The organism is Phycisphaerae bacterium (assembly GCA_012729815.1).
Lineage (GTDB): Bacteria > Planctomycetota > Phycisphaerae > JAAYCJ01 > JAAYCJ01 > JAAYCJ01.
In genome coordinates, this window is sequence record JAAYCJ010000267.1 from 1 (window position 1) to 53,787 (window position 53,787).

52 protein-coding genes are annotated in these 53,787 nt (G+C 63.1%); 32 read left to right on the forward strand and 20 right to left on the reverse strand.

The window, feature by feature from the left end:
- The 5 genes from GXY33_17300 to larB form a co-directional block, all read right to left on the reverse strand.
- On the reverse strand, positions 1-446 hold a 446-nt coding region (locus tag GXY33_17300; GenBank protein NLX06896.1), incomplete at its 3' end, for a prepilin-type N-terminal cleavage/methylation domain-containing protein.
- 72 nt (positions 447-518) lie between these two features.
- Positions 519-1,160, reverse strand: coding sequence for a GntR family transcriptional regulator (locus GXY33_17305; protein NLX06897.1), 642 nt, complete (start codon positions 1,158-1,160; stop codon positions 519-521).
- A 121-nt stretch (positions 1,161-1,281) separates the two neighbouring features.
- Complete coding sequence (locus GXY33_17310; GenBank protein NLX06898.1) at positions 1,282-3,174, reverse strand: hypothetical protein; 1,893 nt, start codon at positions 3,172-3,174, stop codon at positions 1,282-1,284.
- 307 nt (positions 3,175-3,481) lie between these two features.
- Positions 3,482-3,712 carry a hypothetical protein gene (locus GXY33_17315; protein ID NLX06899.1) on the reverse strand — a complete coding sequence of 77 codons (231 nt, stop codon included), beginning with the start codon at positions 3,710-3,712 and terminating at the stop codon, positions 3,482-3,484.
- Between the two features lie 126 nt (positions 3,713-3,838).
- Entirely contained in the window at positions 3,839-4,597 is a 759-nt protein-coding gene (larB, locus tag GXY33_17320; protein NLX06900.1) for a nickel pincer cofactor biosynthesis protein LarB, read from the reverse strand.
- Between the two features lie 340 nt (positions 4,598-4,937).
- Between larB and GXY33_17325 the strand changes: the two genes are divergently transcribed.
- Genes GXY33_17325 through tilS form a run of 3 tightly spaced genes read left to right on the forward strand, consistent with a single transcriptional unit; the run spans position 4,938 to position 8,322 of the window.
- Positions 4,938-5,915 carry a dihydroorotate dehydrogenase electron transfer subunit gene (locus GXY33_17325; GenBank protein NLX06901.1) on the forward strand — a complete coding sequence of 326 codons (978 nt, stop codon included), beginning with the start codon at positions 4,938-4,940 and terminating at the stop codon, positions 5,913-5,915.
- Positions 5,916-5,917: 2 nt separating this feature from the next.
- Positions 5,918-6,880 (forward strand): dihydroorotate dehydrogenase, encoded by a 963-nt coding sequence (locus GXY33_17330; protein NLX06902.1) that lies wholly within the window; start codon positions 5,918-5,920, stop codon positions 6,878-6,880.
- 11 nt (positions 6,881-6,891) lie between these two features.
- Positions 6,892-8,322, forward strand: coding sequence for a tRNA lysidine(34) synthetase TilS (gene tilS / locus GXY33_17335; protein ID NLX06903.1), 1,431 nt, complete (start codon positions 6,892-6,894; stop codon positions 8,320-8,322).
- Here tilS and def read toward each other — a convergent pair.
- The 7 genes from def to GXY33_17370 form a co-directional block, all read right to left on the reverse strand.
- A complete protein-coding gene (gene def / locus GXY33_17340) occupies positions 8,319-8,843 on the reverse strand; it encodes a peptide deformylase (GenBank protein ID NLX06904.1) in 525 nt (174 codons plus the stop codon). The two genes, tilS and def, sit on opposite strands and share 4 nt — an antisense overlap.
- 119 nt (positions 8,844-8,962) lie before the next feature.
- Positions 8,963-10,105 carry a DNA-protecting protein DprA gene (dprA, locus tag GXY33_17345; protein NLX06905.1) on the reverse strand — a complete coding sequence of 381 codons (1,143 nt, stop codon included), beginning with the start codon at positions 10,103-10,105 and terminating at the stop codon, positions 8,963-8,965.
- Positions 10,106-10,158: 53 nt separating this feature from the next.
- Positions 10,159-10,806: a hypothetical protein gene (locus GXY33_17350; protein ID NLX06906.1), complete on the reverse strand. Its 648-nt coding sequence runs from the start codon at positions 10,804-10,806 to the stop codon at positions 10,159-10,161.
- Positions 10,803-11,024, reverse strand: a complete 222-nt coding sequence (locus GXY33_17355; protein ID NLX06907.1) for a hypothetical protein — start codon at positions 11,022-11,024, stop codon at positions 10,803-10,805. Before GXY33_17355 ends, GXY33_17350 begins: the two co-directional genes overlap by 4 nt.
- The gene (locus GXY33_17360; protein NLX06908.1) at positions 11,017-11,802 is read right to left on the reverse strand and encodes a TIGR04255 family protein; all 786 of its coding nucleotides are present in this window, start codon (positions 11,800-11,802) and stop codon (positions 11,017-11,019) included. The genes GXY33_17355 and GXY33_17360 overlap by 8 nt, the downstream gene beginning before the upstream one ends.
- Before the next feature lie 124 nt (positions 11,803-11,926).
- Complete coding sequence (locus GXY33_17365; GenBank protein ID NLX06909.1) at positions 11,927-13,042, reverse strand: 3-dehydroquinate synthase; 1,116 nt, start codon at positions 13,040-13,042, stop codon at positions 11,927-11,929.
- Between the two features lie 24 nt (positions 13,043-13,066).
- Positions 13,067-13,789 (reverse strand): hypothetical protein, encoded by a 723-nt coding sequence (locus tag GXY33_17370; protein ID NLX06910.1) that lies wholly within the window; start codon positions 13,787-13,789, stop codon positions 13,067-13,069.
- A gap of 256 nt (positions 13,790-14,045) precedes the next feature.
- Here GXY33_17370 and GXY33_17375 point away from each other — a divergent pair, with 256 nt between their 5' ends.
- The 10 genes from GXY33_17375 to GXY33_17420 all read left to right on the forward strand — a co-directional run bounded on the left by GXY33_17375 (position 14,046) and on the right by GXY33_17420 (position 26,169).
- Complete coding sequence (locus GXY33_17375) at positions 14,046-15,368, forward strand: bifunctional folylpolyglutamate synthase/dihydrofolate synthase (protein NLX06911.1); 1,323 nt, start codon at positions 14,046-14,048, stop codon at positions 15,366-15,368.
- Positions 15,369-15,595: 227 nt separating this feature from the next.
- The gene (locus GXY33_17380; GenBank protein NLX06912.1) at positions 15,596-16,588 is read left to right on the forward strand and encodes a radical SAM protein; all 993 of its coding nucleotides are present in this window, start codon (positions 15,596-15,598) and stop codon (positions 16,586-16,588) included.
- An 86-nt stretch (positions 16,589-16,674) separates the two neighbouring features.
- Positions 16,675-17,760, forward strand: a complete 1,086-nt coding sequence (ychF, locus tag GXY33_17385) for a redox-regulated ATPase YchF (protein NLX06913.1) — start codon at positions 16,675-16,677, stop codon at positions 17,758-17,760.
- A 132-nt stretch (positions 17,761-17,892) separates the two neighbouring features.
- Positions 17,893-19,332 (forward strand): DEAD/DEAH box helicase, encoded by a 1,440-nt coding sequence (locus GXY33_17390; GenBank protein NLX06914.1) that lies wholly within the window; start codon positions 17,893-17,895, stop codon positions 19,330-19,332.
- A 324-nt stretch (positions 19,333-19,656) separates the two neighbouring features.
- The gene (locus GXY33_17395) at positions 19,657-21,171 is read left to right on the forward strand and encodes an asparagine--tRNA ligase (GenBank protein ID NLX06915.1); all 1,515 of its coding nucleotides are present in this window, start codon (positions 19,657-19,659) and stop codon (positions 21,169-21,171) included.
- Between the two features lie 14 nt (positions 21,172-21,185).
- Positions 21,186-21,902 (forward strand): DedA family protein, encoded by a 717-nt coding sequence (locus tag GXY33_17400; protein ID NLX06916.1) that lies wholly within the window; start codon positions 21,186-21,188, stop codon positions 21,900-21,902.
- Positions 21,880-22,989, forward strand: coding sequence for a hypothetical protein (locus tag GXY33_17405; protein ID NLX06917.1), 1,110 nt, complete (start codon positions 21,880-21,882; stop codon positions 22,987-22,989). The genes GXY33_17400 and GXY33_17405 overlap by 23 nt, the downstream gene beginning before the upstream one ends.
- Positions 22,990-23,003: 14 nt before the next feature.
- Complete coding sequence (locus GXY33_17410) at positions 23,004-25,343, forward strand: DEAD/DEAH box helicase (GenBank protein NLX06918.1); 2,340 nt, start codon at positions 23,004-23,006, stop codon at positions 25,341-25,343.
- Positions 25,344-25,474: 131 nt separating this feature from the next.
- Complete coding sequence (locus GXY33_17415) at positions 25,475-25,624, forward strand: hypothetical protein (protein NLX06919.1); 150 nt, start codon at positions 25,475-25,477, stop codon at positions 25,622-25,624.
- A 398-nt stretch (positions 25,625-26,022) separates the two neighbouring features.
- Entirely contained in the window at positions 26,023-26,169 is a 147-nt protein-coding gene (locus tag GXY33_17420; GenBank protein ID NLX06920.1) for a hypothetical protein, read from the forward strand.
- Positions 26,170-26,247: 78 nt separating this feature from the next.
- Here GXY33_17420 and GXY33_17425 read toward each other — a convergent pair whose 3' ends face one another.
- From GXY33_17425 to GXY33_17440, 4 genes are all read right to left on the reverse strand, one after another.
- On the reverse strand, positions 26,248-27,210 hold the full coding sequence (locus GXY33_17425; GenBank protein ID NLX06921.1) for a hypothetical protein: 963 nt from the start codon (positions 27,208-27,210) through the stop codon (positions 26,248-26,250).
- Positions 27,211-27,294: 84 nt separating this feature from the next.
- Positions 27,295-27,876: a helix-turn-helix domain-containing protein gene (locus tag GXY33_17430; protein NLX06922.1), complete on the reverse strand. Its 582-nt coding sequence runs from the start codon at positions 27,874-27,876 to the stop codon at positions 27,295-27,297.
- The gene (locus GXY33_17435; GenBank protein NLX06923.1) at positions 27,873-28,472 is read right to left on the reverse strand and encodes a hypothetical protein; all 600 of its coding nucleotides are present in this window, start codon (positions 28,470-28,472) and stop codon (positions 27,873-27,875) included. Before GXY33_17435 ends, GXY33_17430 begins: the two co-directional genes overlap by 4 nt.
- A 56-nt stretch (positions 28,473-28,528) precedes the next feature.
- Complete coding sequence (locus GXY33_17440) at positions 28,529-30,082, reverse strand: B12-binding domain-containing radical SAM protein (GenBank protein ID NLX06924.1); 1,554 nt, start codon at positions 30,080-30,082, stop codon at positions 28,529-28,531.
- Between the two features lie 194 nt (positions 30,083-30,276).
- Between GXY33_17440 and GXY33_17445 the strand changes: the two genes are divergently transcribed.
- The 12 genes from GXY33_17445 (at position 30,277) to GXY33_17500 (ending at position 41,913) form a co-directional block, all read left to right on the forward strand.
- Positions 30,277-31,080 carry a hypothetical protein gene (locus GXY33_17445; GenBank protein NLX06925.1) on the forward strand — a complete coding sequence of 268 codons (804 nt, stop codon included), beginning with the start codon at positions 30,277-30,279 and terminating at the stop codon, positions 31,078-31,080.
- Between the two features lie 96 nt (positions 31,081-31,176).
- Entirely contained in the window at positions 31,177-32,250 is a 1,074-nt protein-coding gene (locus GXY33_17450; protein NLX06926.1) for a ParA family protein, read from the forward strand.
- 46 nt (positions 32,251-32,296) lie between these two features.
- Entirely contained in the window at positions 32,297-32,548 is a 252-nt protein-coding gene (vanZ, locus tag GXY33_17455; protein ID NLX06927.1) for a VanZ family protein, read from the forward strand.
- 131 nt (positions 32,549-32,679) lie between these two features.
- Entirely contained in the window at positions 32,680-33,468 is a 789-nt protein-coding gene (locus GXY33_17460) for a DUF502 domain-containing protein (GenBank protein ID NLX06928.1), read from the forward strand.
- 49 nt (positions 33,469-33,517) lie between these two features.
- Positions 33,518-33,841: a ribosome-associated translation inhibitor RaiA gene (raiA, locus tag GXY33_17465; protein NLX06929.1), complete on the forward strand. Its 324-nt coding sequence runs from the start codon at positions 33,518-33,520 to the stop codon at positions 33,839-33,841.
- Positions 33,842-34,035: 194 nt separating this feature from the next.
- Complete coding sequence (locus GXY33_17470; GenBank protein ID NLX06930.1) at positions 34,036-34,506, forward strand: PTS sugar transporter subunit IIA; 471 nt, start codon at positions 34,036-34,038, stop codon at positions 34,504-34,506.
- Positions 34,507-34,630: 124 nt separating this feature from the next.
- The gene (locus GXY33_17475) at positions 34,631-34,918 is read left to right on the forward strand and encodes an HPr family phosphocarrier protein (protein ID NLX06931.1); all 288 of its coding nucleotides are present in this window, start codon (positions 34,631-34,633) and stop codon (positions 34,916-34,918) included.
- 76 nt (positions 34,919-34,994) lie between these two features.
- On the forward strand, positions 34,995-36,734 hold the full coding sequence (ptsP, locus tag GXY33_17480) for a phosphoenolpyruvate--protein phosphotransferase (GenBank protein ID NLX06932.1): 1,740 nt from the start codon (positions 34,995-34,997) through the stop codon (positions 36,732-36,734).
- A gap of 69 nt (positions 36,735-36,803) precedes the next feature.
- Positions 36,804-37,493, forward strand: coding sequence for a DUF2344 domain-containing protein (locus tag GXY33_17485; protein NLX06933.1), 690 nt, complete (start codon positions 36,804-36,806; stop codon positions 37,491-37,493).
- Positions 37,494-37,568: 75 nt separating this feature from the next.
- Positions 37,569-39,272: an Rne/Rng family ribonuclease gene (locus GXY33_17490; GenBank protein ID NLX06934.1), complete on the forward strand. Its 1,704-nt coding sequence runs from the start codon at positions 37,569-37,571 to the stop codon at positions 39,270-39,272.
- Positions 39,269-39,997 carry a CPBP family intramembrane metalloprotease gene (locus GXY33_17495; protein NLX06935.1) on the forward strand — a complete coding sequence of 243 codons (729 nt, stop codon included), beginning with the start codon at positions 39,269-39,271 and terminating at the stop codon, positions 39,995-39,997. The genes GXY33_17490 and GXY33_17495 overlap by 4 nt, the downstream gene beginning before the upstream one ends.
- A gap of 152 nt (positions 39,998-40,149) precedes the next feature.
- Positions 40,150-41,913: a formate--tetrahydrofolate ligase gene (locus GXY33_17500; GenBank protein ID NLX06936.1), complete on the forward strand. Its 1,764-nt coding sequence runs from the start codon at positions 40,150-40,152 to the stop codon at positions 41,911-41,913.
- Between the two features lie 65 nt (positions 41,914-41,978).
- Here the strand turns inward: GXY33_17500 and nikR are convergent, their stop codons facing one another.
- Positions 41,979-42,413: a nickel-responsive transcriptional regulator NikR gene (gene nikR / locus GXY33_17505; GenBank protein NLX06937.1), complete on the reverse strand. Its 435-nt coding sequence runs from the start codon at positions 42,411-42,413 to the stop codon at positions 41,979-41,981.
- A gap of 237 nt (positions 42,414-42,650) precedes the next feature.
- Here nikR and GXY33_17510 point away from each other — a divergent pair, with 237 nt between their 5' ends.
- The 7 genes from GXY33_17510 to GXY33_17540 all read left to right on the forward strand — a co-directional run bounded on the left by GXY33_17510 (position 42,651) and on the right by GXY33_17540 (position 52,182).
- Positions 42,651-43,640, forward strand: coding sequence for a PEP-CTERM sorting domain-containing protein (locus GXY33_17510; protein ID NLX06938.1), 990 nt, complete (start codon positions 42,651-42,653; stop codon positions 43,638-43,640).
- Between the two features lie 2 nt (positions 43,641-43,642).
- Positions 43,643-44,284, forward strand: a complete 642-nt coding sequence (locus tag GXY33_17515) for a type II secretion system protein (protein NLX06939.1) — start codon at positions 43,643-43,645, stop codon at positions 44,282-44,284.
- Positions 44,285-44,291: 7 nt separating this feature from the next.
- On the forward strand, positions 44,292-45,155 hold the full coding sequence (locus GXY33_17520) for a zinc ABC transporter substrate-binding protein (protein ID NLX06940.1): 864 nt from the start codon (positions 44,292-44,294) through the stop codon (positions 45,153-45,155).
- A 147-nt stretch (positions 45,156-45,302) separates the two neighbouring features.
- Positions 45,303-47,198, forward strand: coding sequence for a DUF3108 domain-containing protein (locus tag GXY33_17525; protein ID NLX06941.1), 1,896 nt, complete (start codon positions 45,303-45,305; stop codon positions 47,196-47,198).
- A gap of 29 nt (positions 47,199-47,227) precedes the next feature.
- On the forward strand, positions 47,228-49,198 hold the full coding sequence (locus tag GXY33_17530) for a hypothetical protein (protein ID NLX06942.1): 1,971 nt from the start codon (positions 47,228-47,230) through the stop codon (positions 49,196-49,198).
- Complete coding sequence (locus tag GXY33_17535; GenBank protein NLX06943.1) at positions 49,195-49,890, forward strand: response regulator transcription factor; 696 nt, start codon at positions 49,195-49,197, stop codon at positions 49,888-49,890. The genes GXY33_17530 and GXY33_17535 overlap by 4 nt, the downstream gene beginning before the upstream one ends.
- A 678-nt stretch (positions 49,891-50,568) precedes the next feature.
- On the forward strand, positions 50,569-52,182 hold the full coding sequence (locus GXY33_17540) for a DNA topoisomerase VI subunit B (protein ID NLX06944.1): 1,614 nt from the start codon (positions 50,569-50,571) through the stop codon (positions 52,180-52,182).
- A gap of 244 nt (positions 52,183-52,426) precedes the next feature.
- Here GXY33_17540 and GXY33_17545 read toward each other — a convergent pair whose 3' ends face one another.
- The 3 genes from GXY33_17545 to GXY33_17555 all read right to left on the reverse strand — a co-directional run.
- On the reverse strand, positions 52,427-52,666 hold the full coding sequence (locus GXY33_17545; GenBank protein NLX06945.1) for a DUF86 domain-containing protein: 240 nt from the start codon (positions 52,664-52,666) through the stop codon (positions 52,427-52,429).
- Between the two features lie 57 nt (positions 52,667-52,723).
- On the reverse strand, positions 52,724-53,029 hold the full coding sequence (locus GXY33_17550; GenBank protein ID NLX06946.1) for a nucleotidyltransferase family protein: 306 nt from the start codon (positions 53,027-53,029) through the stop codon (positions 52,724-52,726).
- Between the two features lie 168 nt (positions 53,030-53,197).
- On the reverse strand, positions 53,198-53,787 hold a 590-nt coding region (locus tag GXY33_17555), incomplete at its 5' end, for a hypothetical protein (GenBank protein NLX06947.1).

Sequence of the window (53,787 nt, forward strand, 5' to 3'; positions counted from 1 at the left end):
TCGGTCATGAACCAGGAGTAGCCGATCATCTGGACTTCGTAGCCGCTGGAGATCCAATACCACGGCCAGTCGCCGGTTCCGCCGTCCCAGGCGACGATCTGGCTGCCGCTCCCGCCCGGCCAGGGCACCGAGGGGCTTGGGCAGTACAGCAGCTTGGGTGTCGAAATGTACCGCGGATGGAAACTGCCCGCGTCGCGATCGACCACGTGCCGCCGCAGATGCACCATGTGCTGGGCGGGAAAGTAGTGGATGCAGAACGTGCCGTCGTTGTCGTCGGCGTACAGCACGTGGGCCGATCCCAGGTTGTGCAACTGGCTCAGGCACACCGTCCGCTGAGCGCTGCGGCGGGCCTCGGTGAGGGCCGGAAGCAGGATCGCCACCAGCACCGCAATGATCGCCACGACGACCAGGAGCTCGATCAGGGTGAAACTGCGCGACCGCGGCATTCCGGCCTTCCGCGTTGTGGGCCCGACATGACGCCGGTTTGTCACCGCCATATTCGCGGACCTCGAAAGGGTTCAGTCGGTCAGCCCGTGGCTGGCCAGGTACTCGTAACCCGAACGCACGTGCCGCTTGGCCAGATACTCAGCCGAGTCGCCGTCGCGGTCGGCAATCGCCTGGATCAGCGCCTTGTGCCGGTGAAGATACTCCCGCCTGTCGATCGGGTCGTTGCGCCCGGCGGTCTTCTCAAGGATCAACAGGCGATCCAGTTCACTCTCCAGCAACGGACACTCGGCGCATCGGTAGATGAAACGGTGGATCGCCACGTCCAGCCGGGTCTGTTCCATCGTATCCCCACCCAGCACCGCCTCTTCCAAATCGTGGCCCATGCCCTTGAGTTCGGCGATCTGGTCGTCCGTGATCCGCTGAGCGCAAAGCCGCGCGGCCACCGACTCCAGACCTTCGCGGATCAGGTAGAGCCCCTCCAGGTCGCGCAAGCTCAGCGTCCGGACGCGGGCGATCTTCAGCGGCTCCTTGACCAGCAGCCCCTCGCTCTCCAGCCGCCGCATCGCCTCGGCCACGGGAACCGGGCTGCACCCGAACTCCCGGGCCAGCTTCCGCTGGGAAACCCGCTGGCCGCGGGCCAACTCACCACGGAGCAGCTTCTGGCGGATCCGTTCGTGCACCCTGTCCACCGTGGTCGCCACCGGCTTTGCCATTGTAGAATTTCCCATATGCCCCACTTATACCATCGAATGGACTATTTTGCAATGGCATTTTGGCGGCGCATGGATTAAGTATTGAAATGCCCTTGCCTCCCGGACACAAAGAGGGTCGAGGCTACTCGTATCGGGGGGTAATCAACCAGATTCCGCCCTCGAACCGGTCCAGTGCGTCCTGCAGCCCTTCCTGCAATTCCGGATCGCTCGGACTTTCGCAGTCGCTGCTGCCGCCCCCGCTGGTCAGGCCGACGCGGATGCGGTCGCCGACCACGGTCACCACCGGATAGGTGAGCTCGATCTTTTGATCGTACCAGTACCCGTAGTAGTCCTTGTCGTAGAAGTTGTAGCCGAAGACGTTGTAGTCCAGCGGCTCGGGATCGGTCAGACGGTCGAACTCGACCCAGACCCGGTGGCCGCCGTGGTTCGCCTCCGGGTCGCAGTCGCACTCGCCGGTGACGATTCCGGGAATCGGGTCCGGCGGACGCATCTTGAACATGCACGCGCCGGTGGCGCCCTGCTGGTCGGGTTTGGTCAACACGCCGACCGTCGCGCTGCCGCTGTGATCGGCGGTCAGTGTCACCGAGGCCTGGCCGTTCGGATCGGTGACTGCGGTGGTCGATCCAATCACTTCGGCTGGGCTGCCCGAGAAGAGGTTAAACTCCAACTCCATGCCGACTACCGGGCCCCCGGTCGGCGTGATGCCGTTGTCTTCCTCCTTGAAATACCTCAGCGTCGCCGTGATCGTCACGGACCCTTCTTCGCCCGGATCAAAGAGCGAGACCGGCGGGTCCGCCTCCATCTCGATGCCGTACTCGGCGAGTTTGAACGTGACCAGGTTTTCGCCGCACTTGAGCGTCAACGTCTTGCTGCCGTCGATCAGCACGTTCTCGTCGAGGTCCAGGGCCTCCATCTTGATGCTGACCTCGCGGCCGGGGATCAGCCCGTCGAACTCCTTGGCCACATGCGGCAGGTCCTGCAGCACGTTGGGATCGGGCGGCGGGAAATTCGGATCAGTGTACTCGATGGTGACCCGCGTGGTCACCGTCTGCTCCGGCACGCCGAACGTGCCAACGGTCAGCCAAGTCGGCAGATACAGATGACGGGTGGTCCCGCCCGCAAAGGGCCACAAATCGAGATTGGCCTCCCAGCCGCCTTCCTTGGCGATGGCTTTGAACTCCAATCCGTACGGATCCCAGTTGCTCGCGTCGTCAGCGGGCTCCGGATCGGCCCCGACCGCGTAAACCGGAATCTCGCCGCTCTGCCACGCCATCACGTCCGACCAGTTCTTGTAGGCCATCCACGGAATGATCCATACCGCGTCCAGCGCGGTCTGGGTGTCAACCAGGTCATCCCAGGCCATGAAACTGCCCAAACCGGATTCGAACACGTCGATGGCTTTGAAGCCGAGATTGAACGGGTCCGATGAGTTCGGTTCCGGTCCGATGGCATCCTCAAGGTCGAGAAATGAAGCGTTGGCCGCCACGAGGTACACGAAGCTTCGCGGCAGCGAGCCCAGATTCTCGCGCCACAGGTCCTCGCGCATGTAGAGGTACTTGGTTTCGGTTTTCTTGAAGACATCCACGCGACTGACCACGATGACCCGCCCGATCTGTCGCTCGGCCTCAAGGTCGATGCTCTTGGCAATCCGCTTGAATCCGAAGTCATACGGATCGGTCCAACCCGAGCCGGTCTGGTAGGTCTGGGCGGCGGCCACCTGGATGTAGCAGTAGTGCTCGCCCATGTCCGCGACCTTAAAGCCGAAGTTGAATGGATCGGGCGTGTCCGCCGCCGGCGCCGGCCGCGAGATCGCGTGGGCAAGGATCACGATCACGCCGTAATCTTCGAGATCGACGAAGTCCTCCACGCCCAGCGTCCGATAGCCGTCGTTCGGATCGTTGTATTTGATGTCAATGTCGTACGGATCCCAGTCGTAGTTCTCCACCAGGTAGTCCCTGATGAGTTCGAAGGCCCGCACGTCGGCTTTGCCAAACTCCTCGGTGGCGGCGCTCATCAGCAGGATCTTGCGCGAATCGGGAGTGTAGTGGAGGTCATCGTCCTTGGCCGTCGCCTTGGGCGCCTCGATGACCTTGGCCTGATCGGCCTGCCAGGGCCTGGCGCATGGCTGAGGAACTGTAGGTCGGGCCGTTGCCGAAACCTTCGATGGTGTTGATCGCCGAGACGTACCCGCTGGCGAACTTGACCCAGATCGAATAGCCGTCGTCGGCCAGCAGGACTTGGCTGACGCCCGGATCGTTGCTCAGCCGCTCGACCAGGGCGGCGCGTGCCTCGGTCGAGGTTTTAGTGGGACGCTCCTGGATTTACAAATCCGTCGCGTCGTCGAGAATCTTGGCGTCCGCCGCGGTCAACAAAGTTCTTTCAGCCGTATTCGGATCGACCGAATTGGGATCCGAGGTGTTTGGATCGGATGTATTCGGGTCCGACGCGTTCGGGTCCGGCGCCGCTCCGCCGCAGCCGCCGATCCAGATCGAAACCGCCACCGCCAACAGCGCATAGACCGCCCACGACAACCGATCGCTCTTGCCCGTCATTGCACCACCCTCGCTTGAACCTGGACATGTGCCTCAGTCCGTCCACGACGATGCTGATAGTGCATCACGAAGCGGCGATGGGAGTCAAACTGGCAAAAGGCGGCAAGACGGACGGGTTGGGCAGGTCTACTTCTTTTCGCCGAGGCGGTTGATCATGGCCGCGATGTAGCCGGCGCCGAAGCCGTTGTCGATGTTGACCACCGAGACATTCGAGGCGCAACTATTGAGCATCCCCAGCAAAGCGGCCAAGCCGCCGAAGCTCGCCCCGTAGCCGACGCTGGTCGGCACCGCAATCACCGGAACCGATACCAACCCCCCCACCACGCTCGGCAGCGCCCCTTCCATTCCCGCCACCACGATCACCACGTTCACCTTCGCCAGCGTCGCCGAAGCCGAGAGCAGCCGGTGCAATCCTGCCACGCCCACATCGTAGACCGTCTCGACCCGCTGATCCATGATCTCGAGCGTCTCGCGAGCCTCTTCCGCGACAAACAGATCGCTGGTTCCCGCGCAGACGAGTCCCACCGCGCCGGCTGAGGGCTCGCACGGTTTTTGTCGCACCACGATGGTGCGGCTGATGGGGTTGTAGCGGGCATCGGCCACGAGGCGCTTGACCTGTTCGTACGCCTGCTGATCGGCCCGCGTAGCCAGAACGTTCGACCCTTTTTGCACCAGGCGTTCGACGATTTGCGCAACCTGCTCCGGAGTCTTGCGCGGACAGAACACCACTTCGGGGAATCCGCAGCGGATGGCGCGATGGTGATCGACCCGCGCGAACCCCAGGTCCTCGAACGGCAGATGGCGCAGACGATCGAGGGCTGCTTCGGTCGAGAGCTTGCCCGCTGAGACGTCGTTGAGCAGTTGTTTGAGTGTCTTTTCATCCATGGTTGCGACCGATTATACGTTGACCCGACGGATTGTACACCCGATGCCCGCCGACCGCGGTCGGAACGGGCGAAAAAAGGCTGAAAATGCGGGCATTTTTGGCCGAAATTTTTGTATTGACACCCGCTGCGGCGGTCGGAAGAATGCCTATAGACGGGCCGGAACCGGTAAGTCAGCCCGATTGACAAAGCCCACCGGCCGAACTATACTGAAGTTGCAGTTGGGCACCGAAATTTGTGGCTGTTTTCAGCCGTGGCACTTCCGGACCGGCTCTTCGCCGGCCCGGAAGTTTTTTTAGGGCGACCGGCCAACATCATAAACTACCGTTAATTCAGAGTTTATGGCACACCATCTGGACAACAAGGCCGTGCACCAGGCCGAGGTGCTTTCGAACCGACCCATCTCGGCGGGGAAGGACCAGCCGAACTACCTCCTGGAATTAAAGCTCGACCGGAGCTTCACCGCCCTGCCCGGTCAATTCATTCAAATTCAGATTTCAGAGCCTCCATTGACAACACACCGCGAACTGGAGCACCAGAACGGCGAATTCCAGCCGTGGACGGTGGAAGCGGAGTTGGACCACAAAACTCCGCTGCTGAACCGGCCGTTCAGCCTGGCGGACCTCCGGACGGTCGATGGTTTTACGCAAGCCTCCGTTTTGTATAAGGTTAGGGGCCCTGGCACCATCCGGTTGAGCCAGTTTCGAGCGTCCGATAACCTGACATTGTTTGGGCCGCTGGGTTCGAGTGTGTTTACGTTACCCGAAAGGGTGGACCGCGTGGTGATGGTCGGAGGCGGTCTGGGTTTGGCGGGGCTGCTATTCTGGACCAATGGTCTGATCGAAAAGGGTCTGCCGGTGACGATGGTGGCGGGAGCCCCGACGGCTGAGCAAATCCCGTTGCCCAAAAAGCTCTGGTCGCAGCGGACGAGTGACACCCGAAATCTCTCGAACGTCTTTTCACGGCTTGGACCCGAGGCGGTGAACCTGTACGTGGCCACCGATGACGGATCAGCCGGGCACAAGGGTTTCGTCACCGAGGTTTTCGACCAGGTGCTGGCGGAAAAACCGCCGAGCGAGCGTTGGGCGGTCTATGCCTGCGGTCCGTGGGCCATGCTGAGGCTGATCGCCCGGGCCGCCGATGAGGCAAACGTCTTTTGCCAGGTGTCGCTGGAGGAGATGATGGCCTGCGGGATCGGGGCGTGTCAGGCGTGCGTGATCAAGGTCCGGGCCGACAACCAGCAAGGCTGGCAGTACAAGCTCTGTTGCACGCAGGGCCCGGTGTTCGATGCGCGGACCATCGTGTGGGATCAGGACTGACCATGGATCAATTGAGAAGCCGGACCGACGTTGATCTTTCGGTGGACCTTGCGGGCATTCAAATGCAGAACCCGCTGACCACCGCCTCAGGCACCAGCGGGTATGGCCCGGAGCTTTCGAGCTACGTGGACCTTTCGCGACTGGGGGCATTCACCACCAAGTCGATCACCGTCGAGCCGCGCGAGGGCAATCCCGCGCCGCGGATCGTCGAGACGCGGGCCGGCGTGATCAACAGCATCGGGTTGGCCAACGTCGGCTTGGAGAAGTTCCTGGCCGAGAAGCTGCCGTCGGCGGCGAAGCTGGGCGTGCCGATTCTGGTGAACGTGGCGGGCAAGACGATCGACGAGTATCTGACAGTGGCTTCGGCGCTGGATCGCGTCGAGGAGATCGCGGGATTGGAGATCAACATCTCGTGTCCGAACGTGGCCGCGGGCGGCTTGGAGTTCGGCACGAACTGCACAATGGCGTCCGAACTGATCCGCACCCTGCGCGGCGCGGTCAAACGGGCCAAGCTGATCGTCAAGCTCAGCCCCAACGTGACCGACATCTGCGAAGTCGCCCGCGCCGCGGTCGAAGCGGGGGCTGATGCGCTGAGTCTGATCAACACGCTGCGCGGCATGGCGATCAACGTCGAAGCGAAGCGGCCGGTGCTGCCGCGAGGCTTTGGCGGATTGAGCGGCCCGGCGGTCCATCCGGTGGCGGTGTATTGCGTGTGGCGGGTCTATCGCGAGGTGGCCAAACCAGCCGGCGTGCCGATCATCGGCCTCGGCGGCGTGCAGCTCTGGCAGGATGCGATGGAACTGATGCTGGCCGGTGCGACCGCGGTGGCGATCGGCACGGCGCTGTTTATCGACCCGCAGTGCCCGATCAAGATCCTGGACGGAATGACCGATTACTGCCGGCGGCACGGCGTGCGGCGGATCGCCGACCTGATCGGCACGGTGGCGCCGCCCACCGCGACGTAGCGAGGTGCGGCATGACCGGCAACGACAACCTGACCGGCCGGTTTATCGACGCCCTGACGGCGGGCAAGCTCATTTCAAGAGGCGATCGCGTGCTGGCGGCGGTTTCGGGCGGCGCCGATTCGAACGCCCTGCTGCACCTGCTGGTCGCGGCGCGAAACACGATCGGCTTTGACCTCTTCGTCGGGCACTTGAATCACCAGCTTCGCGGCGAATCGGCCGACATGGACGAGCAGTTCGTCCGCCGGACCGCCCAGGAGCTCTCGCTTCCCTTCCACGCCGAAGCCGTCGACGTGGACGCCGACCGCCGGCAACGGGGCGGATCGCTCGAGGAAGCCGCCAGAAGGGTCCGCTACGAATTCTATGAGCGGGCGGTGCGGCATTTCGGGGCGGGTCGGATCGCCCTGGGTCATCACCGCGGCGACCAGGTCGAGACGGTGCTGTTCAACATCATTCGCGGCACGGGTCTGCACGGGCTTCGCGGCATGCCGCGAGCCCGGCCGCTGCGAGTCGGCGGCAGCGTCATGATCGTCCGGCCGCTGCTGAGTATTACCAAAGATGAACTGGTGGCATACCTTCAGTCGAAGGGTCTCGGCTGGCGGGAGGATCACACCAACGCAGCGATGATCGCGTCGCGGAACGTGCTGCGGCACCGCGTGATTCCCGAGATGGAACAGATTCACAGCGGCTTTGCGCAGCACCTGCTGGCGCTGGCCGATCAGGCGGCAGAGGCTGAGGCGATCGTCGATGACCGTGCCGACCGGCTGCTCGCCGTGGCGCAGCGGGATCAATCCTCCTGGAGCATTGAGGACTGGCGTCTGGACCTCTCGCCGGCGATCGTGGCCGGCGAGGCCATTCGCAAGATGCTGATCGGCGTGGGTGTCGGCGCGGGCCGGATCGCCGCGAATCACATCGCGGACGTTCTGCGACTCGTGCGGAGCAACTCAGGCGCCGTCGATCTGCCCGATGGGATTCGCGCGCGCGTTCTGAACGACCGGCTGTTCGTCGAAAGAAAGCCTGCGCCTCAAGCAAAGGACCTCGACGCTCAGATCGCGTGGGTCGGCGGCGAATGCCGGTTCGGCGACCGGCGGTTTTCGCAGCAGCGTCAGCCGTTCGACCGGCTGTGGTTCGAGCGGTTCTTAGGCGAGAAGACCAGCGGCGAAGAGGCCATCGACGCGGAGAAGGTGGAAGGCAACCTGGTGATCCGTTACGCCCGCGAAGGCGAGCGGTTCCGGCCGTTGGGTTCGCCGGGCGGCAAGAAGATCGGCGACTTTCTCACCGATCGGAAGGTCCCGCCTCAGGATCGGCCAGCCGTGGTGGTCGCCGATGCGCGAGGCGTGGTGTGGCTGGTCGGATTCCGCATCGATCAGCGGGTGCATGTCGGCGAGCGAACCAGAAACGTGATCGTACTGCGTGTCGAGAGCAGGCCGGCAGACAGCGTCTAGTCGGCGGCCTTCTCTTCCATCATCTTAAGCTGCCGACGCGCGGCCAGCTTACCCACCACCGACATCCGCTGAACGATCAGCGTGCCGCGAAGGTGATCGGTCTCGTGCTGGAAGATTCGGGCCGTCAGGTCGGTCGCCTCGATCTCGCGACGGTTGCCGGTCAGGTCGGTGGCCTCGAGGATCACCCGCTGGCGGCGGCGGACCTTGCCGTAGATCTCGGGCAGCGACAGGCAGCCTTCCTCCGCCTCGGCCCAGCCCTCTTCATCGACGATCTCCGGGTTGATCAGGGCGTGGTCGTCGCCCTCTTCGCCGGATGGGTTGTAGGTGAAGATCGCCAAGGCCAGCCCCACCTGATTGCCCGCCAGGCCCACACCGCGAAACTCGTGCATCAGTTGGATCATCTTCTGGGCCAACTGCTCCACCCACGTATCGAGCTTCTCGATCGGCTTAGCCGTCTCGGCCAAGACCGGATCGGGATACTTCACCAGTGTCAGTTGATCGATTTCCTCTGCGGTCAGCATCGCTCCACCTTCGCCGTTTCATGCCTGAGTTTAACTTCAGAATTATACCCTTTTCGGCCGCGGTGCGTCAGGGGAATCTGCTGAGATTGGTCAATTCGACACAAACGGAAGGCACTTGGTCACTTGCGGCCGTACTGGTTGCCCGGCAGGGCTTTGACCAGCCCTTTGAGCTGCAGCATGGTCAGGACGGATGAGACCTCAGCGGCGGGACGCTGGCAGATCTGGCAAATCGTGTCGATGTCGTTGGGGCCGGCGGTCAGGAAGTCCCAGACCTTGCGCTCGGGCTCCGAGAGATGGTCGGCCTGGGCGTCGCGAACGGTGATGCTCTGCGGATCGGCCGGCGCGCCGAGGGCTTGGGCCTGCTTCTTGAGCATGGCGGAGACCGACCCGAACTCATCGAGAATATCGTCGAGGCACATCACCAGCTTGGCTTTGCTCATTTTGATCAACTCATTGCAGCCGACGAACGTCGGTACGTCGATGGGGCCGGGAATTGCGAAGACCTCGCGATTGCAGTCGGCGGCCAGATGCGCGGTGATCAGAGCCCCGCTGGACTTCGGCGCCTCGATGACCAGCGTGCCCATCGACATCGCCGCCACGATGCGGTTGCGGGCGGGAAAGTTGCCGGGATCAGGAATGGCCTCCATCGGCAGTTCGCTGAGGATGGCTCCGTGTCCGTCGGCGATCTCGTCGAACAGGCCCCGGTGCTCGGGCGGATAGACGTTCAGCAGGCCCGCGCCCATCACCGCCACCGTGCGCCCGCCGCCGTGAATAGCGCCGCGATGGGCTTGGGAATCGATGCCTCGGGCCAGACCGGAGACGACGGTGAAACCGGCCTGGGCCAGCAGCGAGCCGAACCGATAGGCCTGCTCCGAGCCGTAGCGCCCGGCCCGCCGTGTGCCAACGATGGCGATGGCGAGCTGGTCCTGTGGGCGAAACTCGCCCTTGACGTACAGGACAGCCGGCGGGGAGGGGCTCTGCCGCAACAGCTCGGGATACTCCGGATCGACCATCGTGATGAGCGTAACCCCATTGGCCTCGGCCAGTTCCAGCTCGCGCTCGGGATTGACCGTGCGCAGCCCTTCGTGGATCTGCTGGGCCGTCGCCAGGCCGATGCCTTCGACCCCCTGCAGTTCCAGAATCGTCGCCCGGGAAATCCGCTCGACGTCGCCGAATACATCCAACAGCCGGCGAAACCGCACCGCCCCCACACCGGACGCCAGATGCACCCGAAGCCAACACGTAAGCTCGTTGCGGTCCATGCTGCTCCAACTAACCTGCCGCGTGATCATTATCCGTCGATGCTTGCGCAGAGCTACAGTCCCAGCTGCACCTCATCTTCCTTCGGTCTTCGCGAGAAGTACTTCGCTAGTTTCCGTCGAAGCTCTTCCCGGACTGCGACGGAGACCTGCAGGAGCTTGGCGGCAATAGGCACATCGTTGGCGCCTATAACCTTATCGCACTCCACTCGGTACGCCCTCCTGAAGTCAATCATGTAGAAACTGCTCCTGATTTTTCCCTTCGGCGTATCCAGTTGATACTCAGGAAGGAGGCCATGCGGTTCGTAGACAAACTGCTCCACAAAAGCATATCCCTTGCCAATCTGGAGTCTCTTCTGTCTCTCCTTCTCAGGGAGCTTGTGCCAGATGTCTTGAGGAACAGCCTGTTCTGGCATCATTTCTCGATTCACCCTTGTTAGGTCCTCCCCTAAATAGCCGTTTTTGAGGAATGTTGGGTTGATATCCGCCAATGGGGACACGGTTAGCATCCGATCGCCGATGGAACAGCAGGGCGTCAACACAACAACGTATTCAGGCCTGACAACGTTGATGTCGTACTTGTAGTGACGCGTATCTCGCCCAAGCGGTGAAGCCATGCTGACGTTGCAGAGTACGAATCCGGTCAGCACGTCACCTAGACGAAAGGCACGGTCGGGATGCTCCTCGTAGAACGATGGCTTCACCGGTCGTAGAACTCCGAGACGTCATGAACTCCCGTCTTCGCGATTCGTCGCTCATCGCTGAGAAAATCTCTCCTAATAGAGATGTGCACCACCCCAAGGAACTCCCCCGCAAGGCTCACTTTCACGCCGACCATGTAGCGGTCGAATGGGACCTCGATAATCTGGGACGGCCTCTGGTAGCTCCCTGTCCCCTCCTCGGGTAGTAGCTGTCTACGCATCGCTATCCTCCTCGGGTCTCTGCCGCATGTGCTTGATGACTGGTTCCTTTATCGTTCTCTCAAATTCGTCCGCAACTAGGCCATGAAGCGTGTCTGTAGTCCTGAGATATTCGGAACTGGGAACGCCCTCTGCATATCCATCAAAATCTAGCGAGTAGGTTATCTTCTCCCCTCTGGTATCCAGGCGTTCTCGGAAAGTAAGGCGGCATTCACTCTCACGCCTGACCCTCGCGACGACTTCGCATTCAAGTACCTCCTCAACTGCAAATCGCTCAACTGGCAGAGCAGAATTGTACCACTCCCTGAAGCTCGACGTGCTCAACTCCGACGGAAGGGGGCATTCATCAATGTACCGCAACCCGATACGCAGAAACTTCGGAACTGCAACTACCTCCAAAAACCTAGCCACTGCAAACTCGATCGCGTCGCGGAACCTCGGGGTGGCGGCGGGATTGTTGTACGTCTTATGAACCGTAGAGGAGATGTCCAGCGAGTCGCTGTGAACATTGAGAGATACTCCATCCGGCGAAGCAAAACGCCATATTTTCTTTACAGCAAGACTCTCCTCGCCCCCCACCAAGTCCTCGACCTTGGCACCTTCACCAATATCAGCAATCAAGAGATTCCGGCGGAGTTGCAGGGAAGACTCCGGGAACTGCTCCATGATCCGGACCTGGTATTCTCCAATCTTCTCCTCGATGAAAAAGAGATTAGGATAGCGAATCTGGAAAACAACCTGCTTCACGGTAGGTCTCGGAAATACCTCAGCTATGGTCATGGCCAACGATCTCCCGGCTCGCACATCAACGATACTGTAGCATTCAGAGCATCTGTAAGCATAACAGCAATATGGGGATTGTCACCTCGCCCTCGGTGTTTCACAAGAATAAACACCACCGTTCTCACGACACAACCACATCTTCTGACGGTCGCCTGGACAGTATATACTCGATGCCCTCCCTGATGACTTCCGTGGACAGATCGTCGAAAACTCCAAACTGGCCGATGGCGGTGGGCAAAACGAAGCGGATTTTGCCGGCTTGGGCCTTTTTGTCGCGCTTCATCAGGTCGAGCATCTGTTGCGGATCGAGATCGCGCGTGCGCGTGGGCAGGTTGAAACGGGCGATCAGGGCTTCCATACGGTCGAAGTCGGCCGCGGCGAAGCGGTTCATTTCGCGGGCGATGAAGCCGGCTGCGACCATGCCGAGGGCGACCGCTTCGCCGTGGCGATAGCGGTCGTAGCCGCCCTGCACCTCGATGGCGTGGCCGACGGTGTGGCCGAAGTTCAGGATGGCCCGCAATCCCGATTCCCGCTCGTCAGCCCCGACGACCTCAGCCTTGATCCGGCAGTTGCGGGCCAGCAACGGCTCGATGACCGCCGGTTCGAGGGCCAGAATGCGATCCACCTGTTGCTCGTGGAGCTCAAAGAACGCGGCGTCGCGGATCACGCCGTGCTTGATGCTCTCAGCCAAACCCGCCCGGATGTCGCGATCGGAGAGGGTCTTGAGGGTGTCGATGTCCATCAACACCATCCGCGGCTGATGGAACACGCCCACCAAATTCTTGCCGCGTGGCAGGTTGACCGCCGTCTTGCCGCCGACGCTGGCGTCGATATCAGCTTCCAGAGTCGTGGGAACCTGAACAAAGGGCACGCCGCGCAGCCACGTGCCGGCCACGAACCCGGTCAGATCGCCGACCACCCCCCCACCCAACGCGACCAGGCACGAACTCCGATCACACTCAGCGTCGTAGAGGGTCTGGTAGATCGCCTCGGCCACCGCCAGCGATTTGCTCCGGTCGCCGGGCGCAATGACGTGGCGAGCCAGGACGAAACCAGCCGCCTCAAGGGACTTCTCAGCCGTCGGACCATAGTAGCCGTAGACGGTCTCGTCACTAACCAGGCAGACCCGTCGGCTGCGGACGACCTCGGTCAGTCGCGAACCCAATTGACTGAGAAGGCCGGGGCCGACGTGGATCGGATAGCTGCGGTCGCCAAGAGGTACAGTAACACTTTCCATAAATAAATCCGCCGCATCGCCCGGTCATTTCAGGAACGAAGAACCCTTCATCGATCGTGCGGTGGTGATTCTCACGATCAGGTAGGCGGCTGTCAATACACAAACCAGTGCCAGCACCAGGGTCGGAAAACCTGGCGTCGCCGACCCTCGCGACGATGGAATGCCCAGCAGTACGCCCATAAACACCGGAACGGTCAGAACTTGAGGCCCTGCCGGATCGGCTGGCTGATCGGTTCGACAGGCCATGAAGTAGCCCAAGGCAAAAACGGGAACGCCTTTGCGGAACTTTTGCGGGTCTCGAACAGTAAATAATTGAAAAGGACTGCGGTACCGGTCGTCAAACAGGACGACGCTCCAGCAGTGATCCTGCTCGGGAAGATGGAGTTGGTGATCAACGTTCTCGGCGGAGCCGAAGATGCCTTTGACCAGACATAGCCTGCCTCTGAAATCTCCCGCATCCGCGAATATTCTGTTCAAGGAGACGGCTGGGCCAAGTATTTCTGTTATTTCGTCAGTCAATACCATATCGCCCGTGCCCGCGGGTGACAACCCGATGGCCAGCCGATCCGAGGCGTCGAGCATTTGGGCGACGATCCAGGCAGGAATTTCGGTTTGGCCGTCGGCAAGGAGATCAACCGCCCGACGTTCCGCGGTGCGGAGGCCGGGCTCGAAGGGACCGGAGGCCGGGTTTTGAACGTAAGCCTTTGCTGAGCAGGCACTTAAAGCCATATTGATGACTATCAACATCGCCCTGATCTTTTGACAAGTCATCATGATGATTATAAGCCAATGCTACATAAATACTTAGGACAACAAATTCGGGGTTCCCGTGAGATTCTTACGGGTTTTGCCCGAGTTTGTCTTGACTGAACCCACACCCTATTTTAGAATGATCGCTATGGTTCGGACAGCACCAAAAGCCAAGAGAACGAGCACGACCAAGGAAGTACGCAAGAAGCGGCGCAGCAGCCCTTCAGCGGGGCTGAAGAGTTATGAAACCGCATTGCGCTTTCTGGGCACATTCACCGACTACGAGCGGATGTCTCGCGTCGGGTACAATCATACCACGTTCAATCTGACGCGGATGCAGAAGCTCCTGGCGTCGGTCAACCGGCCGCACCGCGAGTTCCGGTCGATCCACATCGCCGGGACCAAGGGCAAGGGGTCCACCGCGACGATGCTGGCCCACATGCTGCGGGGCTGCGGGTTTAACGTCGGTCTGTACACGTCGCCGCACCTGGTGGACATGCGCGAGCGGATCGTAGTCAACGATGAGATGATCAGTCAGGCGGACTTCGTGCGGCTGCTCAATGAGTTGGTGCCGACGCTTCGGGCCATGCCCACGACCAACCGGGCCACGTTTTTCGAGATCATCACTTCGATCGCCTTCATGTACTTTGCCGAAAAGAAGGTGGATTTCGCGGTGATCGAGACGGGTCTGGGCGGCCGGCTTGACAGCACGAACGTGATCAAGCCGGAGGTCTGTGCGATCACGACGATCGCCCTGGACCACATTCACCAGTTGGGCAACACGGTGGAGAAGATCGCGGTGGAGAAGGCCGGGATCTTCAAGACGGGCGTGCCGGTGGTGAGCGTGCCGCAGACGCCCGAGGTCCGGTCGGTGCTGATGAAGACGGCTAAGAGCGTAAAAGCTCCGCTTAAGTTCACCGGAGATGAGATAGATTTCAGCTATCGGTTCGAGTCGAGTCGGGTCGCGGGCCCGCACACGCGGATCTGCCTGAACACCCCTCGAAGCCGGTTCGAGCACCTGGCGGTTCCGCTGCCGGGCGAACATCAGGCCATCAACTGCGGTTTGGCGCTGGCGGTGGTCGACGCCCTGCGGGAACGCGGTTTCGAGATCCAGGACAACGGCGTTCTGGAGGGGTTGAATCGGACGAAACTTTCGGGCCGGATGGAGCTGATCTGCCAGGACCCGCGGATTTTGATCGACGGCGCCCATAATCCCACGAGCATGGAGGCGCTGATCAAGACCATCGGTCAACACGTAATCTACGACTCGATGGTGGTGATCTTCGGGTGCGCAGCCGACAAAGACGTGGATGGCATGATGGACCAGATCGCTTTGGGCGCCGATAAGGTGATCTTTACGAAGAACGGCTCGATCCGTTCGGCCGATCCGGAAGAGCTGGCCCTTCGCTTCGAGGAGCGGACGGGCCGGATGGCCCAGTGGGCGTCGGATGTCGGCGAGGCGATCCGCACGGCGGCGTCGGTGGCGACCCGAGGGGATCTGATCTGCATCACCGGATCATTCTACCTGGCGGGCGAAGCCAAGAAGCACCTGATTGACCGCGGCTTGATGAAGTAGTCGCAGCCGACGGATGACGGAACGAATCAGAAGCGGGCTATTACGCAATAGTCCGCTTTTTTTGTTGGATCGACAAGGAGGCGACGGGTTCTGCCATTCCGGCGTGCCGGAAGGGGGAAAAACTCTCCGGCGAGACCAGGAAACACAGAAACACCGTCGAGGGCGACACAAAAGGACGAGCAACCACGGTGAGACCACTGACTTCGGCAGGGAAAAAGGCGAGGCTGTTGCGGACGTACGTGGGCGGGTACCCGATGTGGCTCGCCTGGCAGGTGACGTACCGGTGCAATTTCCGATGCGGGTTCTGCGGGTATTGGAACTCACCGGAAGGCAAGCTGCCCGAGCAGACGGTGGAACAGTTCGTCTACGGCTCCGAGCAGTTGGCGCGGGCGGGCTCGATGCTGATCTCGCTGGCCGGGGGCGAGCCGCTGTTGCGGGAGGATCTGCCGGCGATCGTGCGGGCGGTGGCCCGCTGGCACCTGCCGTTCGTGACGACCAACGGCTATCTGATGACGACGGACCTGGCCCGGGAGCTCTATGAAGCGGGGCTTTGGGGGGTTTCGATCAGCCTGGACTACGCCGATCCGGCCCAACACGACCGCCGTCGCGGCGTCAAGGGGGCCCATGCCCGAGCCGTCGAGGCGCTCGATCATCTGGCCCGAGCTCGAAAGTGGAAATGGCAGCGGCTGAACGTGATGGCGGTTCTGATGCACGACAACCTGGACGACCTGGATGAATTGGCGCGGCTCGCCCATGAGCACAATGCTTATTTCATGATACAGCCTTATTGTGCTTTGAAGACCGGCGATCGGCGGTTCACCTGCACCGAGCCGGATATTTCGGAGAAGCTGCTGGCGTTTCGGGCTCGGCACCCGAACGTTTTGAGCAATCCGTACTTTTTGAGCAAGTTCGGCGTGGCCCTCAACGGCGGGGTGGGCGGCTGCCGGGCGGGTCGGGCGTTTTTTAACATTGACAGTGTCGGTAATGTAGCTATATGCGTGGAAAATCGGTATGATCCGGTGGGCAATCTGTATCGCGACGAGGTGATGGACCTGTTCCATCGGATGCGGCAGGCCTCGCGGGTGAATCGGTGCCGGTGCTGCTGGTACAACTGCCGGGGGGAAGTGGAGAGCTTGTACCAACCGTACGGGCTGTTCCGGAGCCTGCCGACGTACCTGTTCGACCGCGGACGAGCGCCGGAAAAGTCGCCGGTGTGGTAGGATCGGCGGTTCACGGGCCCACCGTTTGAGGGAGAACGGTGATTTGTTGACGGTGTCTGGGGGGTTGAGAGAATAGAGTATAAGGTATGGCGGATAGACTGGCGATTATCGGTTTTCCTTTTTCGGGCAAGACGACGGTGCTGCAGGCGGCGTGCGGGATCGGCCGGGAGCACCTTCACGCGGGCGGCGAGTCGGGCGAGCATATCGGCACCCTCAAACACGAGCACGATCCGCGGCTGTTGCGGCTGGCGGAGATCTATGAGTCGCGGAAGCTGACGCCGCTGACGCTGGAGTTGTGGGACTTTCCGGGTTTCGATTTGACGACCGAACCGGGGCGGCAGCACGCCCGCCGGCTTCTGGCTGAGGTCCGGCAGTGCGATCTTCTGGTGATCGTGCTGAGGGCGTTCGAGAATCCGTCGGTGCCGCAGTACCGCGACCGGATCGATCCAGCGGCGGACCTGGACGAGCTGATGGAGGAATTCGTCTTCGCGGACATGGACCAGTTGTCGCGGCGGATCGAGAAGCTCGAACAGCAGCAGAAGAAGCCCAGCCCGACGCGCGAGCAGGAGAAGAAGGAGATTGCCCTACTGAAGCGCTGCCTGGAGGCGTTGGAGGCGGGCCAGGGGCTGCACGAGGTGGTGCATGGGGCGGAAGAGGACAAGATGCTGCGCAGCTTCGCCCTTTTGACCCAGCGTCCGTGCGTGGTTATTATTAATGTGGATGAGAATAGACTGGGACAGGAGTTCGCCCTCAAGCCGCACCCGATGGTGCGGTCGTCGTTGGTGTGCGCCGTGGAGTACGAGCGTCAGCTCCAGGAGTTGTCGGACGAGGACCGCGAGGTGTTTCTATCGGAAGCCGGGATCACCGAGTTGCTGGCCGACCGGCTGGCGGAGGCGGCGATGTCGGCAATGGGTCGGATCAGGTTCTATACCGCGGGCGACAATGAGGCACGGGCCTGGCCGCTGGGCGCGGGGATCAGCGCGGTCGAGGCGGCGGGCAAGATCCACTCGGACATTGCCCGCGGGTTCATTCGGGCTGAGACGATCGCGTACGCGGACATTGACGCGTTGGGCGCGGTGAAGGAGGCCCGATCGGCGGGCAAGCTGCGGCTTGAAGGCAAGGATTACGTCATCAAGGACGGCGACGTAATTTTCTTCCGGTTCAATATATAGATTGGTAGCAATCAGGAGAGCCGACCCCGGCGCAGCGACGGCGCTCGGCCGGACCGGTCGGCAAGCGGCGTTTTTGGATGCAGAGGCCCTGGCCGACGAGGCGGGCGTCTCTGATCAAAGGAGACAGGGGATATGGCAGGACTGAATCGGTTTGAAGATTTCGAGTTGAGTCGCAAGCTGCAGGAGGCGATCAGTTCGGCGCGGCTGGAGAAGCCGACGGAGCTTCAGAAGCAGGTGATTCCGCCGGCTCTGGACGGCTGCGACGTGATCTTCGAGGCCCGGAGCGGGATGGGCAAGAGCGCGTGCTTCGGGATTCCGTTTCTTCAGAACTGGCTTCGGAATCGGAATCAGAAGGGGATGATCGTCACGGCGACGGCGGACGGGGTTCGGCAGATGGGCAAGGTGATTTCGCGGCTTTGCCCGGCCCTCAAGACCAAGGTGCTCAAGTTCACGGCGAAGGACGACTTTTTCTACCCGGATCTGCTGGCCCGTTCGCCGATGGCGATACTGGAGCTGGCGGTGGTCGAACGGTTCATCAAGCGGGAGAAGGAGTTTGCCTCGTCGGTCAAGATGCTGGGGATCGACGATTTCGACAAGCTGCTGGAGCACGAGGAACGGCTGAGCCAGGCGATCTCGCCGTTGAGCACGGACCGCCAGACGCTGATCAGCGCGGTGGAGTTGACCGAGCAGGTGATCGAGCGCGGGCGTTGGTACTGCGACCCGAACCGGCTGGAGAAGGTCAAGCTGACGCGTCCGGAGGCCAAGTGGTCGGGCGAGCAGGTGCGGCTGCAGTACATGGTGGTGGAAGAGGAGGACCGGTTCGACCGTCTGCTGGAGCTGCTGTCGGGCCTGAGCGAGAAGGTGGTGATGATCATCACGGACCTGGACCGGGTATCGCGTTACGTGGCGGACCGGCTGGTCAGCGCGAAGATACCGGCGGAGGTGCTGGCGTATTCGATGCAGTTGGACGCCAAGCAGTCGATTGCCGTTACGACGGGCGAGTCCGGCCGCGGCGTGATGGTCGGTTGCGAGGCGGCTTTGAACGGGGTGAACCTGCCGAAGGTGGACCACGTTATTTCGTGGGAGCTTCCCAGCCAGATCGACAGCTACTGGCGCCGGGTGGACCGTTTCGTTCACGCGGGCGAGCTGGGAGCGACTCTCATGGTGGACCAGGAGCGGGTGGGCGCCATTCGCATGCTGGAGCGGCGGTTGGGCCGGAACATGGAGGAGGTTCTGGTCCGGCCGGGCGCTCCGGAGCGAACCGAGCGTCGGGAGCGCCGGCCGGAACGGTCCGAAAGAGCGGAACGACCCGAACGGCGGGAGCCGCCGGCCCGTCCTCGCGAGGAGCGTCCGCATCCGGCCGCGGCCGCCGAGACGGCAGAGCCGCAGGCCGAAGCGGTTCAGGCGGCCCCTCCGGTCGTCGCCGAGGAGGTTTCAGAACAGGCTCTGATCATCCCGGAGCGGTTCCGGATGCCGGTGTTCGCCACGCCGGAGCAGGTCCAGGACCTGGCTCCTGAAGGCTTCGTCAAGACCCTGGGCAGCAAGTTCGTTCCGGCCCGTAAGAAGCGATAGGTACCGGTCGTCGCCGAATGCGAGGAAAGCAGGCGTCGAGCGTTCACAGACGTCCGCCGGTCTCGTCGATCTCCAGCCGCAGCGTGGAAGCGGAGGTCAGGGGCTGGAGCGGTTGGAGAAACGGTCGTCGGTGGGCGAGCAGCTCCGGGATTCGCCGCTTCGCGGGAAAGCCGGAGCGATGGTAGTCGCGACGAGACGCCCGGATGGGTCTACAATTACTCTTTAACCGCTGAGACGGTGCCCGCGGGACGATGGTGTCCGACCGGCTGGCGGCATCGGTAGGATCGAGGAGAGAGAAGAGGACGGACGGGCATGGATGAGCCGATGGCGGAAACGAAGCAGTACGTGACGATCAACCGACTGGGCCAGGTGGTGGGCCGGGAGGTGACGCTGCGCGGCTGGGTCCGGCGGGTGCGCAGCTCGGGGAAGGTGCTGTTCGCGGTAATCCGCGACGGGACGGGTATCTGCCAGGCGGTGCTGGAGAAGCAGGCCCAGACGGCTGAGCTGTTCGAGGCTCTGGACCATCTGGGCATCGAGAGCGTGGTGGAGCTGACGGGCGTGGTGCGGGCGGACGAGCGGGCGCCGGGCGGATACGAAACGGCGGTCCGCGACGGGCGGGTGCTGCACGCGACCAGCGACTTTCCGATCACTCCCAAACCGCACGGCGTGGACTTCCTGTTCAAACACCGGCACCTCTGGCTTCGGGTGCCGCGGCAGAACGCGATCATGCGGATCCGCGACACGCTGATCTGGTCGATCCGCGAGTACTTCCACAAGGAAGGTTTCACGCTGGTCGATACGCCGATTTTCGCGCCCAGCGCGGGCGAGGGGGCCTCGACGCTGTTTCGGGTGGACTACTTCGAGGAGGACGTGTTCCTGGCCCAGACGGGGCAATTGTATCTGGAGTCGGCGGCGGCGGCGTTGGGCAAGGTGTACTGCTTCGGTCCGACGTTCCGGGCGGAGAAGTCCAAGACCCGCCGGCACCTGACCGAGTTCTGGATGGTCGAGCCGGAGTTGACGTTCGTCGACCTGGACGAGTTGACGGCGCTGGCGGAGGATTTCGTCTGCTACATTGTCGGCTGTGTGCTCGATCGGCACCGCAAGGATCTGGAGGAGTTAGGCAGGGACGTTGGTCCGCTGGAGAAGATTCAAAAGCCTTTCGTGCGTCTGACGTACGATCAGGCGATCGAGATTCTGCACGGCGAGCCGGCCGAGCGGCTGATCCTGGGCGAGCAGCGGGAGCTGGAAGCCCGGATCGCCGGCGCCGAAGCGCGTCTGGTTCAGATGGAATCGCAGCGGGATCAGACCACCAAGGCGTGGCAGAAGGACAAGCTCTCCGCTGAGATCGTCGAGCTGCGGGAGGAGCTCGCCGAGTGGCGCGAGCAAACGAGGAATCTGCCGGACCACCTGGCGTTGGCCAAGGGGTTCGTCTGGGGCCAGGATCTGGGCGGTTCGGACGAGACGATCGTTTCGAAGCTGCACGAGCGGCCGGTATTTGTGACCCACTACCCTCGCGAGGCCAAGGCGTTCTACATGCGCCAGGACCGGAAGCGGCCGGCGGTGGTGGAGAACTTCGACATGCTGGCCCCGGAGGGCTACGGCGAGGTGATCGGCGGATCGGTCCGCGAGGAGGACCTGGACCGCTTGGCGGCGCGGATGGAAGAGGAGAAGCTGCCGCTCGAGCCGTACCAGTGGTATCTGGACCTTCGGCGGTACGGGAGCGTGCCGCACGGCGGTTTCGGGTTGGGCGTGGAACGGACGCTGGCGTGGATCTGCGGGATCAGGCACATTCGGGAGACGATCGCCTTTCCGCGGATGATGGGACGTATCTACCCGTAGGTGAAATCCGGCCGGTGCTGACACTACTAGCGATCATCAATTACGAACTGCTGCTTCGCAAGTGGCTGTATCTCGGGATGCTGGCGTTGCTGGTGCTCTCGAGTTTCGGCGCGCCGATTCCGGAGGACATACCGCTGCTGCTGGCCGGCTGCCTGTGCCGGCTGGGATACGGCCACTGGTTCTACGCGACGCTGGTGGGATTGGGCGGGGTGCTGTTCGGCGACATGCTGCTGTATTTTCTGGGCCGGCGTTTCGGGATGGGCGTGCTGAACATGCGTCCGTTCAACCTGCTGTTCACGCGGACTCACATCGCGCAGATGAAGCTGGTTTTCCGGCGATGGGGGCACTTTATCATTTTCTTCGGGCGGTTTTTCGCGGGCGTGCGTTCGGTGATGTGCGTGACGGCGGGCGTGTGCCAGGTTCCGGCGTGGAAGTTCATCCTGGTGGACGTTTCCGGCGCGATGGTGACGGTGCCGCTGCTGGTCGGGCTGGGCTGGCTGTTCAGCGCGAGCATCGCCAAGCTGACGGAAGGGATGCTGGCGGTCGAGCACGTGCTGGCGGGGCTGGCGGCGGCGGGGATCGCCGGCTGGATCATCTACATCCACCTGGCCAAGACCCGTCGCAAGGCGATTGTCCGGCGTCTGGCGGCGCCGCCGGCGTCCGAGGCGACGGGCAGCCAATCCGAGGGCAAGGAGGAGGTTGCCGACGATGCCGACTGCGCCCGTAATTGAGTACGAGTTGAGCGGCGAGTGGCATCGGATGGGCGGTCAGTTGGGCCGGGCCCAGGCCCTGGAGATTCGCCGGTTCAACGAACACTTTTTCGATTCGCCGATCAACCGGTTTCGGTTCGGGTCGCTGGAGCGGGTCTGGGAATACGCGGCGAAGGTGTCGCGGGTGCTGGAGGAGTTCAGCGGCTGTGCGTTTCATTTCCTGCGCGGGATGGCGGAAGGGGCGTCGCTGCCGATGGAGCGGGTGGTGGCCCAGGCCTGCGCGCCGGAGCTGACGCACATCGCCGGCGAGTCGGACTTCGCGGCGATCGGATGCACGGCGTGCGGCGTCAGTTCGTCGGTCAGCACGACGCAGAGCGCGCTGCTGGCTCAGAATTGGGATTTCAATTTCGATCTGCCCGCCTGGTACGTGCTGCGGCTTCGCCCGCCGCTGGACGAGCCGGCGCGGGTGATGGTGGGCATGGGTGCGGTGTTCGCGTGCTGCGGCGTGAGCGGAACGGGACTGGCGGCGACGTTCACCTCATCGGGGCACCTGCCGCCGGTTCGGCCGACGGCGGGACTGCCGGTGACCGCGCTGGTGCTCGAGGTGTTGGGCAGCCAGGATTTCGACGAGGCGATGGGCGTGGCGGTGGCGCTGCCGCGGGCGGGATCGTTCAACATGATGGTGACCGAGGAGTACACCCGCAACGCCCTGGTCGAGGCGACACCCAGACGGGTGGAGATCATCGACGGCAAAGAGACGCTGGTCGCGGGCAACCACTTTCAGCACCCGGCGATGGTGGCCAGGACGGCGCAGGACCTGACGCCGCCCGACCGGGCGGGCAGGGAGTTCGCCCGCAGCAGCGTGCTTCGGGCTGAGCGGTTTGAGGATTTGCTGGCGAACCGGCCGTCGAATGGGCTGACGCCGGAGGCGCTGATGGGGTGCCTCAAGGACCACGCGAACCATCCGCTGTCGATCTGCTGCCACGAGGAAGAGACGCTGCTGCGGTTCCGCACCCAGGGTTCGGTGCTCTTGGAGCCGGCGGCGCAGGCGCTGCGGTTCTGTTCGGGCCAGCCGTGTTGCGGACGGTTCGAGACGTATCCGTTGTGACGGAAGCTGTCGGCATGGACGTCAACGATTTCCTTCAGACGATGCAGCGGCGGGGCGAATATCGGGACCAGATCGCCCACATCCGGGAGATTCCGGCCCGCGAGGCGCGGTACGGCATGCCGCGGGAGCCGCTGCCCGAGGCGATCGCCGACGCCCTGTCGCAGGAGAAGATCGAGCGGCTCTACGAGCACCAGAGCCTGTCGGTGGACATGGCCCGATCCGGGCGCGACCTGATGATCGTGACGGGCACCGCCTCGGGCAAGACGATGTGCTACAATCTGCCGGTGATCGAGACGCTGCTGTCGGACCCGTCGGCGCGGGCGATGTACATTTTTCCGACCAAGGCTCTGGCCCAGGATCAGCTTGCCCGCTTGAAGCGGTGGGCGGGTTACAACGAGGCGCTGAAGCAGGCGGTGCGTCCGGCGACCTACGACGGCGATACGCCCTCGTCGCAGCGGACCAGGATTCGCAAGCAGGCCAGCATCATCCTGACCAACCCGGACATGCTGCACCAGGGGATTCTGCCGTACCACGCCAAGTGGAGCGAGTTTTTGCGGAACCTGCGGTGGCTGGTGATCGACGAGATGCACATCTACCGCGGGATTTTCGGCTCGCAGGTTGCCAACGTGCTGCGCCGGCTGGACCGGGTGCTGGAGTTTCACGGGGCCGAGTGCCGTTACATCGGCTGTTCGGCGACGATCGGCAATCCGCAGGAGTTGGGTGAGCTTCTGACGGGCCGGAAGCTCGATGTGATCGAGAAGGACGGCTCGCCGCGGGGCAAGAAGTACTTCGTACTGTGGAACCCGCCGTTCGTGGATGACGGTCGGGTGGTGCGGCGGTCGGCGAACATCGAGGGCAAGCGGCTGTTCACCGAGCTGGTGCGAAGCGGCGTACAGACCATCGTATTCACCCGGGCCCGGGTGGTGGCTGAGCTGATCTACAAGTACGCGGTCGAGGAGTTCCGGCAGCACAACGAGAACGAACTGGGCAAACGGATCAAACCGTATCGCGGCGGCTTCCTGCCGGAAGAGCGGCGGCAGATCGAGCAACAGCTCTTTTCGGGCAAGCTGATGGGCGTCAGCGCGACGACGGCGCTGGAGTTGGGGATCGACGTGGGCAGCCTCGACGCGGCGGTGCTGGTCGGTTACCCGGGCACGGTCAGTTCGGCATGGCAGCAGGCCGGCCGGGCCGGACGGCGATCGGAGCAGTCGTTGGCCATCCTGGTGGCGTACAACGATCCGATCGACCAGTACCTGATGCACCATCCGGACTATTTCTTCTCGCGGAACGTCGAGCGGGCGATCGTCGATCCGTCCAATCCGCACATCCTGGCCAGCCAGTTGGCGTGTGCGGCGTTCGAGCTGCCGCTGGCGACCCACGACGGGCATTTCTTCGGGCCGAAGTTCGCCTCCACGCTGGAGGCCCTGGCGGGCGAGGAGGGCCAGCTTCGCCGGATCGTCGACCGCTGGTACCACGCCAGCAGCACATTCCCAGCCGCCCACGTAAATCTGCGGACGATCAGCGAGAGCAGCTACGCCGTGGTCGACGCGTCGGGCAAAGAGAACCAGGTAATCGGCAGCATTGACAGCACCTCAGCTCCGGAACAGCTCTATCCGGGAGCGGTCTACCTGCACGAGGGGCGAAGCTACGTGGTGAGCGAGTTGGACCTGGCCACGCGGGTGGCGATGGTCAAACCCGCTGAGGTCGACTACTACACCCAGCCGGTGCTGCACAGCCGTTCGGAAATTCTGGCCGATGAGGCCCAGGCGACCGGCCCGTGCGGTGCGGTCACATTCGGACGGGTCAAAGTAATCTGGCAGACGGTTGCGTTCAAGAAACTCAAGTTTTACACGATGGAGGTTGTCGGCCAGGACGCCCTGGACCTTCCGGAGTTGGACCTGGACACCCGCGGCCTGTGGTTTCTGCCGGATGAGTCGATCTGGGACGAGGTCCGCGACGCCGGTTACGTGCCCATCCAGGCCCTCAGCGGCCTTCGCAACCTGATGATCTGGTCATTGCCGATTTTGGCCATGTGCGACCCGCAGGACATCGGCGGGCAGATTAACGTCAACCGCTTCCAGCGGCCGGCGATCATACTTTATGATCGTTATCTGGGCGGTTTAGGATTCTCCCGCCGCGGGTTCGACGAGTTCGAGACGCTGCTGAAGCTGGCCCACCAGATCGTGGCCGAGTGCACGTGTGAGGGCGGTTGTCCGTCGTGCGTGGGCCTGCCGCTGTTGCGGGCTCCGATCCATCAGGACCCGGACCTTCAGGGGCGCCCGGAAATCCCGGACAAGGAGGGGACGCTATTTCTGCTGGAACGGTTCCGGGAGCGGGAGTGGCGGATGTGCTGACCAGACGCAGCGAGGGCCGATCGGGGCGGAGGCAGTTTCCTGTTGACGTATCCTGCGTGCGGCCTTAAGATCGGGCGCGACACGGGAAGGAATATCGGCCCAGCTCCCCTGCTGTTGCCGGAGGAGATTTGATGAAACGGATACTCGTGCAGGTCGTGCTGCTCATCATGGTGATGATGACCTGGGGCTGTACGTCTTCGGAGATCTTAAATCTGCTGGCATCGATCAGACTCGGCGGCGGCAGCGGCAGCAGCGGCGGCTGCAGCAGTTGCGGCTGGTAGAGGGGTCCGCCGTGCGCGAGACGGTCGAGAGGCCGCAGCGGAATAGCGACGATCAAGCCGTGGATGGATGGTCAGGTTGAATTGCCCTTTAGTTGGAGAAACGCTATGAAGAAGCTTTTGGGTATCGCGTTGCTGGGCGTAGTGATGGTGACCGGGGGCTGCTCGCCTTCGACGATCCTGAGCCTGCTGATGTCATTCGTATTCGGCGGCGGCGGCTGCAGCAGTTGCGGCTAGAGGCGGTTTCCCTCCTGAAAGAAACGGACCGGGCAGCCACGACAGTGGCGGTTCGGTCTTCTTTTTTTGCGGCGGCGGTTTTGGTGAAGGGTTGACGTTTGAGGGTCCGATAATTAAGCTGTGGGTATGGTAGGCCCAGATTGCACTTTTTTCGGAGGAAAGCCATGAAGAAGCTGTTGGGTATTGCGGTATTGGGTGCGGTGGTGTGCAGCGGCTGTGCGACGTTGCCGGCGGAAACGAACAGCATGATCTCTTCGCTGATCCTGAACCTGATCATGGGATTCCTGACCGGTGGGATGACCGGCATCTAGCATCGCTTCGACAGTAAGAGGGCCGGCCGGTGGATCCGCGATCCATCGGCCGTTTTGTTTGATGCAGCGGCGGGTCGGTCAGGCCTGCGGGTAGTTGCCTTCCTTTCGCCAGACGTCGAGGATCCGTTCGTAGCGGCTCAGACGCATGCCGGTGTAGACGCAGTTGGAGGTTGAGAAGATGTAGCCGCCGCCGGGCATGCCGTGCCGCAGAGCGTAGCGGGCGCTTTCGGCGCACTCGGCTTCGGTGCCGGTATCGAGCAGGCCGCAGTTGACGTTGCCGACCAGGCAGACCTGCTTGCCGTAGCGGCGTTTGACGTCGGCGATGTCGACGCCGCCCTGGGGGTCGAGGCTGTGGAGGGCGTGCGGACGGCACTGGATCAACTGGTCGATGATGGGCATGATGTTGCCGTCGGTGTGCTTGATGGTGTAAAGGCCCATGTCACGGTAGGCCTTGATGAGCTTTTCAAGATAGGGCGCGACGAACTCGCTGAACTGCCGCGGCGAGAGAAACGGACCAGTGTTGAAGCAGTAGTCGGCGCAGAGGGCCATGCCGTCCAGCGGGCCGTCGGCGAAGTAGGTTTCCGCATCGCGGATGGCGTTGTCGACGCGCTCGGCGGCTTCGCGTTTGACGCCCTCGGGATCGTCGCCGAGTCGGCAGGCGAATTCGAGCATGCTGTCGCCGCCGGGCACACTGAAGGTGGCGTCGCCGTGCTTCATGAGGAAGAACTTCTCGCCGGTCTTCTCGCGAATGATCTGGGCCTGGCGGCGGAATTCCTCGGACGAAACGGCGCCGGAGAGGAAAATGGCGGAGTGCTCGAAGCGTTCAGCCGATTGGATCAGGACGTCGGCCATGTCGCAGCGGTGCAGTTCGCGTTCCGTTTCGGTCATCTGGCCCCACTGGTGGTAGTTGCGGTGTTCCGGGTGGACCTTGCCGAAGACTTCCATGGTCAGATAGAAGCGCAGCTCGAAGTGCGGCACACGGCCCGGAGGCTGCTTGCCCTCGAGGGCCATGATGAACTTCTCACGCGGGGTCAGGGGCATCGCTTGGTTCTCCATCACTGCCTTGGGTCGGTCTTCGGCGTACTATAGCCGTGGGTGCAAAACGGTGCAAACCAAATGTCAGGGCTATTCGCCGCGGTATTTGACGACCAGGAAGGTGGTGGCGGGATCGGGTCCGGGATTGCTGATCGAGTGGTTCACGTCGGCTGAGTAGTGCACCGAATCGCCGGCTGCAAGGTTCACCTCGTGGTCCAGCGAACGGACGGTGATCCTTCCCGAGGCGACGCAGAGGATCTCCTCGGTGTTGTGGAAATGCGGATCGCTGTCGAGGCTGCCGCCGGGCGCCAGGTCGATCTGGTAGAACTCGACGTCTTTTTCGAGATTGAGGGGCGAGAGGGTCCGGACGGTGCACCGCTGATCGCGGCTGAAGAGGTAGCGTTCGTCGTCGGCTCGGATGACCTGGAAGCGGTGTCGGACGCGGGCGTCTTCGAGCAGTTCGGAGAGATCGACGTGCAGGGCCCGGGCGATCTTCCAGACCACAGCGACGGTGGGATTGGCCTTTTCCTGTTCGATCTGGGAGAGCATGGCCGCGCTGACGCCGCTGAGGCGGGCGAGTTGTTCGAGCGAGAGCCCAGCCTTTTTACGGTGCTTCTTGACCCGCTGGCCGATCCGAAGGGCGGACTGGTCGCCTTTGGACGGGTCGGTCATGCCTTGGCGTCCTGCTGGTCCTGTCCGTCGGACTTGGGTCTGCGGGCGATGCCGTCGCCGAGCTTGCGGATGAACGACTGGTAGAACTGCATGGCCACTGCGTACTCGGCCTGGACGACCTCATCGGCTCCGACGCGGGCCACCTGCAGGCCGGCTGAGGCGTACTGGGTGCGGGCCACGATGTAGATTTTGGGGTTCACCCGGCGGGCGATGATGGTGGCTTCGAGAACGGCCTGCTCGTCCGGCACGGTCAGGGCCAGGACGGCGGCGCGTTCGACGCCGGCCTCGCGAAGGGTGTTCTCCTCGCGGATATCGCCCTCGATGATGCTGGCGCCCAGGTCCCGCTGGACCGCGACGGTGCGCGGATTTCGCTCGACCACCACGAACGGCACGTCATGCCGGCGGAACACGTCGGCTACGAACCGCCCGGCCAGGCCGTAACCGGCGATGATCACGTGGCCGATCTTGCCGAGATCGATGGGCGAGTTGGGCAGTTCGGGTAGCCGCGTGACCAGCACGGTCGCCCCTTCGGGCCATTCCACGGAGGTCTCAAGTATGATCCGGCCGTCTTTGTATATCCCGGAGATCTGATCCATACGCACGTTTCCTCCAAGGGCAATGCTGACTGCCGTACCCTATGGACAAATATCGGCTACTTCATCGACTCGGTCCACGCCTTGGCCGACTGGTTCCGATAGCGATCCGGTTCGCGCTTCAGGTAGTCGCTGTGCACGGCGGTGACCTCGGTGAACCGCAGCGAGTAGTGCTCGATCCCGTCGGAGGCCAACTGGTCGCTGATCTGCCGGTCAAGCGGTAGAATCGTGTCGCGCAGGCGAGCCCAGGCGCGGGCGTCGGCGGCCTCAACGGCCGCGAGTTGCTCGCGATAGACCCTGGCCGCGGGCCAGTCGATCCGGGCGTTGACGTACCAGTGGAAGACCCGCTGAAGCTTGCTGAGCCACAGTTCCAGCGACGGGTCGAACCGGATGCACGTGCCGACGAAGTAGTTGTCGAGCCGGCGGAACCGGTCCATGTCGATCAGACCCGCCGCCTCGGCCAGCTTGTAGCTCTCGGTGCCCGGGAACGGGTAGAACACGCTCCATCGCATCCGGCCCGGGCGGACCCGCACCATCAGGTCGATCGTCTCGTTCATCTGGCCGGCCGTCTCGCCGGGCATGCCGATCATCAGGAACGCGCTGCCGTGCAGGCCGAACCGCCGGCACAGCTCGAAGGCCTCGGCGATCTGATCGTTGGTCATGTAGCGTTTCAGGAAACCGCGCCGCAGGGCGTCCGAGCCGCTCTCGACCCCGAACTTGACGATCCGGCACGGCGAGTCGGCCAGGGCTTTGGCGCAGCGGTCGTTGAACGCCTGGACGTGGGCGTTAACCACGTAGGGAATGGTCAGGCCGAACTCGCGGTAGGCGCGGGCGAACCGCTCGACCCAGTCCGTATCGAGGGTGAACAGGTCGTCGTCGAAAATGACGGTCTCGAGGCCCGGATGGCGCTCGGTGAGCTGGCCGACCTCGCGGATCACCCGCTCGACCGGGTACCGCCGCAGATAGCAGCGGCGCGGATGGCCCTGCCCGGCGTACAGGCTCGATATCTCGTGGTTGAAGCAGTACGTGCAGCGGTACGGACAACCGCGGCTCGAGAGCATGCTCATCCAGCCGTTCTTGCAGGAAAGCAGGTGGTCCAGGTCGAAGATCTCGTAGTCTTCCGGAGCCAGGGTGTCCAGGTCCGGGTATGGGCCCAGCTCGCCGACCCGGTAGCTGCCGTCGGCCATCCGCAGGGCCAGGTTGTCGATGTCGCCGAGCTGCCCGCCGTTTTCCAGGGCGTCGACCAGGTCCGGCAGCATCCGGTCGCACTCGCCGTAGCCGATCATCTCCCAATAGCCTTCGTCGATCAACTGATCGAGGCACAGGCTGGCGTGGACGCCGCCGGCGATCTGGGGAATCTGCGGCAAGGCCTCGCGGATCGACCGGCTGATCTGCACCGCGTAAGGGTACTGCATCGTCTGGACGGAGAAGCAGACCAGGCCCGGATCGTAGGCCCGCACCTGCTCGACGATCTGGTCGGCGGTGGGCACCGGGTAGAGCTTCTCGTTGAGGTTCATCAGCCGCACGTCGTGACCGGCCGCTTTGAGCTGTCCGGACAGGCACGCCACGCCGTGATTGAACCCTTCTTCCGCGTTCAGGTTCGGATAGATCATCAGGATTCGCATATCGGGTATTGTACGCGTTGGCCCATCATTTGCCAAGGTGCGCCCGGGCCGCCGGGACGCGGGGCAAGAACCTTTCGGAAAACCGGTGGCACGCGGTTGGCGGACCGGCTACAATTGGGGTTCCCAGGGACGGGGCGGCTCAGTCGGGAAACCCGGAACCAGCTCGAAAGGGATCAAGGGCGATGCGAGCGACCGAAATCCGCGACTACTTCCGCGACAAGGCGACGTGGGTGGAATGGGACGGCCGGACGGTAGACCGGTTCGCCTACGGCAACGAAAACGTCACCGTCAAGGGGATCGCCGTCGGCTGGACCCTCACCCTGGAGATGGCCAGACAGGCCGCTAAGGCCGGGGCGAACCTCTTTATCACGCACGAATCGATCTTCTACAGCGGGTATCGATCGGAACCGGCCGAGCCCGCGCAGGTGGAGCGCGACCGCCAGAGGAAGGCCCGCGAGTTGGACCGTCTGAAGCTCACCGTGCTCCGCTGCCGCGACACGTGGGACCGGTTTCCCAGCGTCGGGATCCCGGACACCTGGATTCGCTTCCTCGGCTTTGAGGACTACCGCCGAGCCCCGCAAAGCTTCTACGCCCGGGCCAAGTTGCCCTCGACCACGGCGGCCACGCTGGCCAAGCGGATTCTCAAAAAGGTCGCTCCGCTGGGGCAGCAGTACGTCGAGGTGTTCAACCCCGCTGTCAAGGTCTCCAGCCTGTGCGTGGGCACGGGCAGCATCACGGAACTGCCGCTGATGCGCGAAGAGGCCAAAGCCGACTGCTACCTGGTCACCAACGACGGATCGCGGACCTCGACCACGGAACTGCACGCGACGGACCTGAAGATCCCGCTGATCCGGGTGGACCACGCGACGTCCGAGCTTCCGGGCATGATGGCCCTGGCCGATCACCTGGCTGAGGCCTTCCCGGGCGTTCCGGTCAAGTACATCCCCTACCCGTGCCCGTACAAGCTGATCGCCGGAGGCAAGTGAGGCACTGGTTACGGCATAAAATTCTTCCCGCGTGATGGCCGGCGGCTTATAATTGCTGTTTCTATTTCTGGATTTCAGCGGCCGTCGGATCAGGAAATGCATCGGATTGCAGTCATCAACCAGAAAGGCGGGGTCGGCAAAACGACCACGGTGGCGAACCTGGGCCCGGCGATCGCCCGGGCGGGATGGCCCGTGATCGTGGTGGATCTGGACCCGCAGGCGAACCTGACCACGCACCTGGGGGTCGAGCCGCGGCCCGAGACGCCGAATATCTACCACGTTCTCTCGCAGCAGAAGAGCCTGGCTGAGGTGCTGGCGAAGGTGGACGAGAACCTGTGGCTGGCCCCATCCAACATCGACCTGGCCGCCGCTGAGGTCGAGCTTTCCAGCGTGGTCGGGCGCGAGGTCATTCTCCGCGACGCGGTTGAGGAGTGCGGCGACGATTACAAGTTCATGTTCATCGACTGTCCGCCGTCGCTGGGAATTCTGACCCTCAACGCCCTCTGTGCCGCCGATGAGGTGTTCATCACGCTTCAGCCGCATTTTCTGGCCCTCCAGGGCCTGGGCAAGCTGCTGGAGACGGTGCACCTGGTGGCCAAGCGGATCAACCACCGCCTGAAGGTCAGCGGCGTGGTGCTGTGCATGTACGAGAGCGGCACCAAACTGGCCAACGAGGTGCTGGCGGATCTGGAGCGGTTCATCGAACAGAGCCGCGGCCAGCCGGTCCCGTGGGCGGAGGCGGTGGTCTTTCAGAGCCGCATCCGCCGCAACATCAAGCTCGCTGAGGCCCCCAGCTTCGGGATGGACATCTTCGGCTACGCCCCGCAGAGCAACGGGGCTGAGGACTATGCCGCCCTCAGCCGGGAGGTTCTGGCCCACTACGGTTACCCGGCGCGGCCCATCGGGCAGCCGTCCGGTCCGGCCGCTTCGGCTTCGTCCGCCCCGGAGTCGGACGAAGCCGAAGCCGTCGAGGGCCTGCGGCCCGAGGAGGCGGAACCCCTGGTCCACGCCCCACTGCCCAGCCAGCCCCCTAACGCTGAGCCGCGACCCGCAGCGGACCGGCCCGTGGAGAACCCGGATGAACAGCCCCCCACCGAGCCGAAAACGGCGGATCAGGGCAGCCCTGATCGCCTACCTGACGGTATGGGCGGTCCTGACCCACTGGCCTAACCCCGGGCCCCTGCCGCCCATTCCCGGCGGGGACAAGACCATCCACATGATCGGCTACCTGATCGCGGGAATCCTGCTGATGGCGGTCCCCGGACCGCCCTGGCGTCCGCGGCATCTGCTGTATTCAGCGGGACTTATGGCCTTTGCCGCGTGCGACGAGGCAACCCAGGCCCTGGTCAATCGCGGACCCTCCATTCACGATTTTGCCGCGGACTGCCTGGGAGCGGCCATCGCCGCGGGGTTGGCATTGACATTCTGGATGAGCCGCAAACCGTGCTGTTCAAACAACTTACCGTAGCTTCGGGATCGCGGCGGATGGTTCGTTTTCTGTTGACGGACAAGGGGGAACGGCATACACTTTGCATTGTTCCGAAAGGAAGACTTTTTCCCGGCCGATCACAGTCCGGAGGCGTATAAGCATATACTATTATGAAGAATGACAAGAGCCTGATTGCGGTTTCGAAGCGGCTGTTCTTTCAGGGGCTGGCTGCGCTGCTGCCGACCCTCATTACAATTGTTATTTTAGTAAAGTTATTTTCATTTGTAAATGACAACTTCGGTCGTCACATCGGCCGGGGCCTGACGTACAGCGCAGCGTGGGCGTTTCCGCATCTGATCGTGAGCGCGGATGAGGGGCTTAACGCGGAACAGAGCAGCCAACGGGTCGAGGCCCTGGCGAACAGTTGGCAGATGTCGTTGGTCGGCTTTCTGGTCGCCATCGTGCTGGTGTGCGTCCTTGGTTTTCTGTTGGCCAGCTTCATCGGTCGACGGCTATGGCGTTCGCTGGAAACCACGCTGGTGCAGTTGCCGGTCATCAAGCAGATTTACCCGTACGTCAAGCAGGTCACGGACTACGTGTTCGGCGAGCGGCGGGTGGAGTTTTCGCAGGTGGTCGCGGTGCAGTATCCGCGCGTCGGGATCTGGTCGATCGGGTTCGTGACGGGCCCGGGCATGCGGGCCATCAGGGAGTCCGAGGGTGAAGAATTTGTATCGGTATTCGTGCCGTCGAGTCCCACGCCGGTGACCGGATACGTGATCACAGTGCCGCGGAAAGACACGGTCGATCTGCCGATCACAATCGATCAGGCTTTCCGGTTCATCATCAGCGGCGGGGTGATCACGCCGGACGTCAAGCTTCCGACGCGGGAGGAGTCGAGCCGGGATTCGGACATTCAGGAGAGTCAGCCGGTGATGGCGGACCGGGCCGAGCGGGCCTAGCCGCGTTGTCAAATGGAACCACGGGTCACCTATTGTAGGAGGAATGCCGGTGCAGGTGAGCATTGTTGGACGACATATGGACGTGCCGGAGAGTTTCAAGGAATACGCTGAGACCAAGCTGGCCAAGCTTCCGCGGGTCTTTGACCGGGTGATGATGATCGAGGTGATCCTGGAGGGCCAGGCCTCGCAGAAATCCGTGGAGATTCTGGTTTCGGCCGCTGGGCACAGCGACTTCGTGGCCCGCGAGGAGGGCGATGACGTGTTTGCCTGCTTCGACCTGTGCCACGACAAGATCGATCATCAGCTTCGTCGATACAAGGAGAAGATTCGCAATCGCAAGCACCCGGAACGGCCCGGAGCGGGCGGAAGCTAGAGAGTCTCCGCCCGAGTTGATCGCGCCGAGCGACCCAAGGATCGATAAAAGTCGGCCGGATTAGGTTTGCCTTGCGGCGCAGGCTCTGTTTAACTGGTGATTAAGGTTCGCCCAACGGGAACCGAAATGAATGATGCGGCACCGCACGGCAAGAGCTTGGCGGCCCGCAATCCAGCGATAGTGAGGATTTGTAAATGAAACTTGCGGACATTGTGGCGAAGGATGCGATTATCGCCGATCTCCAGGCTCAGGATCGAGACGGCATCATCAAGGAGATGGTGGAAAAGCTGGTGGCGGCAGGAAAGATCAGCCAGGAGCATGCGGGGGACATCATCAAGTCGATCGTCAAGCGGGAGAAGCAGGGCAGCACGGGGTTTGGCAAAGGCGTGGCGGTTCCGCACGTCAAGCACGAGTCGATCAAGTCGCTGGTGGCGGGCATCGGCCGCAGCGGTTCCGGGATCGATTTTGCCGCGCTGGATCGCGCCCCGGTCTACATTGTGGTGCTGCTGCTGAGTCCGCAGGACCGTCCGGAAGAGCATCTCCAGGCGATGGAGACGATTTTCCGCCATCTTCAGCGGGACACATTCCGCAAGTTCCTGCGCCAGGCCCAGACGGTGGACCAGATTTACGACCTGGTGAAGGAAGCGGAGGAGATCGCGGCCTGAACGGCGGCGCAAAAGCCGAGGAATCGCGGTGCGGGAATCGGAACGGGACATCTCGGATCAGAGGTTTTCCGGGTCAGGACGCAGCGACGGGGAGATGCCGGTGAACTTGACCAAAAGCGGATCGATGAACAAGGAAAAGGACAACCAGGTTGTCGGGCGGGTGCGGATCATCAACAAGATGGGTCTGCACGCCCGACCGGCCATGCAGATGGTGGACCTCTCAAACAAGTTTTCGAGTCGGATCCGCATCTGCAAAGACCGTCAGTGCGTCAACGCCAAGAGCATCATGGAACTTCTGCTGCTGGCGGCGTGCGACGGAACGGAATTGACGATCCAGGCGGAAGGCCCGGATGCGGCGGACGCGGTGGACGCCCTGACCAAGCTGGTGGAGAGCAAGTTTGACGAGGAGTAGGACGCACCTTCGACGCGGCCGCGTCGGCCGAGGCAGGGCGACCGGCGCCTCATTCAACGGAATTTTCTTTTAGGCCATGGATATCAAGAAAGGTGTTGCGGTTTCTCCCGGAGTGGCGATCGCCGCGGCGGTGGTGCTGGACACGCAGGAATACCGCGTGTCCCAGCGGCGGATCGCCCCAGGCGATGCGCCCAAGGAACTGGAACTGCTGCACCAATCGATCGAGAAATCGATCCAGGAACTTCGGGACCTGCGTGCGCAGGTGGCCCAGAAGCACGGCGAGGAGACGGCCAGCATCTTCGATTTCCACCTGGCGATCCTGCAGGATACGCACGTTCGCCAGCGGATGGAGCAGTCGATCCTGGAGGAATTCTCCTCGGCCAGCCACGCGGTCAGCGTCGAGATGCGCCGCCACGTCAAGGACTTCCTGGAGATCAAGGACCAGTACTTCAGCGAACGGGTCAAAGACGTCTACGACGTGATGAAGCGTCTTCAGCGGCACCTGGTCGGCGGCCGCAAGGAGGACCTCGGCAAGATCTCGCACGAGTCGATCGTGATCGCCCACGACCTGACCCCGTCTCAGACGGCCAGCCTCGACCGGCGTTACGTCCAGGCGTTCGCCACCGACATGGGCGGCATGACCAGCCACACCGCGATCGTGGCCCGGGCGTTGGGCATTCCGGCGGTGGTCGGCCTCAACGACATCACCGCCGCCGCCACCGCGGGCGATACGATCATCGTGGACGGCAACCGCGGCGTGGTGATCGTCAACCCCGACGAGCAGACCCTCGAACAGGTCCGCCAGCAGCAGGAGGAGTTCATCCGCCTGGAACACGACCTGGTCGAGATGCGCCATCTGCCGGCGGTGACCCGGGACGACGTGCGAATCCGCCTGCTGGGCAATATCGAGTTTCCCTACGAGGTCGAAGAGTGCATCGCGCACGGGGCCGAAGGCATCGGGCTCTACCGGACCGAGTTCCTCTACCTGAGCCGGGAAAAGGAACCGACCGAAGAGGACCACTACGAGGCGTACGTCAGAGTCCTCGAGACGGCGGGCGAGCGCGAAGTGACCATTCGGACGCTGGACCTCGGAGCGGACAAGTACACGCAGGAGCGCAGCCGGGAACCGGAGCGCAACCCGTTCCTCGGATGCCGGTCCATCCGGTTCTGTCTCCAGAACCAGCACGTGTTCAAGCCGCAGTTGCGGGCCCTGCTGCGGGCGTCGGTGGTCGGCAACATGAAGATCATGTTCCCGCTGATCACCAACCTGATGGAGCTTCGCCAGGCCAAGATGATTCTCAACGACGTGGTCGAGGACCTGGAGGAGGAGGGCATCGACTTCCGGCGGGACATTCCGCTGGGCGTGATGATCGAGACTCCGGCGGCGGCGTTGAAGGTGGCGCAACTGGCCCGCGAGGTGGACTTCTTCAGCATCGGGACCAACGACCTGGTCCAGTACACGCTGGCGGTCGATCGGGCCAACGAGCGGGTGGCCGGGTTGTACAGCCCGACGGACCCGGCGGTGATTCGGATGATCCGCGACGTGATCCGCCAGGCCCAACGGCTGGGCGTGGACGTCTCGCTGTGCGGCGAGATGGCGGGCCAGCCCGAGTACGCCCTGCTGCTGTTGGGATTGGGGCTTCGGAATTTCTCGATGACTTCGCGATCGATTCCGGAGATCAAGAAGATCGTTCGCTCGACGACGATGGAGCACGCCCAGTCGATCGCGCGTCGGGTCATGCGGTTTGAGACGGACCGGCAGGTGACCAACTATCTGCGCGAGGAGGCCCGCAAGCTTCTGCCGGGGCTTTTCTGACCGCGCCGGAGGCCTGGGCGGTCAGATGGGCGCACAGACGGAATTGACAGGATCAGGGACGGTCGGGCAATGACAAACGAGGGCGGATCAGCCGCTGGAGTCCGGATCGCCTACGGCGAGTTCTCGCTGGGCGGTCCGTTGCGGTTCCTCTCGCACCAGGAGTTGATGGACTGCTTTTCGAGGGCGCTGGTTCGCAGCGGATCGCCGGTGGCCTTTTCGAAGGGGTTTAACCCCCGGCCGAAGGTGAGCCTGCCGCTGCCGCGTTCGGTGGGCATGGCGTGCGAGACGGACCTGGTGCGGATGGAGTTGGAGGGCGAGGCGGATCCGGAGGCGTTGCAGGATCGCTTGGCCGGCGCGTTGCCGGAGGGCATGACGCTGCGGCGGGTCTGGATCACGGCGTCGAAGACCTTTCCACAGGTCGAGGCGGTGGAGTGGGAAATCGACGTAACGGGCCTGGCGACGGAGGCTTTAGAGGCGCGTTGCCGGGAAGTGATGGCGGCCGAGCGGTGGCCCATCGAGCGGAAGTCGCCCAAGATGGATCGCCCGGCGCCGTTGGACCTTCGCCGATTTGTGCTGGACCTTCGGCTGGAGGACGGACGGTTGCGGGCGCGACTGGCGGTCGGCCCGGAAGGGAGCCTGCGGCCCGGCGAACTGGCCGAGGCCTTGGGTCTGGATGCGGCGTTGGGAACGTCGCGGATCACCCGGACCGCCATCGAGTGGAAAAACAAGGAATTCTTTGACATGCAGCGGGTCGCGTAGGTCAAGGCTTCGGGACGGATCGGACCTTCGGGTCGGCCGTCGGGCCTTGCCGGCGCGAACGGAACGGAGGACGTTTTGAGCAAGTTAATGCTGATCAATTTCATACGCGGCGAGGAGTGCCGGATCGCCGTGCTCGAGGACAGCCGCCTCGAGGAGCTTTTTACCGAGCGGGCTTCAGCAAGCTCGTACGTGGGCAACATCTACAAGGGCCGGGTGACGAACGTCGAGCCGAGCATCCAGGCCGCGTTCATCGACTTCGGGTTCGAGAAGAACGGGTTTCTGCACATCTCGGACCTGCATCCCCAGCACTTTCCCAAGAGCGAGGGCGACGCCAAGGAGCGCGTGGGCAAGAAGACGCCGCGGCGCGACCGGCCGCCCATCCAGCACTGCCTGCGGCGCGGCCAGGATGTGATCGTCCAGGTGACCAAGGAAGGCATCGGCAGCAAGGGCCCGACCCTCACGACCTACCTGAGCATTCCCGGCCGGTACCTGGTGATGATGCCGGGCATGAACCGCCTGGGCGTCTCGCGGAAGATCGAGGACGAGGAGCTGCGCAAGAAGATGCGCAAGGCGGTGGCCGACCTGAACCCGCCGTCGAGCATGGGCTTTATCATCCGGACCGCGGGGATGGACCGCAGCAAGCGCGAGCTGCAGCGGGACCTGAACTACCTGGTGCGGTTGTGGAAGGTGGTGCAGAACCGCCTGCGGAGCGCCAAGGCCCCTTGCGAGCTCTACCAGGAGTCCGACATCGTCACGCGGACGATCCGCGACGTGTACACGCCGGACATCGAGAAGATCGTGGTCGACGACGAGGAGATCGCGGCGAAGGTCCGCGATTTTCTGAGCATCGTGATGCCGCGGCACCAGGACCGCGTGACCATCTACGACGGCAAGGTGCCGCTGTTCCACAAGTACGGCCTGGAGGACCAGATCGCCCAGATCAACAACCGCCGCGTGGAGCTGCGCAGCGGCGGGTTCCTGGTGATCGATCAGACCGAAGCGCTGGTGGCCATCGACGTCAACAGCGGCAAGTTCCGCGAGCCGGCCGATCCGGAGCTGATGGCTTTGGAGATCAACCTCGAAGCGGTCAAGGAGTTGACCCGCCAGCTTCGCCTTCGCGACATGGGCGGGGTGGTGGTGATCGACTTTATCGACATGCGGATGGACCGGCACTGCCGCGAGGTCGAGCGCCATCTGCGCGATGAGATGAAGAAGGACCGGGCCAAGAGCAAGACGCTGCGGATGAGCCAGTTCGGCATCATCGAGCTGACCCGCCAGCGGATGCGCAAGTCGCTGGAGCGGTCGATTTCGCAGGACTGCCCGCACTGCGACGGATCGGGACAGGTTCGCACCGTTGAGTCGGTGGGCCTGGACGTGATGCGGATGGTCCAGTTGGCCATGTTCAACCAGCAGGTCTCGCAGGTGAAGGTCAAGGCCGCGCCCAAGGTGTGCGAGTACCTGCAGAACCGCCGGCGGCGGGCCCTGGTGCAACTGGAGGAGGAGACGGGCAAGCGGGTGGAACTGCTGATCGATCCGGCCATCCGGTCGGACCGCTATGAGATCGTCTGCTTTGACGAACGGCAGAACGAGGTGAACATTCTGACGATCGCGGAGGCGGCCAAGGAGCTTCAGGAGAAGCGCGCGCCGCGCCGGCGGCATCGGCGGCGCGACAAGCACGTGCACGAGGAGCCGACGGTGGTCGAGGAGATGCAGAGCGAGATCGACGAGATCAAAGAGAGCGCCACGTCGAACGGGACGGAAGGAGCACCGGGTAAGTGACGCGAGCGGGCCGAGCGGCGGTCGGCTATCTGCGGCAGTGGATGGGGCATTTCGGCGCCCTGCTGACCTACCGCAACACGGTGATCTGCACCATGACGGTGTGCCTGGCGGCGATCGTATCGTACTACCAGGCCCCCTACTTCTGGGGACTCGGCGCCAAATGGCGGCCGTACCTGGTTCCGATGACCGAATTGTTCCACGCGGGCGTCTACGTGCTGCTGCCGCTGGCGACGCTGCCGTTGTTGCGCGAGCGGGACCGGTTGGGCGTGCGGTGGGGCAACTGGCGGGTGTGGGTGGTGGACGTGGCGGTGGCGTACGCGGTGATCGCGGCGCTGATCGTGGTGTTCGGGCGGGGCGAGGACTTTCGGCGGATGTATCCGCAGTACAAGCCCGCGGGGGAATTCCTGAGCGTGTTCCTGTGGTTCCAAGCGGCCCAGTTGGCGTACTTCGTCGGCTGGGAGTTCCTGTTCCGCGGCTACATGCTGTTCGGCACAAAAAAGGAACTGGGCCCGCAGGTGGCGGTGATCCTGCAAGTGCTGCCGTTCGCCATTCTGCACTTGCGAAAGCCCGAATTGGAGGCGATCGGCTCGATTCTGGCCGGATTCTACCTGGGGGTGCTGGCCCTGCGGGCCAACAGCGTGCTGCCGTGCGCGATTCTTCACTTTTTGGCTGCCTGCACCATGGACGTCTGGGCGGTCATACAGAACCGCCTGGACGGGATCTGACCTTTCTCGCGTAAAGACATGAAGCCGAGCAGGATTAACCTTGACGAATTATATACGAAATGGATAAATTAGGGCGGTGGAGGCAGTGCCGTGCCGTCACGTACTGAGATCTAACACGTTGGTTGATCGTCATTTATAGATGAGGGACGACCATGAAGCTTGACCCGACGGTGATGAAGGACTGGCAGATCGCGGAGACCGCTGAGGAGCGGATCAAGGGGATCGAGCAGCTCGCCGAGGAGACGGGGCTGTCCGGCGACGAACTGATCCCCATGGGCCGCAACCTGGCCAAGGTGGATTACATGAAGGTGCTCGAACGGCTGGGCGAGCGGCCTTCGGCGCGGTACGTCGACGTGACCGCGATCACGCCGACGCCGTTGGGCGAGGGCAAGACGACGACCACGATCGGGCTGGTCCAGGGTCTCGGCAAATTGGGCAAGAAGGTGGTAGGCGCGATCCGCCAGCCCAGCGGCGGGCCGACGTTCAATATCAAGGGCTCAGCGGCGGGCGGCGGGCTCTCGCAGTGCATCCCGCTCACGCCGTTTTCGATCCGCCTGACCGGCGATATCGACTCGGTGACCAACGCCCACAACCTGGCGATGGTGGCGTTGACCTCGCGGATGCAGCACGAACAGAATTACGACGACGCGCGGCTGGCCAAGAGCGGCCTAAAGCGTCTCGATATCGACCCGAACCGGGTGGGCATGAAGTGGGCGATCGACTTCTGCGCCCAGGCCCTGCGCAACATCACCATCGGCAAGGGCGGCAAGATGGACGGGCTGGAAATGGAATCGGGATTCCAGATCTCGGTCTCCAGCGAGGTCATGGCGATTCTGGCCGTCTCGAAGAACCTGGCCGACATGCGCGAGCGGATGGGTAAAATCGTGGTGGCCCACAGCCGCCAAGGCAAGGAGGTCACCGCCGGCGATCTGGAGGTGGACGGGGCGATGACGGCGTGGATGGCCGACGCGATCAACCCGAACCTGCTGCAGACGATCGAAGGCCAGCCCGTGTTCGTCCACGCCGGGCCGTTCGCCAACATCGCGATCGGGCAAAGCTCGATTATCGCCGACGAGTTGGGCGTCAAGCTGGGCGAGTATCACGTGACCGAAAGCGGCTTCGGAGCGGACATCGGGTTCGAAAAGTTCTGGAACCTCAAGTGCCGCATGTCGGGCCTTCGGCCGAACGCGGTGGTAATCGTGGCCACCATCCGGGCCCTGAAGATGCATGGCGGCGGGCCGACGGTCAAGCCGGGCATTCCGCTTGACGAGGTCTACAGGACCGAAAACCTGGAGCTGCTGGAAAAAGGCTGCGAAAACCTGATCGCGCACATCGAGACGGTCCGCAAGAGCGGCGTGCGTCCGGTGGTGTGCATCAACAGCTTCTATACCGATACCACGGCGGAGATCGCGCTGGTCCGCAGGATCGCCGAGGGGCACGGGGCGTTCGCCGCGGTTTCGGAGCACTGGCTGCGAGGCGGCGAAGGGGCGCGGGAACTGGCGGAGGCGGTGATCGCCGCGGCCGAGGAGAGGAACGGCTTCAAGTTCCTCTACGAGCTTGAGACGCCGCTTCGCCAGCGCATCGAGTTGATCGCCAAAGAGGTCTACGGGGCCAAGGGCGTGACGTATTCCGATCAGGCGCTGGAGAAGGCCAAGGCGTTCGAGGCCGACCCGGCGTCGCGGAAGCTGGGCACCTGCATGGTCAAGACGCACCTGTCGCTCTCGCACGATCCGGACATCAAGGGCCGGCCGCGGGATTGGGAGCTGCCGATCCGCGACATCCTGGTCTACCACGGCGCGGGTTTCGTCGTGCCGGTGGCGGGCGATATCAAGCTGATGCCGGGCACAGCGTCGGACCCGGCGTTCCGGCACATCGACGTGGACGTCAAGACGGGCAAGGTGCAGGGGCTGTTCTAGGCAAAGCGCCTGTCAGCGTCAAAGCCCCCTGCTCTCTCACGGTCACGGCTCTGTTCAGAGTCGCGTCAGTGGGAGTGGGCGTGGGCGTGAAGCTGCTTGCCGGTGGTGCCGGCGGCGAGTTCGGCGTGCAGGACCCCCTTCTCACGGGCCATGCGGTCGGCCAGCGACCTGATCTCGTGGGCCTTGCCGCGGACCATGATCATCTCGGCGCAGAGGTGTTCGTCGAGGTGAACATGGGTGGTGGCCAGGACCTTGCCGGCAAACTGGTGCTGTTGAGCGGTGAGGCGTTCGGTCAGGCCGCGGGCGTGATGGTCGTAGATCAGGGAGATCGTGCCGATCAGGACCTGGTCGCGGTCCCACTCCTGCTCGACGATCCGGTGGCGGATCAGATCGCGGACGAACTCCGAGCGGTTGCCGTACTGGCTCTGCGAGGTGAGCTTCTCCAAGCGGTCGAAGAGCGGTTTTTCGAGCGAGACGGTAAAGCGGACCACGTCGGACATGGCAACTCCTTTCGACGGCGACGGGCTTCGATCCCACAAGCCATTTTAGAGCAAGGGATTGCGCACTTCCAGAGGGGCGGCGTTTTTTTCCGGAAGATCGCGGAGAACGGACTTTACAGGCCGGGCGGCCCCTGGTAATATTTCGGCTACGTTCGTAATACTGCGGCGGCGTAGCCGCGGGGTTCGGGCGGGAAGGTACTCGGCCTTCGCAAGGGTCCAACCGAGAGGGAGAGAGACATGAGACGGGCAACTGGGATTCTGATGTGCGCGTGCCTGGCCGGCCTGCCGTCGATTGCAGCGGCGGAGACTCATTGGGACCTCCAGGCGACGGATTCGATGGGCGCCTCGACATGGAGCGGCTCGCATCCGTTCGTGCTGACGGGCACCATCCTGAACAACCCCGAGGACATGCTGGACGCAACGGCAAATTTCGTGCCGTGGGACGGTGGTGCAGGCCAGGGCCAGATGGGTGGGGAATGGCAGCTCTTCATTCAGGCCGACGAGACAGGCGACCGAGGCGGAACCGCGCTGTGGATGGGGCAGAACTATGGCAACCTGCCGTGGAATCACAGCAGCGATCTTGGTTACAGCAACACGGCATGGGAAGAAGAGATGCTGCGGCTGAACTACGACCCGGACACCGGCCATCGGTTCCGTCAGGGTGACCGGGTGACGGTGACGGCGAACTACTCAGCGTTCTACGGCGGCAAGCGAAACGTCAACGAAGGCCACAGCAAGGACACGGGGATGAACTTCAGCGTCACTCTGCTGGAGGCGGGGGCGGGTCTGCCTGAGCCGGAGAGCATCGACTTGACGGACCTGTTGGCGGACACGAGCGGCGCGGGTTACGATCCGAACTTCCCCATGTTCGACGCCTCGCGGCAGACCGGAGCCGAGCACTACCAGGGAGTGTATGTTCACCTGAGCAACCTGCTGATGGATGACAGTTCCGGTTGGGGGGGAACGGCGTGGGGCGAGCGGCTGTGCACAGTCAAAGACGAAGCGGGAAACCTCCTGAACCTGCGGATGCCGCTGTACGATCTTGGCGAGGTTCCGACCGGGTCGTTCGACGCATTCGGAATCATCAACCAGGAAAGCGGAATGGCGGAAGACGGACGCTTTGGCTATGAGTTGTTTGTGATGCAGATCACCCCGGAGCCGGCGTCGGCGCTCCTGCTGATTACGGGCGTCTTGGGATGGGTTGGAGCAAGGCGAAGGAACAAGTAGGTATGGCAACACCGAGACGGGCCGCCTTCACGCTGCTGGAGCTTCTGGTGTCCGTGGCGGTGATGGCGGCCCTGTCGGCTTTGACATGCATGGCGGTCGGCAGCGCGCGGGAGCGGGCGCGGGCGATCAAGGTACACGCTGAGCTGTACGGGCTTGGCGTGGCGCTGGAGGCCTACGGGATAGACTGCGGCGGCTGCTTTCCGCCGGTGCGGGTCAACTGCAACAGCGATATGCAGGACCACTGGTGCCAGCTTCCGATGGAACTGGCGGACGGCCGATACATACCGCCGGGCCCTGGAGGCGGGCTGAGCGCGACGCTGGTGGACGAGTTCAATCCGGGCCATACGTACAAGTACGCCGCGCCCGGTCCGATGCTGCTGAACGGGACGCCAGCGGGGAATTACCAGGTGTGGATTCCCGATGACGTTCCACTCTGCGAGTCGGCGCAGGGACGCTACTACTACAACCCGCAGACGACCCCGGTGCGCTGGATGGTCTGGAGCACCGGCCCACATCCGAAGAGCGAGAAGAGCTGCCACGAACGCGCGCCGATGGCGGCTGCCTCGTGGTACCGAGGGGCGGGCGACGAGGGCGTGCTCGTCCGCTTCCGCGACGCCCAGACGTGTCAGTTCAAGAGCCCGTAGAGACAAGATGATGGTGTCATTGAAACGCTTGTTGCTGGTGTTGGCGATCCCGACTCTGCTGGTGGACGGATGCGGGAAGGGCCGCGCGGAATCGGATCTGCCGACAGAGGTGGCTGCAACCAACTCATACCTGGAGTGCGTGGCGAGGGATCTGCTGGATGAAGGCGCGCCGGTAGTCCAGTTGAGCAGCCCCGGCATGTGTCCCGGGCATTTCGACCTGAGTCCCAGCCAGGCCCAGCAGCTTCAGACCTCGCGGCTGCTGTTTCGGTTTGAGTTTCAGACCGCTTTGGACGCGCGGGTGAGCGATCTGGTGGAGGCGGGGCTTCGCATCTGTCCCGTTCGCGCGGAGGGCGGATTGTGTTGCCCTGCCACATACGCGGCTGCGTGCCGCCAGGCCGCCGACGCCCTGGTCAAGGCGGGCCTGCTGCCCGAGACGCGGGTGCAGCCGCGGCTGGAGCGGATCGCCCGGCGCATGGCTGAGCTGGAGCAGCGGTGTCGCCGCCAAATCCAAGACGCCGGTCTGGCCGGTCGGCCGGTGGTCTGCAGCGTGCATCAGGAGGCATTCTGCCGGTGGCTTGGGCTGGAGGTGGTCGGCACGTTCAAAGCCGCCGACGTCGAGGCCCTTGGCACAATGGCGAAGGTCATCGAGAACGGGCGTGACGGCGGCGCGTCGCTGGTGATCGCGAACCGCTCGGAGGGACGCCGTTTGGCCGACGGGGTCGGATCGTGGCTGGCGGCGGAGGTGGTCGTGTTCGGCAACTTTCCGGACTCCGCGATCGGCCAGCGAACGTTCGACGACTTGGTCGACGCCAACGTCGAGGCGCTGATCGCAGCAGCTGAACCGGCTGCTTCAACCCAGCCGGCGGAGTAGCCGTCCGCCTGAGGAATCCCGCCTCCGAAAAAACTCCCCAAAAAGGACCACACCGGTACTGCGCCGTCACAAATCGGTAACATCCGTCCCCTACAATCGCCGTGGCGTCGATGGGACAAAATGGTACTATGGTGATGGAGGCAGATCATGAAACGAATCGGATTACTGATGGTCGCGGCGATGTTGGGCCTCAGCGGGCCCGTCCGGGCCGAGGCGCCTTCGGTGCTGCTGGAGAAGGCGATCTACGCCGAGCAGACCGAGGGCAACCTGGACGATGCGATCCGGCTCTACGAGCAGGTCATCGCCGAAGCCGAGACCAACCGCCAGCACGCCGCTGAGGCGTACTACCGGTTGGGCTCGTGCTACCTGCAGAAGGGCGAGAAGGAAAAGGCGGCCAGGACGCTGCGGGAACTGCTCGCCAAGTACTCGGATCAGCCCGGCCCAGCGGCCAAGGCGCGGCGAATGCTGGCCAAACTGCCGCCGGTCGGCGATCGACCGCTGGTGCTTGGCACCTCGCCGGAGGCGTTCGCCAATAACGTGTCACCCGATCTGGACAAGATCACGGTCACGTTCGACCGGCCGATGCAGGATGGAGGCTGGTCGTGGACGGGCGACGGCGAGACGTTTCCCAAAGCCACCGGCGGACCCCGTTACGACAGCAGGAGAATGACCTGTGTGCTGCCGGTCAAGCTCGAACCCGGCAGGGTCTACTGGGTCGGCATCAACAGCCCGAGCCTTCGGAACTTCAGGAGCGAGAGCGGTCAACCGGTCTTGCCGTATGTCATCCTCTTCGCAACGGCAACGGCCGACGGCCAGCCCACAACCATTCCGGACGATCTGACGGCCGAGGCAGAGACAATCAATTCACAGGCAGGACCGCTGGCGACGTCCCAGCCGGCGACGCTTGAGCTTCAACCGGCGCCTTGGCCGAAGAGCGAGGTCATGCGCCTGAGGTTGGTCACGCCGGCGGGAATGGAAGTGGGCGAGCAGATTTGGACGGTGCAGGCGGACAAGGCGGACGACGTGGAGGCATGGCGGATCGAATCCCGCATGACCATTCCGGTCAATAACGCGTGGCAATTCACGCAGGTGTTAACCCGGCAGGATACCTTCGCTCCGATCACCGGCGTGACGCGGCATCAGGGCGGCGAGTTTGATGCCCGGTACGGCAAGAACGCGGTCGAACTGACGACGACAATGAAGGACAACCTGACCAGCCGGACGATGGACATCGACCGGAAGGTGTTCGACAACGAGCAGGCGATCTACGTGATCCGCCGCATGCCGCTCGCCGAAGGCTACAACGGTTCGTTCTGGATCTTCCCGGTGCAGAGCAGCGTGGTGGTCGAATGCCGCATCAATGTGACGGGAAAGGAGACGATCAAGACGCCGGCGGGCGAGTTTGAGTGCTTTGCGCTAGAGCTGCGCGTGTTTGCCGGGAATACTTGCGCGTTGACTCATCGGCTGTGGATATCGACGGACCAGCACAGGTACCTGGTCAAGTACGATGCGGACACGGTGGTCATGGAACTGGTCGAAGCCGGTCCGTGGGTAAAACAGCCGACGACGTACACCAATCGCGAAGTGGGCGCAGCGGTCACGGTTCCGACCGGCTGGTTCGTCTACGAGAACCAGACCCCTCTGCCGTACAAGTTCATGCTGTATCTGCTCTCGCCGGAGATGAAGGTCTGGTCGGTGCTGGCGGCGACGGAGTTGTCGTTGGCTGAGGCCACGCCCAAGGAGGTGGCCGACGGCGATATCCAGGTCCTTAAGGGCTACTTCAAGGGCTACACCGTTCGCGAGGGCAGTTGGGCCGACGTGACGGTGGCGGGCCGGCCGGCGATCCGCTTCGTCGCCGATTACCAAGACGACGGCCGGACGATGGTCGAGGAGCGGACCTACATTCTCGGCGAATCGATGGTATACTGGTTCGTGTTCCGAGTCGAAAAAGCACTCTTCGATCAGCACAAGCCGGTGTTCGAGAAGATCGTCAGCAGCTTGGACCTCAAGCCGGCAGCGGCCGCGACGCCAGACGGCCAGTGAGGCGAGGCGGTTCGTCCTGTAGGTAGCGGATGATGTTTCGACGACGCAGACAACCGGACGGTGGACGCGGCCACGAGATCTGGCCGATCTTCGGCCTGCTCCTGGCGGCAGTGGTCGTGTCCACCGTCTGCGTCTTGTGGTTCATGGGCCAGGCGATGCGCAACGAGAGCCTGGCCGTCCGGCAGCAGGTGACCGAGTGGCATCGTACCCGGCTGGATGAGGCGGCGGGACGCGTGCGGCGGATATTCTCAGCGGATGGAGCGATGGGCGCACCTCTGGCGGCGGGCGGGCCACAGGAGGCCGCTGAGATCTTTGAACGGGAAATCCGGTCCGGCAAGGCGCAAGGGCTGATCCTCTACGACAAGGACGGGCACCGCATTTGCCCGTTACCGATCGCGGAAGAGCCGGGATTCGAATCGCCGGCGTGGACGGAGGCTGGGCGGATTGAGCATCAAGAGCACGACCCGGTCTCAGCGGCGAAGCTCTATGCCGCCATCGCACAGGATTCGGCGGCCGTGGATGAAACAGCGGCGGCCCTGCTGGCCCAGGCGCGGTGCCTGATCAAATCCGGCCAGAACGGCCGGGCGATCGAAACGCTGACGAAACTGACGGACGATCCAGCCTTCGCCGAAGCGCGAAACGGCGATGGGCGGCTGATGGCGCCCAACGCCATGCTGCTGACGCTGGAGTTGGTGCGGCGGATTGGACAGACCGCCCCGTCGGCCAACCTGCTCGAAGAGCGCCTGCGGCGAAGCCTCGCCGCTCGGATCGAGGACTACAGCGGACCGTGCATGCCGTCATCGCAGCGGCTGATGCTGATGGCCCGCCTGCGTGAGATGTATCCGAATCATCAGGAATTTGCGACCGAACAGGCTGAGGCCCTGGTCCAGGCGTATCTTGACGCGGCGACGTCTCCTCCATCGGCCGGCGTGCTGTGCCCTACCCCCCTTCCGGAGGTCTGGCAGTTCGCCTCAGCCGACGGTAGAAGCCTGCGGCTCTTCGATGCGCGGACAATCTACCAGTCGATCCGGGAGCAACTGCCGACGGATGACGGCGAAATAACGATCCTGGCCCCGGGCCGAGCGGCTGAGGGCCAACCGTTCCTCATCACGACTGTGGGCGAGACGATGCCCGAATGGCGGCTGGCTCTGATGCTCGATGAAGCCGAGCTTTTCGCCGCCGCGGTCCAGCGCCGGCAGGCGTCCTACCTGTGGAGCGCGATCCTGGTGATCCTGGTGATCGCGGCGCTGGCGGCGCTGATCGGCCGGCACCTGCTGCGCCAGGTGCGGCTGGCCCGGCTCAAGAACGATTTCGTGGCGACGGTCTCGCACGAGCTTAAGACGCCGCTGGCCTCGATGCGTCTGCTGGTCGATACGCTGCTGGAAGGGCGCTGTCGCGATCAGAGCCAAGTGCGCGAGTATCTGGAATTGCTGGCTCGCGAGAATGTCCGGCTCAGCCGGTTAATCGACAACTTCCTGACTTTCTCGCGAATGGAGCGGAACAAACGGACCTTCGAGTTCGTCAACGTCCAGCCGGCGGAACTGGTCGAAGAGGCGGCGGCCAGCGTCAAGGAACGCTTCGAGGCGTCAGGCCATCGACTCGAGGTGGACGTGGCCGACGGCCTGCCGCCAGTGACGGTGGATTGCGACGCAATGCTCACCGTACTGCTGAACCTGCTGGACAACGCCTGCAAGTACAGCGGCGACGGTCGGCGGATCGGCCTGCGGGCCTACGCCGACAACGGGCAGGTGCTCTTCGAAGTCAGCGACGACGGGATCGGCATGTCGAAACGGGAGACCAAGCGGGTCTTCGAGCGGTTCTATCAGGTCGATCAGACTCTCTCGCGCCGGGCCGGCGGATGCGGGCTGGGGCTGAGCATCGTCAAATTCATCGTCGATGCCCACAGCGGCTCGATCGACGTGAGGAGCGAACCGGGCAAAGGCAGCACCTTCACCGTCCGGCTGCCATCGGACGGCCAGCGGAGACACTGCGAATCATGAGCGGCGAAACGGTTCTGATCGTCGAGGACGACCCGACCATGCGGCGGGGCTTGAAGGACAACTTCGAGTTCAAGGGCTTCCACGTGCTCACCGCCGCCGACGGCGAAAAAGGACTCGACGCCGCATTGAGCGCCAAGCCGGATCTGCTGATCCTCGATATCATGCTGCCGAAGGTCAACGGCTACGAGATCTGCCGGGCCGTTCGCGACGAAGGGCTGGAGATGCCGATCATCATGCTGACCGCCAAGGGCCAGGAGTCCGACGTGGTGCTCGGGCTGAACCTCGGCGCCGATGACTACGTGACCAAGCCGTTCAGCATCAACGAACTGCTGGCCCGGGCCAATGCGTTCCTGCGCCGCCGGCGCGACTCGCAGCCGGCCGAATTCCGATTTGGAGCGTTCGTCCTCGACCTCAACTCGCACAGGCTGCTGCGCGATGGACGCGAGGTGGAGACTACGCCGAAGGAGTTTGCCCTTCTGGCCATGCTGACCCGCCGTCCCGGACGGGCGTTCACCCGCGACGAGATCATCAGCACGGTCTGGGGCTACGAGGTGTTGGTCACCGGCCGCAGCGTCGACCGCTGCGTGGCCACGTTGCGCAAGAAGATCGAACCGGACCCGGCTAACCCGACTTGGATCCGGACCGTCCGCGATATCGGCTACCGCTTCGAAACGCCGCAGGAGCCGGTCTGAGCACCTGTAATGTGGCACGGCCTCGGAGGCTATGGTCGACGACCAGAATGGCGTACCGCATCCTAAGCTCCCTGACGGGCAAGCCCACTTTTTACCATCTGCGTCAGTAAGCTGCATTGAGTAATTATAAAAATATGTCATGAGGGGCGACCAGAAGAGACATTCTGTTTCTACAGTTATCGGTCCAAGCTCCAGTCGAAACCGGGCGTTTGACGACAATAGAATGTGGCGCGGAATGTGCATTTTCCGTGGATAGAACGGCCTGCGGCAGCTAAAATTAGGGTTAATAGTTCAGTTTGTGGAGTCTCGTTGAAAATATCACACTAGATTTGTCATAGGCGGAAAGGAAAGGTTGGCGCCAGGATGGCAAAGACAACCCAGAGCAAGAAGGCAGAAAAGGCAGCGAAAAAGAAAGAAACGGTGAAGCGGCGGGTCAGTAAACCCAAGACCGAGGACAGCCTCTTTGCGGACCTTGAAGAGCAGGATCAGGCAACGGCGGTGGCGGTTGAAGAAGCCCCGATCGATGAGCCGGTGGTCGAAGAGCCACTGATCGAAGAGCCGGAGGAGGAAGCGGTCGAAGCCGCTCCGAAAGGAAAGAAGCGTAAGTCCGATAAATCGGCGGGCGAGGCCCCGGCCAAGCGGAAGAAGCTGCCGGCCCCCTACGCGACGGCTGAGACGATGGCCCAGCGTCAGCGGGAGATCTCGGTCTCCGAGTTCTTCGCCAAGAACCGGCACCTGCTGGGCTTCGACAATCCGCGCAAGGCCCTGCTGACCACGATCAAGGAGGCGGCGGACAACTCGCTGGACGCCTGCGAAGAGGCGGGCATTCTGCCGTGGATCGAGGTAACGGCCAAGCAACTGGCTGAGGACCGATTCGAGGTGACGGTCGAGGACAACGGGCCGGGCATCGTCAAACAGCAGATTCCCAACATTTTCGGCAAGCTGCTGTACGGCTCGAAGTTCCATCACCTCAAGATGTCCCGCGGCCAGCAGGGAATCGGCATCTCAGCAGCGGGCATGTACGGTTTGCTCACCACGGGCAAGCCGCTCCGCGTGACCAGCCGGACCTCAGCCAAGAAGCCCGCCCACTACTACGAATTACAGATCGATACTCAAAAGAACCGGCCGGACATCATCAAGGAAGAGGAGGTCGAGTTCGCCCAGGAACACGGCACGAAGGTTACCATTGAGCTGGAGGCCCGCTACCAGCGAGGGCGAACCAGCATCGATGAGTACCTGCGCCAGACCGCGATCGCCAACCCGCACGTGCACCTGCGCTACCTCACGCCGGACGGCGAACTGATCGAGTTCAAGCGGACGGTCGAGGAACTGCCGAACCAGCCCAAGGCGATCAAGCCGCACCCGTACGGCGTCGAGCTGGGCGTGCTGATCAAGATGCTGCACACCACCGAAGAGAAGACCCTCAGCGGGTTTCTGACCGGCGATTTTTCGCGGGTTTCGCCCAACGTGGCCCAGGAAATCGCCAAGGCGGCCAAGCTTGGCGTGCGTAGCCGGCCGTCGCAGATCGGACGGGGCGAGGCCGACCGGCTCTTCCAGGCGATCAAACAGGTCAAGATCAAAGCGCCCTCCACCGACTGCGTCGTGCCGATCGGCGAAGAGTGTCTGCTGGCAAGCCTCCAGTCGGTGGTCAAAGCCGATTTCTACGCAGCCGCCACCCGTCCGCCGGCGGTCTATCGCGGCAATCCCTTCATCATTGAAGCCGCTTTGGCCTACGGCAAACCGGTCGAAAACGCCAACGACGGCGGACCGGTCGAGGAAGAGGAACTGGAACTCGGCAAAGGCGACGGGCAGATCGAGATCGGCGAAGAGGACGAGAGCGAACTGATCAAGCTCTTTCGGTTCGCCAATCGCGTGCCGCTACTCTACCAGCAGTCGGCCTGCGCCACGCACCGGGCCACCGTCCAGACCAACTGGCGGAACTACGGCCTCAGCCAATCGCGCGGGGCCCTGCCGACCGGACCGGTGGTGATGATCATCCACGTCGCCTCGGTGTGGGTGCCGTTCACCAGCGAATCGAAAGAGGCGGTCGCCCACTATCCCGAGATCATCAAGGAGATCAAGCTGGCGATCCAGGACTGCGGCCGCAAGCTCGCCCGCTACCTCCGCCGCGAGAAGCGCGTGCGGGACGAACTCAAGAAGCGGTCCTACATCGAGAAGTACATCCCGCACATCGGAATCGCCCTCCAGCAGATCCTCGGCCTGACCCAGCCCAAGACCGACAAGGTGGTCGAAGAACTCAAGGACATCCTGGAAAAGTCCCGGACGCTGTAGGGGCTGGGCGCGACCTTCGGCATTTCCAGGTCCACCGGAAAGGGAATACATCTGCAGAGCGTGCCCTGGTCGCTCCTCCGTCACGGCGACCATCGGCACCTGTTGCGGTGCCCCCAAGAGTCTATCCTTCCCTCGATCCGGCGTGTCAGCGGACCAGAGTGATTACGTGTGACCGCAATAGTTTACCCCTCGGTCTGCGGCGGCTCCGGAGGAATGGGCGGGATCATCGGCTGAAGTGACTTGATCAGGTCAGGAATGCTGGCGGATGCGACTTCCCACAGACGTTCCTGCTTGATTTCGCCGTCTCATGAGCCAGAACATTACGCAGACCAATGATCCGTCGCCAAGGCACCTCCGGATGCGATTCACGGAACACGGGCGAGACGCGCCGTGCCGCTTCGCCGATGATCTCCAAGCTCCGCTCCACCGCCAACTGAAGCTTCCGATCGTCCATGTACTGCGCGAATGGCACGGCGTGCATCATCTCCCAATGGTGACAGCCGACTCCAGCATGTCCCAGAGGTACGCGGCGTCACGATCCTCACGCCGCATAGATGACCTCCTTGCCGGCCAGGATCGACTGCCGCCGGAACGGATCACGGATCGTGTCCTGCTCCACAAGATGCACGGGACGGCCGAAGAGCTCGTGCAGCTCAGCCTCCATGTCCACAAGGTCGAACAGGCTCCAAGTCGCTTCGGCAGCGAAGGTCACCAGGACATCGACGTCGCTTTCGGGTCCGAACCGCTCCGTCAACACCGACCCGAACAGCGCCAATTCCCGCACTCGCCACCTTCGGCAGAAGTCGGCGACATGCTCCGTCGGAATCTCGACTCGGCTTTGCACCATCGGCGCTCTTTCCTGATCTTGTGGCAAACGCACTACACCGGCTTACCAACGATCGTATATCCGAACCCGTTCTCCGCGCCAAATGCGAGATGGGGCAAGGGCCTGTGCGTCTCGCGGCGCCCTGCCGGCCGGAAAAGCGAGCACGCGTCCGTAGGCAACTCCAGAACTCTATCCGATCCGAATCTCCGCCCAGACCAGCTTGTACTCCTGCTCGCCGGTCGCCCTGATTTCGACCACGTTGTAGCCGTCGTGCAGCGTCGCCGGATCGATCTCGAAACCGGCGAGGGTCTTGACGCACGGGTGGACCTTCGGCGGTTTGACGTCGGTGGGTGCCAGCCGCTGCGTGTTGAGCCGCCCTTCGAGGCCCGAGGCGTCCAGCTCGCCGCCTTGGCCCAGCCCAATCCAGGCCTGGGCGCGGCTGGCGGTCGGCCTGGGACCGATGTGAATGCGGAATGCGGCGGTGCGGTTCTTTGCCGCGCGGGCGGGCAGGGCCTGCGGCTGCGGTTGGCCCGGCGCCCAGGTGTCAGCGAAGCTGACCACATGCCGCCGCGGATGGGCGGTGGCCGTTTCCAGGCAGCCGCAATGATTCAGTATCTGACGATAGTCATCCGCATCGTCCACTGTGGTCTGTGAGTCCATGTAGTTGAACAGGTAGACCCGATCCGCCCCACGATGCAGGAACGAAGCCGCCGTCCCACGGGCGGTCTCAGCGGTGTGCAGGAACCGCCCGTCGGCGAACGATTCGGGCGAGGGCATCA

Excerpts from the sequence above, each read along its gene's own strand:
- GXY33_17305 (NLX06897.1), bottom strand. The coding sequence starts at position 1,160 with ATGGCAAAGCCGGTGGCGACCACGGTGGACAGGGTGCACGAACGGATC.
- GXY33_17310 (NLX06898.1), bottom strand. The coding sequence starts at position 3,174 with ATGAGCGCCGCCACCGAGGAGTTTGGCAAAGCCGACGTGCGGGCCTTC.
- GXY33_17315 (NLX06899.1), bottom strand. The coding sequence starts at position 3,712 with ATGACGGGCAAGAGCGATCGGTTGTCGTGGGCGGTCTATGCGCTGTTG.
- larB (NLX06900.1), bottom strand. The coding sequence starts at position 4,597 with ATGGATGAAAAGACACTCAAACAACTGCTCAACGACGTCTCAGCGGGC.
- GXY33_17325 (NLX06901.1), top strand. The coding sequence starts at position 4,938 with ATGGCACACCATCTGGACAACAAGGCCGTGCACCAGGCCGAGGTGCTT.
- GXY33_17330 (NLX06902.1), top strand. The coding sequence starts at position 5,918 with ATGGATCAATTGAGAAGCCGGACCGACGTTGATCTTTCGGTGGACCTT.
- tilS (NLX06903.1), top strand. The coding sequence starts at position 6,892 with ATGACCGGCAACGACAACCTGACCGGCCGGTTTATCGACGCCCTGACG.
- def (NLX06904.1), bottom strand. The coding sequence starts at position 8,843 with ATGCTGACCGCAGAGGAAATCGATCAACTGACACTGGTGAAGTATCCC.
- dprA (NLX06905.1), bottom strand. The coding sequence starts at position 10,105 with ATGGACCGCAACGAGCTTACGTGTTGGCTTCGGGTGCATCTGGCGTCC.
- GXY33_17355 (NLX06907.1), bottom strand. The coding sequence starts at position 11,024 with ATGCGTAGACAGCTACTACCCGAGGAGGGGACAGGGAGCTACCAGAGG.
- GXY33_17360 (NLX06908.1), bottom strand. The coding sequence starts at position 11,802 with ATGACCATAGCTGAGGTATTTCCGAGACCTACCGTGAAGCAGGTTGTT.
- GXY33_17365 (NLX06909.1), bottom strand. The coding sequence starts at position 13,042 with ATGGAAAGTGTTACTGTACCTCTTGGCGACCGCAGCTATCCGATCCAC.
- GXY33_17370 (NLX06910.1), bottom strand. The coding sequence starts at position 13,789 with ATGTTGATAGTCATCAATATGGCTTTAAGTGCCTGCTCAGCAAAGGCT.
- ychF (NLX06913.1), top strand. The coding sequence starts at position 16,675 with ATGGCGGATAGACTGGCGATTATCGGTTTTCCTTTTTCGGGCAAGACG.
- GXY33_17390 (NLX06914.1), top strand. The coding sequence starts at position 17,893 with ATGGCAGGACTGAATCGGTTTGAAGATTTCGAGTTGAGTCGCAAGCTG.
- GXY33_17395 (NLX06915.1), top strand. The coding sequence starts at position 19,657 with ATGGCGGAAACGAAGCAGTACGTGACGATCAACCGACTGGGCCAGGTG.
- GXY33_17405 (NLX06917.1), top strand. The coding sequence starts at position 21,880 with ATGCCGACTGCGCCCGTAATTGAGTACGAGTTGAGCGGCGAGTGGCAT.
- GXY33_17410 (NLX06918.1), top strand. The coding sequence starts at position 23,004 with ATGGACGTCAACGATTTCCTTCAGACGATGCAGCGGCGGGGCGAATAT.
- GXY33_17415 (NLX06919.1), top strand. The coding sequence starts at position 25,475 with ATGAAACGGATACTCGTGCAGGTCGTGCTGCTCATCATGGTGATGATG.
- GXY33_17420 (NLX06920.1), top strand. The coding sequence starts at position 26,023 with ATGAAGAAGCTGTTGGGTATTGCGGTATTGGGTGCGGTGGTGTGCAGC.
- GXY33_17425 (NLX06921.1), bottom strand. The coding sequence starts at position 27,210 with ATGCCCCTGACCCCGCGTGAGAAGTTCATCATGGCCCTCGAGGGCAAG.
- GXY33_17430 (NLX06922.1), bottom strand. The coding sequence starts at position 27,876 with ATGACCGACCCGTCCAAAGGCGACCAGTCCGCCCTTCGGATCGGCCAG.
- GXY33_17435 (NLX06923.1), bottom strand. The coding sequence starts at position 28,472 with ATGGATCAGATCTCCGGGATATACAAAGACGGCCGGATCATACTTGAG.
- GXY33_17440 (NLX06924.1), bottom strand. The coding sequence starts at position 30,082 with ATGATCTATCCGAACCTGAACGCGGAAGAAGGGTTCAATCACGGCGTG.
- GXY33_17445 (NLX06925.1), top strand. The coding sequence starts at position 30,277 with ATGCGAGCGACCGAAATCCGCGACTACTTCCGCGACAAGGCGACGTGG.
- GXY33_17450 (NLX06926.1), top strand. The coding sequence starts at position 31,177 with ATGCATCGGATTGCAGTCATCAACCAGAAAGGCGGGGTCGGCAAAACG.
- vanZ (NLX06927.1), top strand. The coding sequence starts at position 32,297 with ATGATCGGCTACCTGATCGCGGGAATCCTGCTGATGGCGGTCCCCGGA.
- GXY33_17460 (NLX06928.1), top strand. The coding sequence starts at position 32,680 with ATGAAGAATGACAAGAGCCTGATTGCGGTTTCGAAGCGGCTGTTCTTT.
- GXY33_17470 (NLX06930.1), top strand. The coding sequence starts at position 34,036 with ATGAAACTTGCGGACATTGTGGCGAAGGATGCGATTATCGCCGATCTC.
- GXY33_17475 (NLX06931.1), top strand. The coding sequence starts at position 34,631 with ATGAACAAGGAAAAGGACAACCAGGTTGTCGGGCGGGTGCGGATCATC.
- ptsP (NLX06932.1), top strand. The coding sequence starts at position 34,995 with ATGGATATCAAGAAAGGTGTTGCGGTTTCTCCCGGAGTGGCGATCGCC.
- GXY33_17485 (NLX06933.1), top strand. The coding sequence starts at position 36,804 with ATGACAAACGAGGGCGGATCAGCCGCTGGAGTCCGGATCGCCTACGGC.
- GXY33_17500 (NLX06936.1), top strand. The coding sequence starts at position 40,150 with ATGAAGCTTGACCCGACGGTGATGAAGGACTGGCAGATCGCGGAGACC.
- nikR (NLX06937.1), bottom strand. The coding sequence starts at position 42,413 with ATGTCCGACGTGGTCCGCTTTACCGTCTCGCTCGAAAAACCGCTCTTC.
- GXY33_17510 (NLX06938.1), top strand. The coding sequence starts at position 42,651 with ATGAGACGGGCAACTGGGATTCTGATGTGCGCGTGCCTGGCCGGCCTG.
- GXY33_17515 (NLX06939.1), top strand. The coding sequence starts at position 43,643 with ATGGCAACACCGAGACGGGCCGCCTTCACGCTGCTGGAGCTTCTGGTG.
- GXY33_17520 (NLX06940.1), top strand. The coding sequence starts at position 44,292 with ATGATGGTGTCATTGAAACGCTTGTTGCTGGTGTTGGCGATCCCGACT.
- GXY33_17525 (NLX06941.1), top strand. The coding sequence starts at position 45,303 with ATGAAACGAATCGGATTACTGATGGTCGCGGCGATGTTGGGCCTCAGC.
- GXY33_17530 (NLX06942.1), top strand. The coding sequence starts at position 47,228 with ATGATGTTTCGACGACGCAGACAACCGGACGGTGGACGCGGCCACGAG.
- GXY33_17535 (NLX06943.1), top strand. The coding sequence starts at position 49,195 with ATGAGCGGCGAAACGGTTCTGATCGTCGAGGACGACCCGACCATGCGG.
- GXY33_17540 (NLX06944.1), top strand. The coding sequence starts at position 50,569 with ATGGCCCAGCGTCAGCGGGAGATCTCGGTCTCCGAGTTCTTCGCCAAG.
- GXY33_17545 (NLX06945.1), bottom strand. The coding sequence starts at position 52,666 with ATGATGCACGCCGTGCCATTCGCGCAGTACATGGACGATCGGAAGCTT.
- GXY33_17550 (NLX06946.1), bottom strand. The coding sequence starts at position 53,029 with ATGGTGCAAAGCCGAGTCGAGATTCCGACGGAGCATGTCGCCGACTTC.